Annotated in this window: 51 protein-coding genes and 4 tRNA genes (1 of these 55 running past the window's edge); 25 read left to right on the forward strand and 30 right to left on the reverse strand. The window is 57.9% G+C overall.

Annotation, left to right across the window (positions count from 1 at the left end):
• The first annotated feature begins 116 nt into the window (after positions 1-116).
• The 4 genes from JSY17_RS19650 (at position 117) to JSY17_RS19665 (ending at position 5375) form a co-directional block, all read left to right on the forward strand.
• Positions 117-1547 carry an MBL fold metallo-hydrolase RNA specificity domain-containing protein gene (locus JSY17_RS19650; protein ID WP_206403004.1) on the forward strand — a complete coding sequence of 477 codons (1431 nt, stop codon included), beginning with the start codon at positions 117-119 and terminating at the stop codon, positions 1545-1547.
• A gap of 196 nt (positions 1548-1743) precedes the next feature.
• Positions 1744-2760 (forward strand): MraY family glycosyltransferase, encoded by a 1017-nt coding sequence (locus tag JSY17_RS19655; RefSeq protein ID WP_200998455.1) that lies wholly within the window; start codon positions 1744-1746, stop codon positions 2758-2760.
• Positions 2761-2862: 102 nt separating this feature from the next.
• Complete coding sequence (locus tag JSY17_RS19660; protein ID WP_117181129.1) at positions 2863-4866, forward strand: polysaccharide biosynthesis protein; 2004 nt, start codon at positions 2863-2865, stop codon at positions 4864-4866.
• Between the two features lie 176 nt (positions 4867-5042).
• The gene (locus tag JSY17_RS19665) at positions 5043-5375 is read left to right on the forward strand and encodes a ComEA family DNA-binding protein (protein WP_117181130.1); all 333 of its coding nucleotides are present in this window, start codon (positions 5043-5045) and stop codon (positions 5373-5375) included.
• An 88-nt stretch (positions 5376-5463) separates the two neighbouring features.
• Here JSY17_RS19665 and JSY17_RS19670 read toward each other — a convergent pair whose 3' ends face one another.
• On the reverse strand, positions 5464-6030 hold the full coding sequence (locus tag JSY17_RS19670; RefSeq protein ID WP_117164034.1) for a TetR/AcrR family transcriptional regulator: 567 nt from the start codon (positions 6028-6030) through the stop codon (positions 5464-5466).
• Between the two features lie 224 nt (positions 6031-6254).
• Positions 6255-6800, reverse strand: coding sequence for an RNA polymerase factor sigma-70 (locus JSY17_RS19675; RefSeq protein WP_206403003.1), 546 nt, complete (start codon positions 6798-6800; stop codon positions 6255-6257).
• A gap of 256 nt (positions 6801-7056) precedes the next feature.
• On the opposite strand from JSY17_RS19675, the gene JSY17_RS19680 reads away from it, so the two are divergent.
• Positions 7057-8547, forward strand: a complete 1491-nt coding sequence (locus JSY17_RS19680; protein ID WP_206403002.1) for a DASS family sodium-coupled anion symporter — start codon at positions 7057-7059, stop codon at positions 8545-8547.
• 205 nt (positions 8548-8752) lie between these two features.
• Complete coding sequence (locus tag JSY17_RS19685; RefSeq protein ID WP_206402996.1) at positions 8753-10030, forward strand: aromatic amino acid transport family protein; 1278 nt, start codon at positions 8753-8755, stop codon at positions 10028-10030.
• A 68-nt stretch (positions 10031-10098) separates the two neighbouring features.
• On the opposite strand, the gene JSY17_RS19690 is transcribed toward JSY17_RS19685, so the two are convergent.
• From JSY17_RS19690 to JSY17_RS19705, 4 genes are all read right to left on the reverse strand, one after another.
• Entirely contained in the window at positions 10099-10638 is a 540-nt protein-coding gene (locus JSY17_RS19690; RefSeq protein ID WP_206402995.1) for a PaaI family thioesterase, read from the reverse strand.
• A gap of 260 nt (positions 10639-10898) precedes the next feature.
• Positions 10899-11105, reverse strand: coding sequence for a hypothetical protein (locus JSY17_RS19695; protein ID WP_117164039.1), 207 nt, complete (start codon positions 11103-11105; stop codon positions 10899-10901).
• 110 nt (positions 11106-11215) lie between these two features.
• On the reverse strand, positions 11216-11698 hold the full coding sequence (locus JSY17_RS19700) for a GreA/GreB family elongation factor (protein WP_117185165.1): 483 nt from the start codon (positions 11696-11698) through the stop codon (positions 11216-11218).
• Positions 11699-11701: 3 nt separating this feature from the next.
• Positions 11702-12088: a hypothetical protein gene (locus JSY17_RS19705; protein WP_206402994.1), complete on the reverse strand. Its 387-nt coding sequence runs from the start codon at positions 12086-12088 to the stop codon at positions 11702-11704.
• Between the two features lie 115 nt (positions 12089-12203).
• On the opposite strand from JSY17_RS19705, the gene earP reads away from it, so the two are divergent.
• Positions 12204-13337: an elongation factor P maturation arginine rhamnosyltransferase EarP gene (earP, locus tag JSY17_RS19710; protein WP_117185166.1), complete on the forward strand. Its 1134-nt coding sequence runs from the start codon at positions 12204-12206 to the stop codon at positions 13335-13337.
• A gap of 99 nt (positions 13338-13436) precedes the next feature.
• On the forward strand, positions 13437-14006 hold the full coding sequence (locus tag JSY17_RS19715) for an elongation factor P (protein WP_117164043.1): 570 nt from the start codon (positions 13437-13439) through the stop codon (positions 14004-14006).
• A gap of 66 nt (positions 14007-14072) precedes the next feature.
• Here JSY17_RS19715 and JSY17_RS19720 read toward each other — a convergent pair whose 3' ends face one another.
• The 3 genes from JSY17_RS19720 to JSY17_RS19730 form a co-directional block, all read right to left on the reverse strand.
• Positions 14073-15092 (reverse strand): alpha/beta hydrolase, encoded by a 1020-nt coding sequence (locus JSY17_RS19720; RefSeq protein WP_117181137.1) that lies wholly within the window; start codon positions 15090-15092, stop codon positions 14073-14075.
• Positions 15093-15115: 23 nt separating this feature from the next.
• Positions 15116-15535, reverse strand: coding sequence for an organic hydroperoxide resistance protein (locus tag JSY17_RS19725; RefSeq protein ID WP_025261270.1), 420 nt, complete (start codon positions 15533-15535; stop codon positions 15116-15118).
• Between the two features lie 245 nt (positions 15536-15780).
• Positions 15781-16254, reverse strand: coding sequence for a MarR family winged helix-turn-helix transcriptional regulator (locus tag JSY17_RS19730; protein WP_117181138.1), 474 nt, complete (start codon positions 16252-16254; stop codon positions 15781-15783).
• 202 nt (positions 16255-16456) lie between these two features.
• Between JSY17_RS19730 and JSY17_RS19735 the strand changes: the two genes are divergently transcribed.
• The gene (locus tag JSY17_RS19735; protein ID WP_162880394.1) at positions 16457-17203 is read left to right on the forward strand and encodes a sulfite exporter TauE/SafE family protein; all 747 of its coding nucleotides are present in this window, start codon (positions 16457-16459) and stop codon (positions 17201-17203) included.
• 56 nt (positions 17204-17259) lie between these two features.
• Positions 17260-18477 carry a winged helix-turn-helix domain-containing protein gene (locus JSY17_RS19740; protein ID WP_206402993.1) on the forward strand — a complete coding sequence of 406 codons (1218 nt, stop codon included), beginning with the start codon at positions 17260-17262 and terminating at the stop codon, positions 18475-18477.
• Between the two features lie 128 nt (positions 18478-18605).
• Here JSY17_RS19740 and JSY17_RS19745 read toward each other — a convergent pair whose 3' ends face one another.
• Positions 18606-19952 carry a class II 3-deoxy-7-phosphoheptulonate synthase gene (locus tag JSY17_RS19745; protein WP_206402992.1) on the reverse strand — a complete coding sequence of 449 codons (1347 nt, stop codon included), beginning with the start codon at positions 19950-19952 and terminating at the stop codon, positions 18606-18608.
• Positions 19953-20112: 160 nt separating this feature from the next.
• Between JSY17_RS19745 and JSY17_RS19750 the strand changes: the two genes are divergently transcribed.
• Positions 20113-20874 (forward strand): spermidine synthase, encoded by a 762-nt coding sequence (locus JSY17_RS19750; protein WP_206402991.1) that lies wholly within the window; start codon positions 20113-20115, stop codon positions 20872-20874.
• 402 nt (positions 20875-21276) lie between these two features.
• A complete protein-coding gene (locus tag JSY17_RS19755; RefSeq protein WP_200976801.1) occupies positions 21277-22971 on the forward strand; it encodes a DEAD/DEAH box helicase in 1695 nt (564 codons plus the stop codon).
• Positions 22972-23042: 71 nt separating this feature from the next.
• Here JSY17_RS19755 and JSY17_RS19760 read toward each other — a convergent pair whose 3' ends face one another.
• From JSY17_RS19760 to JSY17_RS19770, 3 genes are all read right to left on the reverse strand, one after another.
• A complete protein-coding gene (locus JSY17_RS19760) occupies positions 23043-23810 on the reverse strand; it encodes a DODA-type extradiol aromatic ring-opening family dioxygenase (protein ID WP_206402990.1) in 768 nt (255 codons plus the stop codon).
• A gap of 169 nt (positions 23811-23979) precedes the next feature.
• Complete coding sequence (gene htpX / locus JSY17_RS19765) at positions 23980-24867, reverse strand: protease HtpX (RefSeq protein WP_117185170.1); 888 nt, start codon at positions 24865-24867, stop codon at positions 23980-23982.
• A 240-nt stretch (positions 24868-25107) separates the two neighbouring features.
• The gene (locus JSY17_RS19770; protein WP_025261262.1) at positions 25108-26319 is read right to left on the reverse strand and encodes a pyridoxal phosphate-dependent aminotransferase; all 1212 of its coding nucleotides are present in this window, start codon (positions 26317-26319) and stop codon (positions 25108-25110) included.
• A gap of 191 nt (positions 26320-26510) precedes the next feature.
• Here JSY17_RS19770 and msrB point away from each other — a divergent pair, with 191 nt between their 5' ends.
• Together msrB and JSY17_RS19780 are read left to right on the forward strand one after the other, a co-directional pair.
• Positions 26511-26906 (forward strand): peptide-methionine (R)-S-oxide reductase MsrB, encoded by a 396-nt coding sequence (gene msrB / locus JSY17_RS19775; protein ID WP_117164052.1) that lies wholly within the window; start codon positions 26511-26513, stop codon positions 26904-26906.
• 161 nt (positions 26907-27067) lie between these two features.
• Positions 27068-27553 carry a glutathione peroxidase gene (locus tag JSY17_RS19780; protein WP_117183005.1) on the forward strand — a complete coding sequence of 162 codons (486 nt, stop codon included), beginning with the start codon at positions 27068-27070 and terminating at the stop codon, positions 27551-27553.
• Here the strand turns inward: JSY17_RS19780 and JSY17_RS19785 are convergent.
• Entirely contained in the window at positions 27546-29906 is a 2361-nt protein-coding gene (locus tag JSY17_RS19785) for a hybrid sensor histidine kinase/response regulator (RefSeq protein ID WP_206402988.1), read from the reverse strand. The two genes, JSY17_RS19780 and JSY17_RS19785, sit on opposite strands and share 8 nt — an antisense overlap.
• An 87-nt stretch (positions 29907-29993) precedes the next feature.
• On the opposite strand from JSY17_RS19785, the gene JSY17_RS19790 reads away from it, so the two are divergent.
• On the forward strand, positions 29994-30884 hold the full coding sequence (locus tag JSY17_RS19790; RefSeq protein WP_117185173.1) for an ATP-binding protein: 891 nt from the start codon (positions 29994-29996) through the stop codon (positions 30882-30884).
• On the forward strand, positions 30881-31363 hold the full coding sequence (locus JSY17_RS19795) for a GAF domain-containing protein (protein WP_122371569.1): 483 nt from the start codon (positions 30881-30883) through the stop codon (positions 31361-31363). Before JSY17_RS19790 ends, JSY17_RS19795 begins: the two co-directional genes overlap by 4 nt.
• Before the next feature lie 51 nt (positions 31364-31414).
• Here JSY17_RS19795 and JSY17_RS19800 read toward each other — a convergent pair whose 3' ends face one another.
• A complete protein-coding gene (locus JSY17_RS19800) occupies positions 31415-32173 on the reverse strand; it encodes a hypothetical protein (RefSeq protein ID WP_117183001.1) in 759 nt (252 codons plus the stop codon).
• Between the two features lie 285 nt (positions 32174-32458).
• Between JSY17_RS19800 and JSY17_RS19805 the strand changes: the two genes are divergently transcribed.
• From JSY17_RS19805 to JSY17_RS19820, 4 genes are all read left to right on the forward strand, one after another.
• Positions 32459-32534, forward strand: a tRNA-Glu gene (locus tag JSY17_RS19805).
• A 4-nt stretch (positions 32535-32538) separates the two neighbouring features.
• Positions 32539-32614, forward strand: a tRNA-Gly gene (locus JSY17_RS19810).
• Positions 32615-32718: 104 nt separating this feature from the next.
• Positions 32719-32794 (forward strand) — tRNA-Glu (locus JSY17_RS19815).
• A gap of 2 nt (positions 32795-32796) precedes the next feature.
• A tRNA-Gly gene (locus JSY17_RS19820) sits at positions 32797-32872 on the forward strand.
• A gap of 116 nt (positions 32873-32988) precedes the next feature.
• Here the strand turns inward: JSY17_RS19820 and JSY17_RS19825 are convergent.
• Positions 32989-33711 carry a pirin family protein gene (locus JSY17_RS19825; protein ID WP_200976781.1) on the reverse strand — a complete coding sequence of 241 codons (723 nt, stop codon included), beginning with the start codon at positions 33709-33711 and terminating at the stop codon, positions 32989-32991.
• Between the two features lie 205 nt (positions 33712-33916).
• On the opposite strand from JSY17_RS19825, the gene JSY17_RS19830 reads away from it, so the two are divergent.
• Entirely contained in the window at positions 33917-34867 is a 951-nt protein-coding gene (locus JSY17_RS19830) for a GlxA family transcriptional regulator (RefSeq protein ID WP_206403330.1), read from the forward strand.
• Positions 34868-35023: 156 nt separating this feature from the next.
• On the forward strand, positions 35024-36493 hold the full coding sequence (locus tag JSY17_RS19835; protein WP_206403329.1) for an ATP-binding protein: 1470 nt from the start codon (positions 35024-35026) through the stop codon (positions 36491-36493).
• Here JSY17_RS19835 and JSY17_RS19840 read toward each other — a convergent pair.
• The 3 genes from JSY17_RS19840 to JSY17_RS19850 all read right to left on the reverse strand — a co-directional run bounded on the left by JSY17_RS19840 (position 36473) and on the right by JSY17_RS19850 (position 41080).
• Entirely contained in the window at positions 36473-39247 is a 2775-nt protein-coding gene (locus tag JSY17_RS19840) for an ATP-binding protein (protein ID WP_206403328.1), read from the reverse strand. The two genes, JSY17_RS19835 and JSY17_RS19840, sit on opposite strands and share 21 nt — an antisense overlap.
• A 100-nt stretch (positions 39248-39347) precedes the next feature.
• Entirely contained in the window at positions 39348-39752 is a 405-nt protein-coding gene (locus JSY17_RS19845; protein WP_117183015.1) for a helix-turn-helix domain-containing protein, read from the reverse strand.
• A 305-nt stretch (positions 39753-40057) separates the two neighbouring features.
• A complete protein-coding gene (locus JSY17_RS19850) occupies positions 40058-41080 on the reverse strand; it encodes an alpha/beta hydrolase (RefSeq protein ID WP_200976773.1) in 1023 nt (340 codons plus the stop codon).
• A 148-nt stretch (positions 41081-41228) separates the two neighbouring features.
• Here JSY17_RS19850 and JSY17_RS19855 point away from each other — a divergent pair, with 148 nt between their 5' ends.
• From JSY17_RS19855 to JSY17_RS19865, 3 genes are all read left to right on the forward strand, one after another.
• Positions 41229-42122, forward strand: a complete 894-nt coding sequence (locus tag JSY17_RS19855) for a LysR family transcriptional regulator (protein ID WP_117182995.1) — start codon at positions 41229-41231, stop codon at positions 42120-42122.
• A gap of 178 nt (positions 42123-42300) precedes the next feature.
• The gene (locus JSY17_RS19860) at positions 42301-43275 is read left to right on the forward strand and encodes an ABC transporter substrate-binding protein (RefSeq protein ID WP_404823386.1); all 975 of its coding nucleotides are present in this window, start codon (positions 42301-42303) and stop codon (positions 43273-43275) included.
• Positions 43276-43336: 61 nt separating this feature from the next.
• A complete protein-coding gene (locus JSY17_RS19865; protein WP_206403327.1) occupies positions 43337-45607 on the forward strand; it encodes a molybdopterin guanine dinucleotide-containing S/N-oxide reductase in 2271 nt (756 codons plus the stop codon).
• Between the two features lie 2 nt (positions 45608-45609).
• On the opposite strand, the gene JSY17_RS19870 is transcribed toward JSY17_RS19865, so the two are convergent.
• The 11 genes from JSY17_RS19870 to JSY17_RS19920 all read right to left on the reverse strand — a co-directional run.
• Positions 45610-46272 carry a response regulator gene (locus JSY17_RS19870; protein ID WP_117182992.1) on the reverse strand — a complete coding sequence of 221 codons (663 nt, stop codon included), beginning with the start codon at positions 46270-46272 and terminating at the stop codon, positions 45610-45612.
• 168 nt (positions 46273-46440) lie between these two features.
• Entirely contained in the window at positions 46441-47496 is a 1056-nt protein-coding gene (locus tag JSY17_RS19875; protein WP_206403326.1) for a protein-glutamate methylesterase/protein-glutamine glutaminase, read from the reverse strand.
• A complete protein-coding gene (locus tag JSY17_RS19880; RefSeq protein ID WP_122372774.1) occupies positions 47493-48005 on the reverse strand; it encodes a chemotaxis protein CheD in 513 nt (170 codons plus the stop codon). Before JSY17_RS19880 ends, JSY17_RS19875 begins: the two co-directional genes overlap by 4 nt.
• Positions 48002-48814, reverse strand: coding sequence for a CheR family methyltransferase (locus JSY17_RS19885; protein WP_206403324.1), 813 nt, complete (start codon positions 48812-48814; stop codon positions 48002-48004). The genes JSY17_RS19880 and JSY17_RS19885 overlap by 4 nt, the downstream gene beginning before the upstream one ends.
• Before the next feature lies 1 nt (position 48815).
• Positions 48816-49334 carry a chemotaxis protein CheW gene (locus JSY17_RS19890; RefSeq protein ID WP_117164069.1) on the reverse strand — a complete coding sequence of 173 codons (519 nt, stop codon included), beginning with the start codon at positions 49332-49334 and terminating at the stop codon, positions 48816-48818.
• A gap of 14 nt (positions 49335-49348) precedes the next feature.
• The gene (locus JSY17_RS19895; RefSeq protein WP_200998437.1) at positions 49349-50980 is read right to left on the reverse strand and encodes a methyl-accepting chemotaxis protein; all 1632 of its coding nucleotides are present in this window, start codon (positions 50978-50980) and stop codon (positions 49349-49351) included.
• 27 nt (positions 50981-51007) lie between these two features.
• Entirely contained in the window at positions 51008-53080 is a 2073-nt protein-coding gene (locus JSY17_RS19900) for a chemotaxis protein CheA (RefSeq protein ID WP_206403323.1), read from the reverse strand.
• Between the two features lie 3 nt (positions 53081-53083).
• A complete protein-coding gene (locus JSY17_RS19905) occupies positions 53084-53401 on the reverse strand; it encodes an STAS domain-containing protein (RefSeq protein ID WP_117182986.1) in 318 nt (105 codons plus the stop codon).
• A gap of 4 nt (positions 53402-53405) precedes the next feature.
• Positions 53406-53771, reverse strand: a complete 366-nt coding sequence (locus JSY17_RS19910; RefSeq protein WP_095067474.1) for a response regulator — start codon at positions 53769-53771, stop codon at positions 53406-53408.
• A 33-nt stretch (positions 53772-53804) separates the two neighbouring features.
• On the reverse strand, positions 53805-54908 hold the full coding sequence (locus tag JSY17_RS19915) for a methyl-accepting chemotaxis protein (RefSeq protein WP_404823413.1): 1104 nt from the start codon (positions 54906-54908) through the stop codon (positions 53805-53807).
• A 495-nt stretch (positions 54909-55403) separates the two neighbouring features.
• On the reverse strand, positions 55404-56425 hold the 3' portion of the coding sequence (locus JSY17_RS19920; protein WP_206403322.1) for an acyl-CoA dehydrogenase family protein. Its footprint extends 157 nt past the window's final position; the window shows 1022 of its 1179 coding nt (coding positions 158-1179); the start codon falls outside the window, past its right edge; its stop codon occupies positions 55404-55406.

Raw genomic sequence — 56425 nt, forward strand, 5'->3', positions numbered from 1 at the left:
CGCCTGTCAAGACTTGAAGATAAATCTGTTGCGCTCAAAATAAGCCATCTCTTGAAATTCGGATGTCGGGTTTCGGTGCTTTTCACAAGGCCGAACTTGCTGAAATAGGTGGCTGCATGTCTTTTCCTGAAATCATTCATCATGGCGCAACCCGAAGTGTGACCGGTTCCTGTCACCAGTTATGTATGGATGCAGCCCATAGTCTGTTGATTGATTGTGGCGCGATCCAGAATGACAGCCCTGGCCCTGATACTGGACAGTTCGGTTTCTCTGCTGCCGATATCAAGGCCTTTATTGTTACTCACGTGCATGCCGACCATGTAGGAAGAATTCCAGAACTGCTGGCCTCGGGTTATAAGGGGCCGATATTGTGCAGTGAGCCGTCTGCGCATTTATTGCCTCTGGTCATGGAGGATCTTCTCAAACTTGAGTCCCAGAATGACCGCAGGCAGATAGAGCGAAACCTTGCAGCGATTGAAAAACGCATCATTGCCTTGCCCTTCGATCACTGGTTTGCTCTGGTCAATACCGATGCACTGGTCTGCAAGGTTCGTCTGCAACGTGCCGGCCATATCCTGGGTTCTGCCTATGTCGAGTGCGATCTTCAGTATCCGCTGGAGGGGCGTACTGAGCGTGTGGTGTTTTCAGGGGATCTGGGGGCAGGTGATGCACCGATGCTGCCCGCTCCAAAATCCCCCGAGCGTGCTGACATTCTTGTGCTTGAGAGCACTTATGGCGGTCGTCTTCATGAGGAGCGCAGCACGCGGCAATTGCGCCTTGAGCAAGTCATCGATCAGGCGCTGGAGGATCATGGCACGGTCCTGATTCCCGCCTTCAGCATTGGCCGCACTCAGGAGCTGCTGTATGAGCTGGAGGATCTCCTGCGACGCAAGGCCTTGCTGGGCGAGCCTGTCGATGGCGCCGACAGGAACGCCTTGCCGGTGAACTGGCCGCAGTTGCCGATCATTCTCGATTCACCTCTGGCCAGCCGCTTCACCGGCGTCTATCAGGCCTTTGAGGATTATTGGAGCGATGAGGCACAAGAGCGCGTGAGGAGCGGCAGGCAGCCTCTGGGGTTCTCTCAATTGATTACCGTCGACAGCCATGACCGGCATTTGCAGACGGTCAATTATCTGGCCAGCACCGCCCGGCCCGCTATCGTTATCGCGGGCAATGGCATGTGCGCAGGCGGGCGCATTGTCAATTACCTGAAGGCCATGCTGGGGGACCGACGGCATAATGTGGTTTTCGTGGGCTATCAGGCCAAGGGCACGCCAGGGGCGGCGATCCAGAAGCATGGCCCGATCGGTGGTTATGTCGAGCTTGACCGTGAGCGCTTCGATATTCGTGCCGGTATCTCTACTGTCGCTGGCTATTCCGCTCATGCGGATCAGGACGGGCTGGTCAGGTTTGTCACCTCGATGACCGAATGGCCTGCCCGGATAAGGCTGGTACATGGCGAGGCGAGCGCGAAGAAGGCATTGGGCAACGTCCTGAACAGGAAGTACTCGCTGGCCAATCGACGCCTGGAACTGCTTGTACCCTGAACCGTTCTTCAAGGCTATATGACCGGATCCACGGTCTGCATATGTCTGTAGCCCTCGCAAGAAGTGTTTTTAGCAAAAGCTTTGCGATTCTTTGCAGGCCGTTATTTCCAAAACCTGTACGATGCTCGATCAGGCGCCATCGTCAGGATGGATGACAGGATGAAAGAAACGGTACGGTCTTTTCTGGAACGCAAAAATGGTTGAGTGGTTTTCTGTAGTCGCTGTGGCGGTTTTATCTTTGGGGTTGACGGCACTTCTTCGCAGGTACGCCCTGTCAAGGAGTCTGATGGATGTTCCAAATGCGCGTAGCTCACACAAGATTCCTACACCGCGAGGTGGCGGGGTTTCCATTGTTGTAGCTTTTTTGCTTGCCATACTGCTGTTGGGGCTGGGAGAGCGGATTCCGTCTTCGGCCCTGATTGCCATCCTGGGTGCAGGCGGTCTGGTTGCCGTGATCGGCTTCATGGACGATCACGGCCACATCGCGGCACGCTGGCGGTTGCTGGGGCATTTCAGTGCCGCGGCCTGGGCGCTGGCATGGCTGGGCGGACTGGCACCTCTCGACTTCTTTGGCTTCACTCTGGATCTGGGGCTTATCGGCCATATTCTTGCCGCTTTTTACCTGGTCTGGATGCTGAACCTCTATAACTTCATGGACGGTATCGACGGTATTGCCAGCATCGAGGCTGTAACGGTCTGTGCGGGTATCAGCCTCATATACGTTCTGGGCGATTACGGTCAGCTGCTGTGGGGGCCTGTGTTGCTGGCTGCTGCAGTCATGGGCTTTCTGTACTGGAACTTCCCGCCTGCGCGGATATTCATGGGCGACGCGGGCAGCGGGTTTCTGGGAATTGCGCTGGGCGTACTCTCCTTGCAGGCAGCATGGGCTTCATCCCATCTTTTCTGGGCCTGGCTGATTCTGCTGGGGGTATTTATCGTCGATGCTACCGTAACGCTTACCCGTCGCCTGTTGCGTGGCGACAAGGTGTATGAAGCTCATCGCAGCCACGCGTATCAGTTTGCATCGCGTCGCTATGGCAAGCACCTTCCGGTAACCCTGGCAGTGGGCTTCATCAACATCTTCTGGCTTATGCCTGTCGCGCTTTGGGTCGGGGTATTCGGTGGTGACGGTTTGACAGGGCTTCTGGTTGCCTATGTCCCGCTGGTACTGCTTGCTCTCAAATTCGACGCAGGCCGTCTTGAGGCCAGTTGATTTGAATATTCGCGTTTTACCTATAGATTGAGTCATTCTATGTCGACATTTGCTTCGAACATCAGGTGTAACATTCTGTAGAGATCGAGGAGGAGCAAGGGCATGAACAGATTGCGAGTTTTTCTGCTGGCGTTGCCGCGGCGGAAAAAGCGAATAGTTCAGGTCTTTGCTGACCTCTTTCTGGTCTGGTTCGCACTGTGGATGGCATTTGTCGTTCGCCTGGGTGTGGAAGACCTGATCAACCCCCTTGAGAAACATACCTGGCTTTTCATCAGCGCCCCGATCGTCGCCATCCCGTTGTTTATCCGCTTCGGGATGTACCGTGCGGTCATGCGCTACTTCGGCAACGATGCACTGATAGCAATCATCAAGGCCGTGACCCTGTCCGCGCTCATTCTGGGCTGCGTGGTCTACCTGTACAGTAACCATCAGCACGTGGTTCCCCGTTCGGTCATGTTCAACTACTGGTGGTTGAGCCTGGTCATGATCGGAGGCCTGCGTCTGGCGATGCGGCAGTATTTTCTCGGCGACTGGTTTGTGGCCGGGCAACATATACCTTTCAGTAATCGCGACGATGGTTTGCCCAAGGTTGCGATATATGGCGCGGGTGCTGCCGGCAATCAACTGGTGGCCGCCCTGCGAATGAGCAGGCTCATGCGCCCCGTTGCTTTTATCGACGATGACAAGTCGATCTCCAATCGAGTGATTTCCGGGCTGCTGGTCTACAGACCCAAGCATATTCAGCGCATGATCGAGGTCACCGGGGCTCAGGAAATCCTGTTGGCGATTCCATCCGTATCACGTGGGCGCCGCCGGGAAATCCTGGGGTTTCTTGAAGGCTTTCCTCTGCATGTGCGAACCGTTCCGGGCTTCATGGACCTGGCGGCGGGGCGGGTCAAGGTTGACGATCTGCAGGAGGTCGACATTGCCGATCTGCTGGGGCGCGACTCCGTTCCTGCCAGGGAAAACCTGCTTGAGCACTGCATCAAGGGGCAGACCGTCCTGGTGACGGGGGCCGGTGGCTCCATTGGTTCGGAACTGTGCCGACAGATACTCGAACTCCAGCCCGTCAAGCTGCTGTTGCTCGACCACAGTGAATTCAATCTCTATTCCATCCTCAGCGAGCTTGAGCAGCGCGTGACCCGCGAGTCTCTGCGGGTCAGGTTGCTGCCTATCCTGGGCTCCGTACGTGATCATCCGAAGCTGCTGGATATCATGAAAACCTGGAAGGTCGACACCGTCTATCATGCCGCTGCCTACAAGCATGTGCCCATGGTTGAGCACAACATTGCAGAAGGCTTTGCCAATAATGTCATCGGCACCCTCAACACCGCCCAGGCAGCATTGCAGGCAGGGGTTTCCAACTTCGTCCTGATTTCTACCGACAAGGCAGTCAGGCCCACCAATATCATGGGCAGCACCAAGCGGCTGGCCGAGCTGATCCTGCAGGCCCTGAGTCGTGAAACCGCTCCGGTAATCCTTGGGGATGTCGCCAATGTCCATCAGGTCAACAAGACCCGTTTCATCATGGTCCGGTTTGGCAATGTGCTGGGGTCTTCGGGGTCTGTGATCCCGTTATTCCACAAGCAGATCAAGTCCGGCGGGCCTCTGACAGTGACCCATCCGAAGATCACCCGCTACTTCATGACCATTCCCGAAGCGGCCCAGCTGGTCATTCAGGCGGGCTCCATGGGGCAGGGCGGGGATGTGTTTGTGCTGGACATGGGCGAGCCTGTGAAGATCGTCGAGCTGGCGGAAAAGATGATCCATCTGTCAGGCCTGAGCATTCGCTCGGAGAAAAACCCTCAGGGCGATATTGCCATCGAGTTCACGGGGCTGCGTCCGGGTGAAAAGCTTTACGAGGAATTGCTGATCGGTGAAAACGTGGTTGCCACCGAGCATCCGATGATCATGAGTGCCAATGAAGATCATCTGCAATGGGAAGTGCTCAAGGGGCGATTGAAAGCGCTGCTTGAAGCGGTGGGTAAAGATGATTACAACAGTGTTCGTCAATTGCTGCGCGAAACAGTCAGTGGTTATACGCCGGAAGGTGAAATTGTTGACTGGATATATCAGGAGCGCCGTCGTGAACCGGATTTCAACTAAGCGTGCGTGCGTTAATATTCGGAATATATATTTTCACTATTAAAGTGTTTCGCTTTTTTAGAGTGAAGGCAGGGAAACAAGTGGAAACTTTCCACTTTATTGACACCGATAACGAGTGGTTTAGATTACGAGGGCGGCATCTGGATGCTGCCTTTTAATCTTATGGAGCGTTATCTATGCGAACTGATTTTTTCTCCTCGTTACTCTTTGCCTTGCTTGCCAGTTTCTCGGTTGCCGTTACGGCGGCACCGTCTGGCCAGATGATGACTGACAGCATGACCTCGCATGCTGTTACCAAAGAGCAGAAGGCCGATACAGTCAATATCAACAAGGCCGATGCAGACACATTGCAGAAAGCACTTGCCGGTATTGGCAAGAATAAGGCCATGGCCATAGTTGCCTATCGAGAAGCCAATGGCGAATTCGCATCGGTTGAAGAACTTATCGAAGTGAAAGGTATTGGCAAGGCGATCCTGGACAGGAATCGCGAAAAGTTGACGGTCGAGTGATATGACCCTGGAAGTTCGGTCAGGTACCGGGCTTTCAATTTCTGCACGGGCGTAGTCTCGTGCAGGTCCAACGTTTGGGATCTGCCCCTCAGCGAAGTTCTTTTATTTCCACTTTGAGTCTGTCGCGTGCGGTATTGAGAATCTGCTCCGACAATTCGCTGCTATGGGTACTGCGTGAAAGGATCATTGCGCCTACCAGTGTCGACAGGATGCTGATACTTCTTTGCTCGGTGTTTTCCCCGGGCAATACCTTGGAAAAGGCCGATTGCAGATGCAGGATGATTTCATCGGTGATCAGGCTGGGTTTGCCGGTCTGTCCCAGCTCTGCACAAATGTTTGGCAGTGGGCAGCCTGATTCGGGAGCGTCGCGATGCTCGGGCGAGAGGTACAGATCGATGAGGCCTGGCAGCGGGTCTTCCGTGGCGAAGAGCTTGCCGAGTGTTTCCTCCGCTTCTTGCGCGGCGCAACGCAGGGCCTGCTCTACCAGATCATCCTTGGATTTGAAATGGGCATAGAAGCCGCCATGGGTCAGGCCCAGCGCTTTCATCAATGGTTGCAGGCCTGTGGCACCAATACCGTCACGGCGAAAGCGTGCAGACGCTTCCTTGATGATGCGTTGATGGGTTTGGGCTTTGTGATCCAGGGCATAACGCATGTGATGAGCCTCCCGACTATGGCCCGTAAATTGTTACTGCGTATTTTCACATGGATAGGTTAATCGATGCAGCGATGATTTTTTAAATCGCATTTACAGCATCCGGGTCTTGGACACATTCAGTAATGCAAGTTCAAGACGGGCTCATGCTACGTGTTTTTACGCAAGGCAGAACCTGCCGATCGGCATACTACGAAAGGATGGTACCGCCCGTCAGAGGAGTCTCAGGGGGCAGGGGGCGACAGGTCCTGGCGGGAAACCTTGCGGCAATGTACCAGCGCATCGCGGATCATGAAGTTGACCAGTGTCGGTGAGACTCCCAGTTCCCGGGCGATTTCTTTTTGCGGTACGCCGTGCAGGCGATACATCTCGAATGCGTAGCGGGTGCGGCTGGGCAACTGAGCCAGAGCGTCGGCGATGTGTTCCAGGGTCACGAAATTGATGTGCGAGGTTTCGGGGGATGCACCGTGCACGACCACATTCAGCCCCTCTTCTTCGCTGCCCGAGTACTTTTGCTCAAGTGCCTGCTTGCGATAGTGATCGATGGCCAGATTGCGCACGATCTGAAACAGGTAACTCAATTGGGCCTTGATCGATGAAGAGATTTCCGGGGCTGACTGCAGGCGGAAGAATGCATCCTGCACCACATCTTCTGCACGGGAGGTACAGCCGGTGATGCGGGTGGCTACTTTGACCAGAACCGGACGGTTGTCGACGAAGGCCTGGAGCAGGGGGGTATCACACATACTTGTGGTCAGTCGTTCCGGCATGGAAATCACCTGGCAGCAATGAGTTTGCAGGGAGGCCCCGACATATCGCGCAACAAATTAGTGTGGATGATAATCATTGTCAATTGTGGATGGTAACTAATTTCAGATATCCGGCATTCGTTTTTCCTGGCTGGCCATCTGATAACGGCTTGATCGACATCAAGGGCATGAATCCGGTCCAGGTCCAGAATGGTCGTGACCGTAGCGCTTGCTTTTGCAGGCGTGCATTTCGATGGAATGAGACACAGGAATCAGCATGAACCTGTCTGTAGAGACGCCTGAAACACCGAAGGGCAAGGTGAAAATTCCCATGGGCCTGTTGATCGGTGTACTGGCCATGGTCGCAGTGCTGTTCTTGCCTATGCCCGATGACTTGCCGGTTGCGGGCCACCGGATGCTGGCGATTCTGACCTTTGCCGTCGTGGTGTGGATTACCGAGGCTGTTTCCTACGAAGCCAGCGCAATCATGATCACTTCGCTGATTGCGTTTCTGATTGGCTCGGCACCCACCTTGCAGGACCCTTCGGTGCTGTATGGGTCATCCGCCGCTATCACGATGGCCCTGAGCGGGTTTTCCAATTCGGCACTGGCTCTGGTCACCGGGGCGCTCTTCCTGGCTGCGGCCATGACCCACACCGGGCTGGACCGGCGTATTGCGCTGGTTACCCTGTCGCGAATCGGCACCAGTACTCGCCGGATCATGATCGGCGCCATTGCCGTCACCATTCTGCTCAGCCTTGTGGTGCCCAGTGCGACGGCACGCAGCGCGTGTGTTGTGCCCATCATGATGGGAGTGATTGCGGCATTTGGCGTCGACAAGCGTTCGAATATTGCCGTGGCGATCATGATCATCGTGGCCCAGGGCACCAGTGTCTGGAACATCGGCATCCAGACGGCAGCCGCACAGAACCTCCTGACTGCAGGCTTCATGGACAAGATGCTCGGCCAGCGGGTTTCCTGGATCGACTGGCTGATCGCCGGTGCGCCCTGGGCGTTGATCATGTCGGGAGTGCTGATTCTGCTGGTCCTCAAGCTTCTGCCACCGGAAAGCGACAGTATTCCCGGAGGCAAGGAAGCGGTTGCGCAGTCCCTGACCGACATAGGCCCGATGACCGGTGCCCAGAAGCGGCTGCTGAGCGTTTCTGTACTGTTGCTGCTGTTCTGGTCGACCGAGGGCAAGCTGCACAGTTTCGATACCACTTCCACCACCTACGCGGGCCTGGTGATTCTGCTTCTGCCGCGTTGGGGCGTCATGACCTGGAAGGATGTGCAGTCGCGCATTCCGTGGGGAACCGTGATTGTGTTCGGCGTCGGTATCAGCCTGGGCACGGCCTTGCTGACGACCCGGGCCGGTCAGTGGCTGGGAGGTCAGGTCGTGAGCGGAACCGGGCTCGATCAGCTCGGCGCTCTGGGGATTTTTGCCATTCTGGGTGCGTTCCTGATTCTGATTCACCTGGGGTTTGCCAGTGCAACGGCCTTGACCTCGGCATTGTTGCCGATCCTGATCGCCGTGCTGCAAACCCTGCCCGGGGATTTCAACCGGTTGGGCATGACCATGCTGCTGGGGTTTGTGGTCAGTTACGGTTTTATCCTGCCCATCAATGCGCCGCAGAACATGGTCTGTCTGGGGACCGAAACCTTCGATGCCCGGCAATTCGCCAGAATAGGCATTCCGATGACCCTGATCGGTTATGTCCTGATGCTGGTGTTCGGCATGACCTACTGGAAGTGGCTGGGCTGGATGTAGTGCGGTACATATCCGGGACAACCTGGGGTTGTCTCGAAAATCCTTGTGGATTTGTGCGTGACTATCGGACGTTCGGTCTGATAACTCTTTGATTTCTTTCCGGGATCCCTGACAATCGCGCCCCCTGTTTCGGGAGGGGCCTTTGACTGCCAAGTTACGACATGCCCCTTCCGATTTGAATAACCGGCCACGGAGACCAGACCGGATGAATGATCAGGCCAACGGCGTCGTAGAACGCCTGGATACAGAACACGCGAGCGTAGCTGCGTGGAGTCGTCACGATACAACCTGGATGCTGGGACTGTTTGGTACCGCTATCGGTGCTGGCACTCTGTTTCTGCCGATCAACGCTGGCATCGGTGGTTTCTGGCCGCTGCTGGCACTGGCATTGCTGGCTTTCCCCATGACGTTTTATGCGCACCGTGGCCTGACTCGTTTCGTCTTGTCCGGGCGTGACGGTGCCGATATCACCGAAGTGGTCGAGCAGCATTTCGGCAAGGGCGCCGGGGCAATGATCACGCTGCTGTACTTCTTCGCGATTTTTCCGATCCTGCTGATCTACAGTGTTGCCTTGACCAATACGGTCACCAGCTTTCTCGAGCATCAACTGCATGTACCGGCTCCGCCGCGAGCACTGCTGGCCTTCCTGATGATTCTGGGCCTGCTGCTGGTGGTGCGTTGTGGCGAGCGACTGATCGTCAAGGCCATGAGCCTGATGGTGTATCCGTTCATCGTGGCGTTGCTGTTTCTGTCGGTGTACCTGATTCCGCACTGGACCGGCGGCATTCTGAGCACGGCAAGCACCTTGCCTGAGCCATCGGCGTTCCTGCCTGCCCTGTGGCTGGCGATTCCGGTGATGGTGTTCTCCTTCAACCACACACCGATCATCTCGGCCTTTGCCGTCGACCAGAAGCGCTTGCACGGCAAGAATGCAGAAGTACGCAGCTCGCAGATTCTGGCCCGCGCCCACGGTCTGATGGTGGTGATGGTGCTGTTCTTCGTGTTCAGTTGCGTGCTGACCCTGTCGCCGGCACAACTGGCTGAGGCCAAGGCGCAGAACATTTCGATCCTGTCTTACCTGGCCAACCATTTCAGCAACCCGACCATTGCTTTTGTCGCGCCGCTGATTGCTTTCGTGGCCATCGCCAAATCCTTCCTGGGTCACTACATCGGTGCCAGCGAAGGCTTGAAAGGCCTGATCGTGAAAACCGGTCGCCGTCCGGAGCCACGCACTCTGGATCGTCTGACTGCCGGTTTCATGCTGTTGGTGTGCTGGCTGGTGGCGACACTCAACCCAAGCATCCTGGGCATGATCGAAACCCTGGGTGGCCCGATCATCTCGGCGTTGCTGTTCCTGATGCCGATGTATGCCATCCGCAAGGTTCCTGCCATGCGCCAGTACTCGGGCAAGCTGTCCAACGTATTTGTGGTGATGGCCGGTATCGTAGCGATTACCGCGCTGGTCTACTCGCTGATGCAATAAGCAACCGAGCCTCCACAGAGTCTGCCCTGACTCTGTGGAAGGCTTCCCTTCTGTGTACCAATCCGAACCTAGCGGTTCATGTCCAGAATCATGCAAGTCGTGCTGGCGGTCGCGTACAAGCGGTCATCCACGTCATACAGGCGTCCTTCGGCCAGTGCCGTCGAACGCCCAAGATGAATGACCTTGCCTTCGGCCCGAACGGGTCCGACCTTGTCGCTTAGCGCACGTACATAGCTGACCCGCAAATCGAGGGTGGTATAACCCTGGCCCTTCTTGAGTCGGGTATGAATTGCGCAACCCATGCAAGAGTCCAGCAAGGTCGCGGCATATCCGCCATGCACCGTGCCCAGCGGGTTGTAGTGGCGGCTGTCGGGGGTGCCTTGAAAGATGAACAGTCCGGGCAGCCACTGCAACGGAATGAAGTCCATCAGAACGCCAATCGGCGGGGCGGGGAATTCGCCGCGACCGATACCCTCCAGAAAATCGACAGGCTCCAGTGCCGCGACCTCGGCAAGGTTGGTGGTGCCTGCCGGGCCCAGACGCGCCCGCATGTACCTTTCTTCCTCATGCCACAGGGCAAGTTTTTCATCACGCGAGAGGTTTTGCATGGCGCTTTACTCCTGGATGTGGCTTGGAATTGCCAAAAAAATTATGCTCATAATATTTATTGGTTATGGCCACAAATGTAAAGTGCGCAAATGGATGGCACCTGACTGTACGGGCAGCAGGTGATGGGAGAGGAGGTGGGATGTCATGACGCGCGGGTACACAGACTCGCTATCGGGGCTTCAAGAAGATGAATGCCCCAAATGCGCAGTGCAGTGCTGCCTGCCGTGTTGTCAGGCAGTGTTATGGACGGGCAGGCGGTTCAGTCCACCGGCTCCGGATACAGAGGTTTCGAAAGATGCATGATGTTCGCATAGTCATACACATACTGGCGTCCCGCATGGCTGGTCGAACGCAGTTGATCGATCAGCAGCCGTTCTTTCTTGTTCAAATACCTCAACGCCGGTTCTTCGCTGGACTTCAGGCGATCACGTTCATGGGCGTCAGGAAAGGCGATGACGTTCGTCATGAAATATCTCCTTGATTGAGTCCTTGCATGCTGCGATGTAGCCCCTGTGTAACAACGGTTTACATTACCCACAAAAACTCTGGTCGGAAACCCTGAAAATGATAGGCGTGTCACTCAGCCTGAGTGACCTCAAAGGATTGATGGTTGCCATTGATGGTGATTTCGACACTATCGCCTTCGAATTTGCCCAGCAGACTCTGCCCCAGAGGCGCACGAGTCGTGATTACGGTAATTGGCAGATTGTCCGAATTGACCTTCAGACCGGCCGCATCCGGACCAACGAACAGGTACTGCTCCTGACCATTCAAGGCTTCAAGGGTAACCAGATCACCTGTCTGAATACCGCGTGCTTCATCGAATGGTTTGAGCACCCAGCTCTGATAGAGCGCCAGTGACTGACGGATCTCCTCGACACGGCGCGCCTGGCCCGTTGCCAGGTATGACGCCTCGAGCCCCAGCGTGTCGTACTTGTTCTCGGCAATGTTTTCTTCGTGAGTTGCGGTTTCATAAGCGGTCTGCGCGGCACGCAGAGCGATATCCAGATCGATTTTCAACCTGTCGATGATCTGTTGCAGGACGTCAGCCTTGTTCATGGGTTATCCGCAATATTGATTGATGCCCGCACGGCTTTTTTCGCTGGGGGCCGTACGATCCTGCTGCATCCAGAAGTCGCATTTCGAGCGGCTGAAGTTTTTCTGCTGCAACTCCTGGGCCTGCTCACGGGCCTGACGGGCTTCGCTCTCGCGCAGGTTATGCTCGTACTTCTGGAACATGGTGCTTTCCGGCTCGATCTGCGGCGCAGCGGGTGCTCGCAATTGGGCTGCGGCTTTTTCCAGCACCTGGGTCTGGGCCGGTGGAAGGCTCTTGTAGAACAGAAAGCCTGTCAGAACCACTGCCATCGCTCCCAGCCAGATGCCCAGCGCGATACAGAGAATCAGTTTCAGGGAAACATACAGTTCGCGACGATTCGGATAGGACGGCATGGCTGAGCTCCAGGCGTGGACGACGCGGGCAATTGTGCCATGGCTGGCGCTGGTGGAAACCTGTTGTTCTGAAGGACAATCAGCGTTTTTCCAAATCCAGCCTCAGGGAGCCGGGATGAAAGCCTCTTGGGACATTTTTTGTAGTGTCGTCGACAACTATGGCGATGTCGGCGTGACCTGGCGACTGGCGCGCCAACTGGTGGCCGAGCATGACCTGAATGTGCGTTTGTGGATCGATGACCTGTCGGCGTTCGTTCGTCTTTACCCCCAGGCCAGCGCCGAAGCTGCGCAGCAGTGGCAGGAGGGCGTGAGTATCTGCCACTGGCCTCAATGCTGGACGGCTACCGATGTTGCCGATGTCGTGGTTGAAGCCTTTGCCTGCCGCCTGCCGCCTGTGTACACCGAAGCGATGTTGCAGCGCTCGCCTCGGCCTGTGTGGCTGAATCTGGACTATCTCAGTGCCGAAGAATGGGTCACCGGCTGCCACGGCCTGCCATCGCTGCAGTCGAGTGGCTTGAAGAAGTTCTTTTTCTTCCCCGGCTTTCGCGAGACGACCGGCGGTCTGTTGCGTGAGCACGGGCTGCTCGAACAGCGTCAGGCTTTTCAGCACGACAAGTCGGCCCGGCAAGGTTTTCTGCAGCAACTGGGGATCGAGCCCTGTGCAGGGGCTCGCCTGATTTCGGTGTTCGCTTACGAGAATCCCGGTATTGGCAGTTGGCTCGAGCTGCTGGCCAATGACGAGCGCCCGACTCATTTGCTGGTGCCCGAAGGGCGTGTGCTGGGTGATGTCCAGCGCTGGCTTGGAGCCGATACCTTGCAGGCAGGAGCCCTGCACAGGCGTGGCGCCCTCAGTATTCAGGTTTTGCCGTTCGTCAGGCAGCAGGACTATGACCGGCTGCTCTGGTGCTGTGATTTCAATGTCGTGCGGGGCGAGGACTCTTTCGTGCGAGCCCAGTGGGCGGGACGTCCGATGCTTTGGCATATCTATCAGCAGGAAGGCGATGCCCATCTGCCCAAGCTCGATGCCTTTCTGGAGCTCTATCTGGCCGGGCTTTCGCCTGAGGCCGGACACGCACTGAATGCGCTTTGGCAGGACTGGAATGCCGGTCGTGACCTCGCTGCAAACTGGAAAGCACTGGGCATTCACTGGTCCGAGCTTGAAAAGCATGCCGAACACTGGTGTCTGGAACAGGCCTCACAAACCGATCTTGCCGCGGCGCTAGTACAGTTTTGTCGAAATTCGCTATGATACGCGGCCTTGATATCAGGCTCTGTACGAAAAGTGCCTGTGCAGGCTATTTCTCGTACAGAGCCTTTGGCTATTTCAATCCATATTCGGATATATGCAATGAAAACTGGTAAAGAGCTGAAACCCGGTACCGTGATCCGTATCGACAACGATCCTTGGCTGGTCCAGAAGGCCGAGTTCACCAAGTCCGGTCGTAACAGCGCGATCATGAAGACCAAGCTGAAGAACCTGCTGACCGGTTACAAGACTGAAACCGTATACAGCGCCGACGACAAGCTGGACGACGTGATCCTGGATCGCAAGGAAGCTACCCTGTCTTTCATCAGCGGTGACTCCTACACGTTCATGGACACCACTGACTACACCATGTACGAGCTGAACGCTGAAGACATCGAAGCCGTTCTGCCATTCGTCGAAGAAGGCATGACCGACGTCTGCGAAGCCGTGTTCTTCGAAGAGCGTCTGGTTTCCGTAGAGCTGCCGACCACCATCGTTCGTCAGGTTGACTACACCGAAGGTTCCGCTCGTGGCGACACTTCGGGCAAGGTCATGAAGCCTGCCAAACTGAAAAACGGTACCGAGCTGAGCGTTGCTGACTTCATCGAAATCGGCGACATGATCGAGATCGATACCCGTGACGGCGGTTCCTACAAAGGCCGTGCCAAATAAGCATGGTTTTGTAGCCCCGATACGCAAAAAACCCGCAGCGATGCGGGTTTTTTGTGTCTGCCGGTTTTACTTCAGATGCGCTTTGAGTTCCTGAGATGCCTGCAGCATCGCTGAGCGGACAGCAGGAACCTGGCTGACCACATTGAGCAGGCCGTAGTCGTGGATCATGCCGTTGTAACGCACTGCCGTGACCGCCACCCCAGCCTGATCCAGTTTGCGGGCATAGGCTTCACCTTCGTCGCGCAGCACGTCGGCACTTGCTGTTTGCACCAGTGCTGGCGGCAGACCTTTCAACTGATCGATGGAGGCACGCAATGGCGAGGCATAGATCTCGTTACGTTGCGCGGCATCGGTGGTGTAGTTGTCCCAGAACCACTTCATCATGTTGCGGGTCAGGAAGTGTCCTTCGGCGTACTGGTCATAGGAAGCTGTATCGAAGTTCGCATCCGTGACAGGCCACAGCAGCACCTGATACCTGAGTGCCGGAGTGCCTTTGTCCTTGGCCATCAGGGCAACCACTGCCGCCATGTTGCCGCCGACACTGTTACCGGCAACGGCCAGGCGCTTGCCATCGACATTGATTTCCTTGCCATGCTCGGCGACCCACTTGGTTGCCGCATAAGCCTGATTGATCGCGGTCGGGTAATGCGCCTCTGGCGATGGCGTGTAGTTGACGAACACTGCCACCGCTCCCGAACCCTCTACCAGGTCACGAACCAGGCGTTCGTGGGTCGGGAAGTCCCCCAGTACCCAGCCACCACCGTGGAAGAACATGAAGACCGGCAAGGTCCCTTTCACACCGGCAGGGCGCACGATGTTCAGGCTGATGGACTGGCCGTCCACCTTGATGGTTTTCTCACTGACCTCGGCCTTGGGTAGCGTCAGCTTGACCCCTGCTTGAGCACCGACCAGTACCGCTCGGGCATCTTTGGGCGACAACTGCTCGATTGGCTTGCCGGTGCCTGAGTTCAGGGCATCCAGAAAGCGTTGGGTGTTGTGCTCGATGTCTGTGCTGCCTGAGGCAAAGGCGCTGCCAACGGACAGGGCCAGAAGAGTACCGGTCAAGACTTTGCTGAAGGTTTTCATGTTCGACTCCTGTACCGGTGGGGTTAGACAGTTACATGCAAGCGCACGTCAACATTGCCGCGGGTAGCGTTGGAGTAAGGGCAGACCTGGTGAGCAGCATCGACCAGTTGCTGGGCATCGGCCTGTTCCAGACCCGGCAGGCTGATGTGCAGATCAATGTCCAGACCGAAGCCGCCTGGAATCTGACCAATGCCGACATGAGCGGTGATAGAGGCGTCAGCCGGAATGCTGCGTTTGCTCTGGCCAGCGACGAATTTCAGGGCACCGATGAAGCAGGCCGAGTAACCGGCAGCAAACAGTTGCTCGGGGTTGGTGGCTTCACCGCCTGCGCCGCCGAGTTCCTTGGGGGTTGCCAGTTTGACGTCGAGGATCTTGTCACTGGAAACGGCACGACCGTCACGGCCACCGGTAGCAGTTGCAACAGCGGTATAGAGAGTGTTCATGGCATTACCTCGCAGGTTGTTTGCTTGTTCGCAATAATTTAGTGCGCTAACTAATTGGTTTTAAATTTATAGCGCAAATATTTAGCGCGCAAGTTAATTGTTGGGAATCTGGACTGCTCAACCCTTCAGAATGGGGTAGAGAGAGGTTGTTTCAGGGTTTTAAATCCATTTAAAACAATGGCTTGCGGGGTTTTTACCGTTCGTCGGCAATGGGGCGAAAAGCCATGAGAGGACTTGCAGTCAGCCTAGAGGCTGTCCTGCAGATGGGTGCGAAGGTCCAGCAATTCGTTCTGCAGCACGCGCAGCTTGTCGAGCGTCAGGCCACTTGAAGAGAGGATGCAGCCCGGAACATCTCTGGCTTTTTGCTGGAGGGCACGGCCTTGTTCTGTCAGATGCAGCAGCACCACACGCTCGTCCTCTTTGCTGCGGGTACGGCTGATCAAGCCTTCGGCTTCCAGGCGCTTGAGCAGCGGTGTCAATGAGCCGGGATCGGTCAGCAGGCGTGTGCTGACATCACCGACGGTCAGACCTTCCTTCTCCCACAGCACCATCATGGCCAGATACTGTGGATAGGTGAGGCCCAGCGCCTGGAGCAAAGGCTTGTAGACCTTGGTCATCATCAGCGAGGTGGAATAGAGGGCGAAACACAGTTGATTATCCAGCAGCAACGAGTCGCAATCGGCAGAAGTCTCGGGATCAAGACGGTCTTCGGCATTCATGGGCGATCCTCGCAGGCAGTAGAATTCATCTAATTTAGTGTCGTGATCTTTAATGCGCCAGATAAATCCAGTCGCTCAGGGGTACAGGATACGAGTCGTGGAGCAGGCGTGCACGATATGTTGCTACATTCTGCCGTTGGTCGTATGCCTGCGGGTCAAGACTGCGTAGCATTCACCCCCGTGGGCTGACTGGGGATGTGGTGTGATTGAAGTTGTGATGTTCGTGTTGATGGGTGCCGCGATGGGTACCCTGGGTGGGCTATTCGGAATTGGTGGTGGCCTGGTCGCGATTCCGGCATTGGGGGTGCTGTTCGGTCTCGATCAGCAATTGGCCCAGGGGACTGCACTGTTGATGGTACTGCCCAACGTGTTACTGGCCTTGTGGCGTTATAACCAGCGCAACCGTGTTCTGTTTCGTAATGCACTGATGCTGATTGTTCCGAGCTTCTTTCTGGCATGGCTCACTTCCTTGCTGGCGGTCAGGATCGATGCACAGCACATGCGTATCGGGTTTGTGGTTTTCCTGATCCTGCTGACGATTTTCAACCTCGCCCAGATGTTTTCGCGCAAGGGGCAGGCCAGTACGCAGTTGCGTCACGCCAACTGGCTGTGGCTGCTGGGTGTGGGCTCGGGCGTCACCGGCGGGTTGTTCGGAGTCGGTGGTGGCGTGGTTGCCACGCCGATCCTCACCAGCGTGTTCGGTGCGACCCAGGTGGTTGCCCAGGGGCTGGCATTGACCCTGGCGGTGCCGAGCACGGCGATAACCCTGTTTACCTATGCGCTGCATGACCATGTCAATTGGTCCATGGGGATTCCTCTTGCCATTGGCGGCCTGGCCAGCGTCAGTTGGGGCGTGAGGCTTGCCCATTCGATGCCCGAGCGGTTGCTGCGCTACCTGTTCTGTCTGTTTCTGGTGTTCTGCGCCGTGATTCTGATGTTCAAGCTCTGAAGCTGACAGAGCGGCACATAATCGGCTAGCGTTGCAGGCTCGGTCGGGAGTATCGAATGTCTGCAGAACTGTCTCTCAAGCAAGCACGTCGTCTGGCACTGGCCGCTCAGGGTTTCACCGGGCGCCAGCCACCAGCCATTATCAAGGCCGGTCATGTCACGCAGTTGATCCGACGCCTCGGTGTGGTGCAGATCGACTCGGTCAATGCGCTTGTGCGTTCTCACTACCTGCCGCTGTATTCACGGCTGGGCAATTATTCCCAGGCTCTGCTGGATCAGGCTGCCTGGAGTCAGGGACGGCATCGAGCGTTATTCGAGTATTGGGGGCATGAAGCTTCGCTGTTGCCCATCGAGTTTTATCCGCTGATGCGCTGGCGGATGCGGCGCGCAGCCAGGGGCGAAGGTATTTATCAGCAACTGGCACGCTTTGGTCGCGAGCAACGACCGGTTATCGAGCGGGTCTTGCAGGCTGTTCGTGAGCGGGGTGCGCTGGGAGCCGGCAGCCTCGGTTCTCGGCAGGAGCGTGCAGGCCCCTGGTGGGACTGGAGTGCCGAAAAGCTTGCGCTGGAATGGTTGTTTGCCGCCGGGGATGTCACGGTGTCGGGGCGTCGAGGTTTCGAGCGTTTGTATGACCTGCCGGAGCGGGTGCTTCCGGCAGCCGCTCTCGATCATCCGGAAATCGATGAAGCCCAGGCCCAGCGTGGTCTGTTGCTGCATGCAGCAAAAGCATTGGGCGTCGGTACGGAAAAGGACTTGCGAGATTATTTCCGGCAGGACCCGCTACCCAGTCGTGTTGCCCTGGCTGAACTGGTCGAGATGGGAGCGTTGCAACGGGTTCGGGTCGAAGGCTGGAAGCAGCCTGCATTCTGTCTGTCGGACACTCCTGTGCCGCGCAAGGTGTCAGCCAGCGCGCTATTGTCGCCATTCGACTCTCTGATCTGGGAGCGGGCGCGCACCGAGCGCCTGTTCGACTTCCGCTATCGCCTTGAGATCTACACGCCACAGCACAAGCGAGTCTATGGCTATTACGTGCTGCCGTTCCTGCACAACGAGCGGATCGCGGCGCGCGTCGACCTTCGCTCCGAACGGGCGGCCGGTTGCCTGGCGGTGCATGCCGTGCATGAAGAGGAACCTGGGCTGGACGAGGAGGGCAGGCAGGCTCTTGTCCAGAATCTGCGCCAACTGGCTGACTGGTTGGGGCTGCCGGACGTGAGGGTGGCAGGGGCGAATCGGGCGGCGCTCCGCTTGTTCGAGAATCCTTTCGTTCGCGAATGAATTGGCTCTAAGTGTTGTGGTGTCTCTGGTACAGCGCTGGTAATACTGTAGGAGGCAGCTTGCTGGCGACTTCACGTTGTCGCCAGCAAGCTGCCTCCTACAGTCCTCTGACGGACAGAGCCGGTTTTTCAGCGTTTCACTTGTTTCAATGTCTCGGCAATCAGAAACGCCAGCTCCAGCGACTGATCGGCATTCATCCGTGGGTCGCAGTGGGTGTGGTAACGATCCGACAATCCATCCTCGGTAATCGGACGTGCGCCGCCGATGCATTCGGTGACGTTCTGCCCAGTCATTTCTATGTGGATACCGCCTGCATAGGTGCCTTCTGCCTGATGCACCTGGAAGAACTGCTTCACTTCCCCAAGGATCTGCGCAAAGTCACGGGTCTTGTAACCGCTGCTGGCCTTGATGGTGTTGCCATGCATCGGATCGGAGCTCCACAGCACCTTGCGGCCTTCGCGCTCCACGGCCCGGATCAGTTGCGGCAAGTGCTCACCGACCTTGTTCGCGCCCATGCGGGCGATAAGGTTCAGGCGACCAGGGTCGTTGTCCGGGTTGAGGATGTCGATCAGACGAATAAGAACGTCGGTGTCCATGCTCGGGCCGACCTTGACGCCGATCGGGTTATTGACCCCGCGCAGGAACTCCACGTGGGCGCCGTCCAGTTGCCGGGTGCGATCGCCAATCCACAGCATGTGCGCCGAGCAGTCGTAGAAATCGTTGGTCAGGCTGTCGCGGCGAACGAAGGCTTCTTCATAGTTCAACAGCAAGGCTTCGTGAGCAGTGAAGAAACTCGTTTCACGCAGTTGGGGCGAGCTGTCCATGCCGCATGCGCGCATGAATGCCAGGGTTTCATCGATGCGGTCGGCCAGTTGGCTGTACTTCTGCGCCAGTGCCGAGTTGGCAATGAAATCCAGGTTCCACTGATGGACCTGATGCAGATCGGCAAAACCACCCTGGGCGAAGGCGCGCAACAGGTTCAGGGTGGCTGTGGACTGGTGGTACGCCTGCAGAAGGCGTTCCGGGTCCGGCACACGGCTTTTCTCGTCGAAACCGATGGCGTTGACGATATCGCCACGATAGGCCGGCAATGTCACGCCATCGATGGTTTCATCATTGGAGGAGCGCGGCTTGGCGAATTGTCCGGCCATGCGCCCGACCTTGACTACCGGGCAGCCGGCGGCAAAGGTCATCACCACCGCCATTTGCAGCAACACTTTGAAGGTGTCGCGGATCTTCGCCGCCGAAAACTCCATGAAGCTTTCGGCGCAATCGCCGCCTTGCAGCAGGAAGGCACGGCCTTGGGAGACTTCGGCAAACTGACGACGCAGGTCCCGGGCTTCACCGGCGAACACCAGTGGCGGATAGCTGGCCAGACGTTGTTCGACTTCTGCCAGGTGTCTGGCGTCAGGGTATTGAGGTTGTTGCTGAATAGGTAATGCCCGCCAGCTGTCGGGGCTCCAGGGTTGGCTCATTATTGGCTCTTGGGGGTATGCAATCGAATCCGCATGGTAACAGTTCGTCGTGAAGCTGCGTGTGGTGGGGGACGAGTTGGCTCGATAGTTGTGACAAATGCTTTCGCTTGGCTGACAATTCGCCCTTTGCGCTCGGCGCGATGGCCAACCGGGAAAGGTGATGACTGAAGAGCGTGAGCGCGAAGAACGGATTCTTGCCGAAGTCCATGATGATTTCGGCATGATTCGCGTACTTGAGGTGGATGAGTATCGCTTCCTCGAATTTGGCGATGCCATCGAGCAGAGTTGTACCTTCACGGCCGACCCCAGTTGGCTGGAGTATGACTACACCCGTGCCATGCTGATCGGTGCCTTGTGCCATGAGGCTCCCGAGAGCGCACTGTTTCTCGGGCTGGGGGCCGGGACCCTGACTCAGGCCTGCATGAAGTTTCTGCCTCTTGAAGACGTGGAAGTCATAGAACTGCGTCCGGATGTACCGCGTCTGGCAATCGAGTACATGGGGCTCGACGACGATCCGCGTCTTTATATACGTATCGGTGATGCCCTCGAACTGCTCGACAGTGCCGAAACAGCGGACCTGATCTTCGTCGACCTCTATACCGATGTAGGGCCGGGAGCAGGGCACCTGGCCTGGAGATTTCTTCAGAACTGTCAGCAGCGCCTCAATCCGGGAGGCTGGCTGATCATCAACCAGTGGGCCACCGATGACGGCAAGCCTCTGGGTGCGGCCTTGTTGCGCGGGCTGTACCACCGGCATTACTGGGAACTGCCGGTGAAGGAGGGCAATGTCATCCTGATTGTCCCGGCCGATCTGGACCAGACCCTGAATATCGAGTCGCTGACCTTGCGCGCCGAGGTGCTTGCGCCTCGACTGGGTTATTCGTTGCTGCCTTTGATCAAGGATATTCGCCCAGCGAGCTGAGGGTGTGGCGAGAGGTCGGAGTGAGACATTTCGCCGCACCGTGCAGGGCGCAACCAGATTCATATGCATGAAAGAGTGAAACGTTTAAGTGCTCACGCCCGTAATCTCGGGCTCTCAAGGCATTGCGGCCGGTTTGTCCGGTTGCGAGATGCCTGCAAACGCTCTTTCAACCGCCAATATTTTGTAAAAAAACCCTCACTTTCAAACGCAATTCCGGTATAGTGCGCGCCGGCCTTAAGAGGCCCTCGTCAGGTATCGCAGCTATCCGGAGCCTGCTTCGGTTGCTTGTCCGCTTTGCGGACTATTCTTGACGATCCATTCATCAAACGTTTTCGCAAATCCCCGCCGACAAAGCAGCCAGGGTGACCTCAAGGTCGTACACGGCACGCGCAGCTTTGAAGCATGGGTCTTTGCGGATGCACCAGAGGCAGACCCATGACCCAGGAAATCGGCGGCTTCGCCGCTCTCGACCTTCATCCGAGTATTGTTGCAGCCGTCATCGCGACCGGCTACGAAGAGCCTTCGGCCATTCAGCAGCAGTCCATCCCGATTATTCTTGCCGGCCACGACATGATCGGCCAGGCGCAGACCGGTACCGGCAAGACCGCCGCGTTCGCCCTGCCCATCCTGCATCGTATCGATCCGAGCAAGCGTGAGCCGCAAGCCCTGATCCTCGCTCCAACCCGCGAGCTGGCACTGCAGGTTGCCACCGCGTTCGAAACCTACGCCAAGCAGATGCCAGGCGTGACGGTCGTTGCCGTCTACGGTGGCGCTCCAATGGGCCCGCAGCTCAAGGCCATCCGCAATGGCGCGCAGATCGTTGTCGCTACACCGGGTCGTCTGTGCGATCACCTGCGTCGCGACGAAAAAGTCCTGGCTACCGTGAACCACCTGGTTCTCGACGAAGCGGACGAAATGCTCAAGCTGGGCTTCATGGATGACCTGGAAGTCATCTTCAAGGCCATGCCGGAAAGCCGTCAGACCGTTCTGTTCTCGGCTACCCTGCCGCAGTCGATCCGTGCCATCGCCGAGCGCCATCTGCGCGATCCGAAGCACGTCAAGATCCAGACCAAGACCCAGACCGTCACCGCGATCGAGCAGGCTCACCTGCTGGTTCACGCTGACCAGAAAACCTCTGCCGTACTGAGCCTGCTGGAAGTCGAGGATTTCGACGCCCTGATCATGTTCGTGCGTACCAAGCAGGCGACCCTGGATCTGGCCAGTGCCCTGGAAGCCAAAGGCTACAAGGCTGCTGCACTGAACGGCGACATCGCCCAGAACCAGCGTGAGCGCGTCATCGACTCCCTCAAGGATGGCCGTCTGGACATCGTTGTTGCGACCGACGTTGCTGCCCGTGGTCTCGACGTTCCGCGCATCACTCACGTGTTCAACGTTGACATGCCTTACGATCCCGAGTCCTACGTTCACCGTATCGGTCGTACCGGCCGTGCCGGTCGCGAAGGTCGTGCGCTGTTGCTGGTGACTCCGCGTGAGCGCCGCATGCTGCAAGTGATCGAGCGTGTGACTGGCCAGAAAGTCGTGGAAGTCCGCCTGCCGGATTCCCAGGCCGTTCTGGATGCCCGCATCAAGAAACTGACCAACAGCCTGTCGCCGCTGGTTGCCGATGCAGAAGCCAGCCATGGTGATCTGCTCGATCGTCTGACTGCCGACATCGGCTGCACGCCGCGTGCTCTGGCTGCTGCCCTGCTGCGCAAGGCCACCAATGGTCAGGCGCTGACGCTGTCCGCCATCGAGCGTGAGCGTCCGCTGGTTCCGAACAGCACGCCGCGTGGCGAGCGTAGCGATCGCGGTGATCGTCCAGAGCGCGAGCGTCGTGCTCCGATGCCACTGGCCGAAGGCCGTGCCCGTTGCCGTACCGCGCTGGGTGCGCGTGACGGTATCGCTGCCAAGAACCTGCTGGGTGCAATCCTCAACGAAGGCGGTCTGGCCCGCGAAGCGATCGGTCGTATCCAGGTCCGTGACAGCTTCAGTCTGGTCGAGCTGCCGGAAGATGGCCTCGAGCGCCTGCTGACCAAGCTCAAGGACACTCGCGTTGCTGGCAAGCAGTTGAAGCTGCGTCGCTATCGTGAAGACTGATCGACGCTTGAGTTGATCGTCAGATGAAAAATCCCCGACTGGTTCGGGGATTTTTTTTGCTCGGGATTCGCTCAGCCAAAGCGGTAGATATCCATGCCCAGTGCTCCCATGGTGAACCCCTGATAGGCAATGCTGAATCTGCCACCAGCTCCGCGAGCGAAATACAGGGGCAGCAGGTGCTCATCGCTCGGATGGTTGCGTACGGCGTGTGGAGCCAGTGCCCGGTAGTCGTGCAATGCCGACTCGTCGTCGTTTTCCAGTCGTTCGATCATCCAGTCGCGGAATGCTTTCGCCCACGGCTCGATGCTTTCAGGGTCGGCATTCCAGTCCAGTTCCCGCAGGTTATGGGTGATGCTGCCGGAGCCTATGATCAGTACGCCCTGTTCACGCAGGCTGGAGAGAGCCTGACCGACTCGGGTCTGCAAGGCCGGGCCCTGACGGCTTGGCAGGGAAACCTGCACCACCGGGATATCAGCTTGCGGATACATCAGCGACAGCGGTACCCATACGCCATGGTCAAAGGGGCGTCGACTATCGATACGTGCGGGCAGGCCATTGGCGGCCAGTAGTTCGACCACTTCGGCGCTCAGCGTCGGCAAGCCCCTGGCAGGATATTGAACGGCGAACAGGGCTGCCGGGAAGCCGCCGAAGTCATGCCAGGTTTCCGGTTGCGGGTTGCCGTTGACGATCAGTTCGTTGCTTTCCCAGTGAGCCGAAACGATCACGATGGCCTTGGGAGCAGGCATTTCACTCGCCAGACGTGCCAGCACCGGGCCGCTTTCGCCGGGTTCGAGAGCCAGCATGGGTGAGCCGTGGGAGATAAACAGGCTGGGGAACATGTTGAGGTCCTGAGTATTGGGATGTGTCTATCTTGGGGTAGGGCATTGATCGGAATCCAATATAAGTTCTTAGGTGTTTTGATCGAAATTCCTGAAGTTTTATGGGCGTCTCAATCAGGCAGGCACAAAAAAGGGCGACTCGCGTCGCCCTTCCGATTGCAGTTCTGGATCAACCGCGGCGACGCAGCGCCTCGATACGTTCTTCCAGTGGCGGGTGGCTCATGAACAGGCCTGCCAGCCCGTGCTTGAGACCGCCATTGATGCCGAACGCGCTCATGGTGCTTGGCATGTTGACCGGTACGCCCTGTTCGGAGCGCAGGCGTTGCAGTGCGCCAATCATTGCGCCGGTACCAGCCAGTCGGGCGCCAGCTTCGTCAGCCCGGTATTCGCGTTTGCGCGAGAACCACATCACGATGGCGCTGGCCAGGAAGCCCAGCACCAGCTCGGCGAAGATCGTGGTGATGTAGTAGGCGATACCCTGGCCGTTTTCAGTCTTGAAGATCACCTTGTCGACGAAGTTGCCGATGATCCTCGCAAAGAACATGACGAAGGTGTTCACCACGCCTTGTACCAGCGCCAGTGTCACCATGTCGCCATTGGCTACGTGGCCGATTTCGTGGGCCAGTACTGCCTTGACTTCGTCGGGCGAGAAACGCTCCAGCAGACCCTGGCTGACTGCAACCAGAGCGTCGTTCTTGTTCCAGCCCGTGGCGAAGGCGTTGGCCTCATAGGCCGGGAAAATACCGACTTCCGGCATCTTGATACCGGCTTCACGGGACAGTTGCTCCACGGTCTGCAGCAACCATTGCTCATGGCGAGTGCGAGGCTGGGTAATGATCTGCGTGCCGGTGCTCATTTTTGCCGACCATTTGGAGATGAGCAGCGAGAACAGCGAGCCGGCGAAACCGAACACGGCGCAGAAGACCAGCAGCTGATTGAGGTTGAGATCAACCCCATTGGCCGCCATGAACCCATTGAAGCCAAAAAGGCTCAAGGTAATGCTGGCAATCAGCACGACCGCAAGGTTAGTGGCCAAAAACAGCAAAATGCGCATCATGGTCGAAACGTTCTCCTGGGGAATAAATGCAACGTGATGCCGGGTATATAAGGTGATGCCCGCAGCTATTCAACAGAGGGACTATTTCAAACTGTGTCCTCTTGTCGTATTCGATGTTAATCCTGCCAACCTGAACGGCACCTGAGCCATGTCTGCGAGAGGGTTGGAGGATTTCTGGAGGCGGGGGAGGGCATTTCAGGGGCTGCCCCGAATCGGCTTCGGGGCAGGGGGCTGTGGAGGTTACTGCTTGTAGCCTTTGACAAAGTTGCCGATGCGGCCGATGGCCTGTTCCAGATCGTCGACACGCGGCAGCGTCACCACGCGGAAGTGGTCAGGCCATGGCCAGTTGAATGCCGTGCCTTGTACCACCAGCAGCTTTTCGGAAAGCAGCAGATCGAGGACGAACTTCTCGTCGTTGTGGATCGGGCAGACCTTGGGGTCGATGCGCGGGAAGGCGTACAGCGCACCCATGGGTTTGACGCAGCTTACACCGGGAATGTCGTTGAGCAGTTCCCAGGTACGGTTGCGTTGCTCCAGCAGGCGGCCTTGAGGCAGGACCAGATCGTTGATGCTCTGGTAGCCGCCCAGTGCGGTCTGGATGGCGTGCTGGCTGGGTACGTTGGCGCACAGGCGCATGTTGGCCAGGATGTCGATGCCTTCGATGTAGCTCTGGGCATTGTGCTTGGGACCTGAAATGGCGACCCAGCCGGAACGGAAGCCCGCAACGCGGTAGGACTTGGACAGGCCGTTGAACGTCAGGCACAGCAGGTCGGGTGCAAGAGAGGCGGTGCTGATGTGCACGGCTTCGTCGTAGAGGATCTTGTCGTAGATCTCGTCCGAGAACACCACCAGATTGTGCTGGCGTGCCAGTTCCAGCATGCCCAGCAGCACTTCCTTCGAATACACTGCACCGGTGGGGTTGTTCGGGTTGATGATCACCATGGCCTTGGTGTTCGGCGTGATCTTGGCCTTGATGTCCTGCAGGTCAGGCCACCAGTTGGCCTGCTCGTCGCACAGGTAATGCACCGGGTTGCCGCCAGCCAGACTCACGGCAGCGGTCCACAGCGGATAATCCGGCGCCGGAATCAGGACTTCGTCGCCGTTGTTGAGCAGCGCCTGCATCGACATCACGATCAGTTCGGAGACGCCGTTGCCCAGATAGATGTCTTCGATGCCGATGCCGTCGACCTGCTTCTGCTGGTAGTACTGCATCACGGCCTTGCGAGCGCTGAACAGCCCCTTGGAGTCGCTGTAGCCCTGGGCGGTCGGCAGGTTGCGGATCACGTCCTGCAGGATTTCGTCCGGCGCCTCGAAACCAAACGGTGCCGGGTTGCCGATATTCAGCTTGAGGATGCGATGGCCTTCCTCTTCCAGGCGTTTGGCGTGCTTGAGCACTGGCCCGCGAATGTCATAGCAGACGTTTGCGAGCTTGTTCGATTTGCTGAACTGCATGTGATTGATCCCGAAAATGGACGAGTTGTTGCTGGCTTGCAACGAAGGCCGCTGGACATGACCCGATGAAAATGGGTTTGTATGCGACAAACGCGGGTGACAGACTGACATCTGATGAGGCGCAATCATACGTGCCACCCGATCCGTGGAAAAGACACAGATCGGGCTTTTTCGGATCCGGAGGTGTACCTGTGGACAAGTTGCACAAGACGCTCGAAGAGTGGAAGCAAATGCTCGACCCAGAGCAGTACAACGTCTGTCGCCTGAAAGCGACCGAACGGCCCTTTACGGGCAAGTACAACGGCACGAAGACCGAAGGTGTCTATCATTGTGTGTGCTGTAACGAAGCGCTGTTCGATTCCACCACCAAGTTCGATTCCGGCTGTGGCTGGCCGAGTTTCTATGCGCCGATAGAAGGCAGTGCGGTGGTCGAAGTGCGGGATATCAGTCACGGGATGATTCGTACCGAAGTGGTGTGCGCCAGATGCGACGCCCATCTGGGGCATGTATTCCCCGATGGTCCGCCACCCACCGGTTTGCGTTATTGCATCAACTCGGTTTGCCTGGACCTGGTGCCCCGGGTTTAGCCGTCATTGGCGTGGTCTGGCTTATCGACCTCTATCAACAGAGGAAATTGAATGCGCGGACCGTTCAATTGCACGCTAGGGTCTGTTGCTGTTTTGTTACCGGCGCTGCCATGAGAGAGCGGCAGCCGACCCTGTCACCATCCATTTTTTGAGGCGTCGTCATGAGCGAAAACCTGTTGAGCATTCCTTGCACCACGATCAAGGGCGAGCAGAAGACCCTGGCCGATTTCGCCGGCAAGGCGGTGCTGGTGGTCAATACGGCAAGCAAGTGTGGTTTCACTCCGCAATACAAGGGGCTGGAAGCACTGTGGCAGCAATATCGCGACCGCGGTCTGGTGGTGCTGGGCTTTCCCTGCAACCAGTTCGGCAAGCAGGAGCCCGGCAATGAAGGTGCGATCTCGGAGTTCTGCGAGTTGAACTATGGCGTCAGCTTCCCGCTGTTCAAGAAAGTCGATGTCAATGGCAGTAATGCCCATCCGCTGTTCGTGCAGTTGAAGAAGCGTGCGCCGGGGATTCTGGGGTCCCAGGGCATCAAGTGGAACTTCACCAAGTTTCTGGTCGACAAGGAGGGGAAACTGGTCAAACGCTTTTCCCCGCGTACCAAGCCTGAGGAGCTGACCGGCGAGATCGAAGCCTTGCTCAAATAGCCCGGTTGTTCGGTGTGAGTGCAATCCACTGGTCCAGCATACTGACCAGTTCCGCTCGGCGAAACGGTTTGGCCAGGTAGTCGTTCATACCGGCCGCCCTGCAACGTTCGCGCTCTTCGGGCATGGCATTGGCGGTCAGGGCCACTATGGGCAGGCCGGGCCAGCGCCCGCTGTTGCGGATCTGGCGGCTGGCCTCGTAGCCATCCATGACCGGCATGTTGCAGTCCATCAGGACCAGATCGAAATTGCTGTGCTCCAGCTGTTCGATGGCCTCTGCGCCATGAGCGGTGACAATCACTTCACAGCCCAGCTTGCTGAGCATGCCTTTGGCGACCAGTTGATTGACCGGGTTGTCTTCTACCAGAAGGATGCGTGCCGGGCGTAGTGTCGCCAGTTCCTCGGATGAGGTATCGCTTGTCCCGGGTTCTTCCATGTGCAGGGCGCGGCGCAAGGTGTTGTAGAGCGCATTACGGGCCAGCGGTCGAGCCTGCTGTTGCAGGGGCGCCAGGGCGCTGACTTGCTCGACGGGCATGAAGTTGCCGTAAGCGGTGACCAGCAGGATAGGCACCTGAGTGGTCGGGCGGATCGAGAACAGGCATTCCGGGCAATCGGTAATCACCAGGTCGGTATGGGGATCGAGTGCCTGTTCGCAGGTCCGGTCATCGATTCCCCGGCGAGTGAAATCCACTCCCCAGGTCGGCAGCAGGGTGCCAAGCAGCTCTACCAGACCACTGCCGGCCTTGCTGATCACGGTCACACGCCCCTTGAGTGCGGGTGGCATCACCGCTTTCAGATGAATCGGCAGCGGCAGTTCGGCGCAGAACAGGCTGCCCAGGCCTGACTGGGACTGGATGCTCAGGCGGCCATTCATGGCTTCGCACAGGTTGTGAGTCAGGGACAGCCCCAGGCCGGTGCCGCCAAACTGCCGGGTGATTGCGGCCTCGGCCTGGGTGAAGGGTTGAAAGATCCGCTCCTGAGCTTCCTTGGGGATGCCGATCCCGGTGTCCTTGACTTCGATCCGCACCCGGTTGTCGCCGGTTTCAGGATCCGGCGCGCAAGACAGGCGTACATCCACGCGCCCGAAACGGGTGAACTTCAGGGCATTGGAGAGCAGGTTGCTGACGACCTGCCGGACCCGTGTAGGGTCGCCGATCACCAGTGGTGGCAAATCCGGTGCGATCAGGCAGGTCAGTTCCACGCTGGGGGCTGCGTTCTGCGAAAGCAGGTTGGCGGTGTCTTCGACCAGCATGCCCAGATCGAAAGGGATGTGCTCGATTTCCAGCTGTCCTGCGTTGAACTTGGACATGTCGAGAATATCGTTGAGCAGTTCCACCAGCACCTTGCCCGAGTCGTGGGCAATCATCAGTTGCTGGCGTTGCTCGGCGCTGAGCGGACCGTCCAGTGACAGGGCCAGCATTCCCAGCAATCCATTGAGCGGGGTACGGATCTCATGGCTCATGTTCGCCAGGAAGGCTGTGCGGGCATTGGCCATGTCCAGGGCGGTACTGCGGGCGATCTGCAATTCCTCGTTGGACTGGCTGAGGCGTATGTTGCTGGCCTTGAGTTCGTTGGTGCGGGCCGAAACGATGTTTTCCAGTTCGTTCAGGTGATTGGTAAGCCGGTCCTCTGCCTCGCGACGCCGGGCGAATTCGGTGCTCATGGTTTCGATATGCAGGTTGAAAGTCTTGACCAGGACGCCGATTTCATCGTTTTCATGATGGGGCGGGCAGGCCATTTTTTTCTGGATCGGGCTGCGTGGATCGTGACGGCTCAGATCCCGGATCAGATTCACCAGCGGCTTGGTCAGGGTTGTATAGAACAGTATGGTCAGGATGCCGGCCAGCACCAGGCTGCGCACGAAACCGTTGAGCAGGGTGATCTCCGCCCGTTGCAGAAAGTGACTGCCAAAGGCGAAGGTGTCGACGGTCAGGCTCAGGGTGCCGATGACCTCGCTGGGCATATGGTCCAGATGCAGGACTTCTTCGAAATGCCGACTTTCTCCGAACAGCCAGTCGCTGAGTACCCGGTAGCGTCCGGTAGCCATGGGGCGCTCGACGCTGGAGAGCACCATATTATTGTTATCGGTGAGCCTGGCGCTGACTACGGCGGGGGAGTGCAACAGGCCCAGGGTCAGTTCCTGAGCCAGTTCGGCGTCGATGTTGTACGCCATTCGCGATGCCGGGTTATGGCTGATTTCCATCAGTGAGCCAATTTCACGATCGATGGAAGCATCTTCGCTGGCATAATCGAGGGCAATCTGGAACAGACTGAGCAGGCTTCCAAGAATGAAACCGATCAGAACGGCCATTCTGGCTTGCTTGAATGACAGCCTGTTGGTGAACGATATATCCATGGAAGTTCAGTCACTTCTGATGCCCATTGCGGGGCAAGCATAGCCGATCGGGCCTTGTGATTAATCAGTTAAATATAAGGAGGTTTCGTGGATTCTCGGTTGATGGCTTTTCTGGAGCGCGCCGATGCCGTGCTGGCTCGTCTGGAGCCCTTGTTGCCTGCCGTTCGCGAGCCACTGGACTGGTCCGCGACTCTGGCGGCGCGTTGGGTGCGAGAAGGGCGCAGCGGTTATCTGCTGCCTCTTGAGGTCAGCCTGGACATGCGTCTGTCGGACCTGATCGGTGTCGATCGGCAACGCGACCAGTTGGGGCGCAATACTCGTCAGTTCATCGATGGGCTGCCTGCCAACCATGCGTTGCTGTGGGGTTCGCGGGGTACCGGCAAGTCTTCGCTGATTCGGGCCTTGCTGGCTGAATATGCCGACTCGGGCCTGCGCCTGATCGAAATCGAACGCGACCATCTGGGCGACCTGCCGCGGGTGGTCGAGCAACTGCAGAAGCTGCCGCAGCGCTTCGTGTTGTTCTGCGACGATCTTTCCTTCGAGTCGGGCGAGGGCGACTATCGCGTGCTCAAGAGTGTGCTCGATGGCTCGCTTGAGCAGGCACCGGATAACGTGTTGCTGTACGCAACCTCCAACCGCCGTCATCTGGTGCCCGAGAAAGAGAGTGATAACGAAAACTGGAAGCATGTGGAAGGTGAACTGCATCCCAGCGAGGCGGTGGAAGACAAGATCGCACTGTCTGACCGCTTTGGTTTGTGGCTGTCTTTCTATCCGTTCACTCAGGAGCATTTCCTGAATGTAGTGGAGCACTGGATTACCCAACTGGCGCAGAAGGCCGGTCTGACCTGGCAGCGCGATGAAGAGCTGGACAAGGCGGCTGTCCGCTGGGCGACCGGGCGGGGTAATCGTAATGGTCGTTGTGCCTACCAATTTGCGCGTTACTGGGTAGGCCTGAAATTGTTGGAGCAACAGGCATGATCGATTTGCAAGATGTGGGCGCGGGCCAGGAAGGTTATGACCTGCTGGCGGCACAGTTACAGGCACTGCTGGCCGATGAACGTGACTTCATTGCCAATGCCGCGCAGTTCTCTGCGTTTCTCTACACCCAGATAACGGATTTGAACTGGGCGGGTTTTTATCTGAATCGAAACGAGGAACTGGTGCTCGGACCGTTCCAGGGACAGGTCGCCTGTGTACGTATCCCGTTCGGGCGTGGCGTGTGTGGCGCTGCAGCCCAAAGCCGGGAAACCCAGCGGGTGGAAGATGTCCATACCTTTGCCGGGCACATCGCGTGCGACAGCGCCTCCAATAGCGAACTGGTCATTCCGTTGATAAAGGAAGGGCGTCTGATCGGGGTGCTGGATCTGGACAGCCCGCTGCTCGGGCGCTTCAAGGAGGAGGATCAGGAGGGGATCGAGCGTCTGGCGGCTATCTTTCTGGCGTCTACCGACTGTTGAGTCGCGAGCCTGTCCGCCGTTGCGCAGTGCAGCGCAACGGCGGTGCGGTCATCAGTCGTAGATGACCTTCTTCTTCCATTCCGATTCGACTTCGTCGGCCTTCAGGCCTTCGGTCAGGGCGTTGTCGTCATCGTCGCTTGGCGCAATGTTGGTCAGCACCATCGAGTTGGCGCGGGCCAGTTGTTTTTCCATGGCCTGCAACTGCTGCTGATAGGTCACAGGGTCCGGCTGGTTGCGCAGATATTGCACGCCACGCTCGAAGGCCAGACGTGCCTGACCCGGCTGCTCTTGAGAGAGTGCAAGCTGGCCGAGGTTGTTGAAGAACTCGATATGCAGGTTCACCAGAATCACGCGGATTTCACGAATCCAGTGCTTGGCTTCACTGGTCGGCAGGAAACCGTCATGTGCTGCGCGGGTGACCTGACCGTGCAGGGCTTCCAGCAGAAAGCGGATGTCCTTGGCCTTGGCTTCGGTCTGGATCGGGCTGACCGGGTTGGTGACCTGGATGCGGTCGCCCTGAGCCACCAGTTCTTCCAGTTCGGTCTGGCGGGTCTTGAGCTGGGCGTTGTTTTTTTCCAGTGCCAGCATGCGCTGCACAACGTTCAGTTCGAGGCGGGTCAGCAGCAGCTTGAGGGCTGGCGACATGAGCTGGCCGGGAAAGGTTTCGGTGATTTCACCGCAGCGTCGCAGTCGGTCGCTCAGCTCTACTTTTGCACGAGCCTTGTCCAGTTTGCTGTTTTCAGCGACATGGTTCAGGTAGCCAATCGCTATAAGCAGCGCGATACCAGCTACTACCATCAGCGTGATCATGAGTGGTGTCACTGCGCAAACCTCGTTTTTTCCATAAATTATTGTGCGAGTGTAGTGGCTAAGCACTATTGCGCATAGATGCCCTCGTCGGAGATTGCAACTAAATTTTCTCTTGAGACAGGAGTTTTCCGGCCAGCGGCATGAACCTTAAATAGGGGCGAAGTCATTGATTTAAATAAATTTTCAGAAGGGGGTTGACGACCTGCCAAACCATCCATAGAATGCGCGCCACTTACAGCGTAAAGCATACAGCGAAGCGCGATAAGCAGTGAATGTTGTACGTGTGTCCCCTTCGTCTAGTGGCCTAGGACACCGCCCTTTCACGGCGGTAACAGGGGTTCGAGTCCCCTAGGGGACGCCATATTGCGGGAATAGCTCAGTTGGTAGAGCACGACCTTGCCAAGGTCGGGGTCGCGAGTTCGAGTCTCGTTTCCCGCTCCAGTTTTATACAATTCTGCTTCAGGGCAGGGTTGAGTGAAACCAGAACCAAATCTTCGGATGCGGATCTGGACACTGGAACACACACCATGTGTTCCGGGTAGTGTGTCCCCTTCGTCTAGTGGCCTAGGACACCGCCCTTTCACGGCGGTAACAGGGGTTCGAGTCCCCTAGGGGACGCCATTGCGGGAATAGCTCAGTTGGTAGAGCACGACCTTGCCAAGGTCGGGGTCGCGAGTTCGAGTCTCGTTTCCCGCTCCATATTCTTCAAGAACGCCGCTCATTGAGCGGCGTTTTTGTTTTTGCGTTTTTTCCCTTCGAGCGCCTCCCAGTCATCAGGAGGCGCGCTTTTTCTTTCTATATATAGAAGAGAGCCTTCAAGGCATCTGCGGCCTCTCGTTCGGACGCAGGTCGAACACCAGCACTTCGGCATCGACACCGCCACTCAGATGAATCTGCTGTTCGTCACGCAGACGCACACCATCGCCTTCCCCGAGACGCTCGCCATTGAGTACAACGCTGCCGCGGGCGACATGCACGTAGGCATAGCGATCGGCTGCCAGTTCAAGGCTGGCCGTTTCATTGCCGTCGAACAGGCCGGCATAGACCCGGGCATCCTGGCGAACTTTCAGGGAGCCATCCTTCCCTTCGGGGGAAATGATCAACTGCAGGCGTCCGCGTTTCTGTTCAGGGCTGAAGTGTTCCTGCTGATAGGTCGGTGTTGCACCGGCTACATTCGGCACAATCCAGATCTGCAGGAAATGCACCGGTTCGCTTGCCGAGTGATTGAACTCGCTGTGGGCGACGCCGCTGCCAGCGCTCATCAATTGCACATCGCCAGGGCGAATGACCGAGCCGGTTCCCAGTGTGTCTTTGTGTTCCAGGGCACCTTCGAGCACATAGGAAAAAATCTCCATGTCGCGATGCGGATGCTGACCGAAACCCTTGCCTGCCGCGACACGGTCGTCGTTGATCACCAGCAGATCGGAAAACCCCTGTTCCAGCGGGTTGTAATAGCTGGCAAACGAGAAGGTATGAAAGGATTTCAGCCAGCCATGGTTGGCTGCGCCACGATCGGAAGCTTTGCGAAGAGTCAGCATGATTCTTTCTCCATTCAGATGTCGAGGCTGCATATTCAGGTATCGACCAAGTGAGAGAGAGGTTACTGGTTATCGGCGCTGGCAATAAGTAGCTGAAAAACGAATGACTGTCCTGTTCTGGTTGACAGTGCCGGGTGACCTGCAGAGCCGGGCCATCTTGTTCATAATGCGCAGTCTGTCTTCATTGCAAACGATGTGGAATTTCATGAAAACCGTGGCGATGGTTCTGTTCCCGGACTTTCTCTTGCTCGATATGGCCGGGCCTATCGAAGTCTTTTCCATTGCCAATCGTTATCTGGCGCCCGATAAGCACTATCGGATATCGACCATCGGCACCGAACACGGCGCGCTTCGGGCGTCCAGCGGGGTCAATATCATGGCTGACCGACACATGGATCAGGCTGTTGAAGATTTCGACCTGCTGTTGATACCCGGAGGGCCGGGTGCCTATAACGAAAGGCACCAGCCTTTATTGAACTGGCTGAATGAGGTCGCTCCCCGGTCTTCCTGCTATGGCTCCATTTGTACCGGTGCCTTCATTCTGGGGGATGCCGGGCTGCTCGACGGGCATCGCGTGACCACTCACTGGCATTACACGGACCGACTCATCAAGCGCTTTCCCAAGGCGCAGGTGGAAACCGATCAGATCTACATCCGCGATCGCAACCTGATCACCTCCGGTGGCGTCACCGCCGGTATCGATCTCTCACTTGCAGTGGTCGCTCAGGACCATGGCAAGAAGGTCGCCCAGGATGTGGCCAAAGTGCTGCTGGTATTGATGAAACGCCAGGGCGGCCAGGCACAGTTCAGTCCTCTGGTGGCTGCCGTTGCCCAGCAGGAAACTCCCGTCACCCGCGTGCAGAACTACGTGCTGGAACATCTGGACGAAGCCTTCAGCATCGAGCGCATGGCCAGCCTCGCCACCATGAGTGCCCGGCACTTTGCTCGTACCTTTGCCCGTGAAGTCGGGATGACGCCCATGGACTTCCTGCAGAGCGCCCGAATCGATCACGCCAGAAAGCTTCTGGAAACCACTGACCTGCCGCTCAAGACCGTGGCTTATAAAAGCGGCTTCGGCAGCGTGCGACACATGCGGTTTCTGTTCAGCGGCAAGATCGGGCTGACACCGGCCCAGTATCGTGAGCAGTTCAGCTAGAACACTACCCCCTTGTCCGTATTGCGCACCGCAATGACCGTATCGCGCCTCCTGTGCCGGTTGTCCCGGTTTTCCTGCCTGCCAAGATAAACACGAATCTTTTGCAAAGGTCGTGCGGTGGTCCGGATAGCCGGATTTATCGGCGCATGAATGGATATGGACAGCCTCAAGAATATTCACAACGATTCGGTGCTGTGTTTCGGTCCCTATGTGTTTGATGTTCGTCAGCGTCTGGTGATGCAGGGCGAAAAGGCATTGCGTGTGGGGAGCAGGGCGCTCGATATTCTCCAGGTGCTGATCGGGCAGGCGGGCAGCATTGTCAGCAAGAACAGTCTGATGGCTCAGGTCTGGCCTGACTCTATCGTCGAAGATATCAATTTGCGGGTGCAGGTCGCGGCCTTGCGTCGAGCCTTGAAAGACGGGCAGAACGGTCAGCGCTATATCGAGACGATTCCCCTGCGAGGTTATTGCTTCGTGGCCAGGGTCGAGCAGGTGAATGCGAATCCGCAGATCACTGTGCCGAAGCACAATCTGCCTGCGCGCCTGACGTCTGTGATCGGTCGCGATGAAGTGGTGGGCCGAATCGTGCGTCAGTTGCCGGGAGGACGTCTCATGACTCTGGTCGGGCCTGGCGGTATCGGCAAGACAACCGTGGCCTGTCGGGTTGCCGAATCACTGCTCAGGCATTACCCGGACGGTGCCTGGCTTATCGACTTTTCTGTTCTGGACGAGCCGCAGCGGGTGGCTGCTCAAATGGCTTCGGCGCTGGGGCTTGGCACGGACTTGTCTCTTGCAGATCTGGCCAGGACTCTGGCCGGACGACGTGCACTGTTGATCTTCGACGGTTGTGAGCATCAGCTTGAAAGCAGCCGACGCTGGGCCGAAACCCTGTTGCCGACCTGTGCTCATCTGTCGATTCTGGTGACCAGCCGTCAAGCGCTGCAGGCCAGAGGCGAATCCGTATTGCGTCTGCCGGCGCTGACCATTGCATCTCCCGGCACCCGTGACGCCATGGCCTGTTCGGCCATGCAGCTTTTTGTTCGCCGTGCCCAGGCCTCCAGGCAAGGTTTTGTCTTGCGGGAACAGGATGTCGCGAGAGTGGCTGATATCTGTCGGCGGCTCGATGGCATTCCTCTGGCTATCGAACTGGCGGCTGCGCGAATCGACGTCTTTGGACTGACAGGTTTACAGGCCCAACTGGACAAGGGGTTTCATTTGCCGGGCCTGGGTCGGCGCACCTCTGTCGAACGTCATCAGAGCTTCCAGGCTTGCCTGGACTGGAGTTTCGAGCGACTGAGCCTGCACGAACAGACCCTGTTGCAGCGTATTGCAGTCTTTGGCTCGGCGTTCACTCGGGCGGCTGCCATTGAGGTCTGCAGTTGTGTCTCGCTGAACGCCGAGCGTATCGCCAGGACGCTGGAGCAATTGGTGGACAAGTCGCTGCTGTCGATAAGCCCGGGCAGCAACACCCTGCGTTATGACTTGCTGCGTACCACTCGTTTCTATGCGCTGGAAAAACTGCAAGCCAGCGGTGACGCACCCACATACGAGGCACGTCTTGCTCGTCATCTCGGTCTGGAGCGCTTCACAGGAGTGCGCGCCCAGTCATTGCAACTGATCGAGTAATCTCCGGGCCGCGATCAGATCCGGTGTCGTGAAGCCTTCGGTGAACCGTGCATGGACAGGCTCCAGCAAAGCGTAAGCCTGCTGCCTGTGGCCCTGGCGCTGCTTGAGTCTTGCAAGCGAGGTGGCGCTGCGCAGTTCCCAGGCCAGGGCACCCTGTTTTTGCGCCACGTTCATTGCCTTGAGCAGTATGGCTTCGGCGGTGTTGGCGTCTTCAGGTGGCAGAGTGTCGGCCCTGGCACGCAGGATTTCCGAAGTGCACCAGCCCGCAGCTCCACTTTGTGCCCGCTTGAACAGGGCATCGTCGACCGGGCCCGGACGCAGGGTGATCATGATGTCGCGGATGAATCCGGTACTGTCCGCGAAATCGTTACCGGTGCCGGAGGATGTCATCAACTGCGCATAGTGCTGCCCCCAGTCATAAAACAGCAGGGCCGAGTGCCTTTGCGACTGTTCGCGCAGCAGCTTCAATAATTCGTTCGCTGTCTCGGTATTGCCGTTGTAGAGGGCAATGACGCAACCGGCCAGGGAAAGAGTGTGGCAGATGGAGGTTCCATGGTTGATCTGCAGAGCAATGTCCAGCGCTTGCCGGGCTTTCTCCCAGGCCTCTTCGGGACGACCCTGCAGCCAGAGAATGCGTGCCAGTATGGTCAGGGCCGCAACGCTCTGGTCGTACTGCACGCCGAAAACATAAGTGAATTGATGGGCATGTCCGCTTTGGGCCAGACGCTGAATCACCTGTTCGGCATTCAGCCGTGCCAGGGTCTGATCACCGGAAAAATGCAGGGCCAGGACTCGTAACCGCTGGGTACTCATGCAGATAACGGTGTCGGTGTTCATGCCCAGCCGATTGAACTGGCAGTTCTGGTCAAGGGCTTGCAGGTAATCACCGCGGCACAGATTGACGACCATCTGCCCGGAAGTGGCCTGTAACTGGCCAGCCAGATCATTGTTCTGTTCGGCCAGCACCCGTGCGCTCATGAACGCGTCCAGCGCTTCGGGCGTGTCGCCACGGGTGTGAAAGGAAATGCTGCCCAGCGCCAGCTTCAGGGGAATCAACAGCTTCGCGGGTGGCAGGGGATGGGTTTCCAGCAGCTTGAGGGCCTTGTTCACATAAAAATCGTGCTCCTTGAGCAACGACAATTCCTGCCAGAGAGGTGCACAGTTGGCAACCAGCTCGATGGCGAGCATCTGTGCATGCAGGCTATCGAATCCCCAATCCAGCGCTGCTCTTATGTCTTCCAGGCTGTAGAGATAACGTTTGATCCACCTTTGAGTGGGAATCGTCTCCCAGTCCTGCTGAGCCTGTTGCATGAGGGCCAGGCAGCGGCGTGCATGGCGTTCGCGGATATCGAACAACTGTTCGTGCTGGAGCAGTTTTTCCAGGGCATGGCTGCGAGTGGTATCAAGCAGATGATAGAGGACTTCGTCGTCCACGAACTCGACATTGAGCAACGACTTGCTGACCAGTTGGGGGAGGATGGCCAGTACGTCCTGGGGACTGATCTGCGAATCCTCCACCACGGCCATGGCTGACTCCAGACTGAAGCGGTCCTTGAAGATGCTCAGACGTTGCAGGCAAGTCTGCTCGTTGGCGTTCAGCATCTGGAAGCTCCAGTCCAGCGTGGCGCGCAAGGTCTGATGGCGAGCGAGTCCATCCGGATGGCTTTGGCCGTGGAGACGGAAACTGGTTTGCAGATGTTCGAGCAGCTTGCTGAAACCCAGATTACCTACCTGGGCGGCGGCCAGTTCGATGGCCAGGGGAATGCCGTCCAGACGCTGGCATATCTCAATGGCCATCGGCAGGTTGGCTTCGGTCAGTTCAAAATGTTCCTGACTGGCCATGGCGCGTTCGACGAACAATTGCAGGGCCGGAAAGCTCATGGCGTCGTCACTGCTCGCACTCTCCAGAGGCGGGCAGTCCAGAGGGTTCAGACGTTCGACGAACTCGCCATCGACCTGCAGGCTTTCGCGGCTGGTAATCAGCATGTGGACATCGGGGGCGCTGCGCAGAATGCTTTCGCTCAGCAGGGCAATGGTCTCGACCATGTGTTCGCAGTTATCGATCACCAGAAGCATCTGACGGTCGCGCAGGTAAGTGCCGATGCGGTTTATAGGGGCATCATCGTGTACTGCGATATCGAGCAGCATGGCCAGATGAGTCGCGATCATTTGCGGATCGGTCAGGGGAGCCAGGTCCATGAGGCGAATGCCATCGCGATACTGGCCGATCAACTGTTCTGCGACCCGCAGGGCGACCGTGGTCTTGCCGATGCCGCCGGGGCCGGTCAGAGAGAGGAAGCGATGTTGCTGCAGTTGGCTTGCCAGCCTGTTCACCAGTGCATCACGTCCCAGGATGCGCGATTGACGAGTGGGCAGATTGTGGCTGGTCGAGATCTTCATAGGGGCGTCTGGCCTGTGTTCGACCCGTTGCAGGGCGATGGGAGCAACAAAGCTGTAACCACGTTGTGCAACTGTAACAATGTAATGCTGTCCCGCCTGACCGTCGCCCAGCGCTTTGCGCAGTGCAGCCATATGGACACGCAGATTACTGTCCTCGACCACTGTTCTGGGCCAGACATGAGCCATAAGCTGTTGTTTGCTGACCGTATCCCCGGCATGTTCGATCAGGACCAGCAGGATATCCAGAGCGCGACTGCCCAACCGCACCGGGCGGTCGGCGTCCAGCACCAGGCGTTGTTGCGGGTAGATCCGATAAGGGCCGAAATGCACGGCCGGCTCGGTGAGAAGGGTCAAGTGTTCATTCCTGTTGTGTCACCTGGAGAGTTCTGTTTTTCGGGCAGACAAGTACGCTCCCGAGCTTGCTCGTGATGCGACTTTCAATCTAGTCCTTATTTCAGAATCCGCAGGCGGCAAACGCTTTGCTGTTATCTGTGTTCTTTAGCGCATGGCCACGCCATGTAAAGGGATTGATGCCTTCTGTACGGGAAAAGATATGCGAGAAGTGCGATTGATCACAGAATCCGCACTCATGGCTGATCTGGGTCAAGGTCATTTCAGTGTGCTTGATCAGGCATTTTGCGCGGGCAATGCGCTGGCTGCGAATCCATTCCTGAGGTGACAGACCGGTGCTGCGTTTGAAGGCTCTGGAGAAGTAGCTTCTGGACAGGGCGCAGGCACGGGCCAGTTCGGAGACTTCGATGTTTTCCCCCAGTCTTTCCAGGATCAACTGCTTGGCCAAGCGCTCGCGCCGCAGAGACAGGCCGCCGCTGACGGCAGTCTGTTTCTTGATGCTGTCCATGGTGTTGCAGATCGAGCAGGGGTATTGCGGAACCTGAGTCATGGCAATGTCCATTGTCGAGGGAAGGTGCAAATGAATTGGCTGTGTTGTCAGCACCTTTCGATGGGCAAAAGTCTGCGCAGAGAGCGCCATTCTTGGGTGAAGGAACAGGGCTGACGAGTTAATCGTTGTTAATTCGGTGGCCGCTTCGCTTCTTTTCGCAGCGCTCTGGCCCGAGGCTTTCAGCGAATTCACAGCCAGTCTGGAAAGTGCTTTGGCGACTGACTGCAACCTGCCCCGGTGGGGCAGGTCATTACGGGAGAGAATCAGTCGGCCAGGTGGGTTTTCAGCTCGTTCGCCGCCTGGCGCATTGCGGCACGTACTTGCGGGATCTGGTTCAGCGGGTTGAGCAGGCCGAAGTCATGAATCATCCCGTTGTAGCGCACCGCCGTAACCGGTACACCAGCCGCATCCAGTTTGCGGGCATAGGCTTCGCCCTCGTCGCGCAGCACATCGAATTCGGCGGTCTGCACCAGAGCTGCTGGCAGGCCGCGCAATTGTTCGCTGCTGGCCTGCAACGGCGAGGCATGGATCTGAGCGCGCTGGCCCGCATCGGTGGTGTAGTTGTCCCAGAACCACTTCATCATGCCTTTGGTCAGGAAGTGGCCTTCGGCAAACTGCTGGTAGGAGCCATTATCGAAATTCGCATCGGTCACCGGCCACAGCAGCAACTGGAAGCGCAGTGCCGGGGTTTTCTGTTCCTTGGCCATCAGGGCCACGACTGCCGCCATGTTGCCACCGACGCTGTTGCCGGCTACCGCCAGCCGGCTGCCATCGACACCGATCTGCCTGCCATGCTCGGCCACCCAGCGGGTCGCGGCGTAAGCCTGATTGATTGCCGTCGGGTAGCGGGCTTCAGGTGATGGCGTGTAATCCACATACACGGCTACCGCACCGGAGCCGACTACCAGATCACGGATCAGTCGCTGGTGGGTCGGGAAGTCGCCCAATACCCAGCCGCCGCCGTGGAAGAACATGAACACGGGCAGGTCACCCTTGATCTTGGCAGGGCGGACGATCTTCAGGGTGATCTTCTGACCGTTGGCATCAATCGAACGCTCGCTGACTTCCACTCCCGACAGATCCACCTTGACCGAAGCCTGAGCACCGGTCAGGACTGCGCGGGCGTCCTTGGGGCTCAGTTGTTCCAGAGGCTTGCCACCGCCAGCGGCCAGTGCTTCGAGAAAGGCCTGGGTGTTGTGTTCGACGCCCGGGCTGCCAGCGGCAAAGGCGCTGTTGACGGACAGGGCGAGCAGGGTAGTGGTCAGGGCTTTTTGCAGAGTGTTCATGGGTCAGTCCTTTTGAGAATACTTGAGAGGTTGGCGTCAAGGGCAGTGCTGGCTTCGGGCCTTGTCTGCACCATGGGCACAGATTAATAGGGTGCTGAAAGGCGAAAAAGCGGCTATAAAGCGTTTAACTGTCAACCAGGTCGTGACAATGAACCCCTTTGAAGATATGCGCATTTTTTGCCAGGTCATGGAGTCGGGCAGCTTCACGGCGGCCTCCGACAAGCTGGGCCTGTCCAAGCAGTTCGTCAGCCGTCGTCTGATGCAACTGGAAGAGCGGCTGGGTGTGCGCTTGCTCAATCGCTCCACTCGCCGTCTGGATGTCACCCCGCTGGGGCAGAGCTATTACGAATCGGCCTTGCGCCTGCTGGGCGAGGTCGAGCAGGTCGAGCAAGGCATTTCGGGACAGAACAGCGAACCGCGCGGCACCGTGCGCCTGAGTGCACCGCTATCGTTTGCCGTGGCCCATCTGGGCTGCCTGCTGCCGCTGTTTCTGCAGCGCTACCGGGATGTGGCAGTGGAAGTGGACCTGAGTGACAGGCCGGTGGATCTGCTCAGCGAAGGCTATGATCTGGTGCTGCGTATTGGCGTGCTGGAAGACTCCAGCCTGATTGCCCGGCGTATTGCCACAATCGACCGGGTGTACTGCGCCAGTCCGGTTTATCTGGCCGAGCGGGGGCGCCCCGAAAAACCTGAAGACCTCCACGCCCACGATTGCCTGCCTTATGGTCACAACCGTCAGGTGCAGTGGCGTTTCCAGGGCAGTGGCAAACCCGTGAGCCTGAATGTCAGTGGGCGGATGCGTACCAATAATGGCGAGTTATTGCGCGATGCGGCGATTGCCGGGCTGGGTATCACGTACTTGCCGACCTTTATCGTCGGAGCCGCGCTGAGCAGCGGAAGCCTGGTTCGTGTGCTGGACGATCTGCGTCCCGAACCGCTGACCCTGTCGGCGGTCTATCCGCAGCATCGTCAGGCCTCAAGGCCGGTGCAGGCCTTGATCGAGTTCCTGCGTGAACGTTTGACAGCCGACGATACGCTTTGAATCAAGAGGGAGTTAGCTGAGCTGTTTGCATATTAGGCTAGATCGAAAATGAATTTAGATAATGTTTTTCAGGGTGATAGGGTTCCAGGAATTCCTTTCAGACATTGAAACCGTTATCAAAAAGTCGGCTACCGCACCTGCGGACCCGGACCTCATTCCGATCCAGTGGAGATTGCACGTGCCCGACAACACCTATGCCCGATGGAAAAACAACCTGTTGCCCGGTCTGTTTCTGACACTTGTGGCTTCCCTGACCGTACAGGCCGCCGATCTGGTAGTCGGTGACCAGAGTTACAGCGCACGTACCGTGATGGAGGCGGCTGGCGTACTCAATGATCTGCCTTACGAACTGGAGTGGAAGCAATTCACCGCCGGCTCGCCGGTGGCCGAAGCCTTGAATGTCGGCAGCCTGGATATTGGCCTGCTGGGGGATTCGCCTGCGCTGTTCATGGGCGCTCTGGGGGCGCCAATCAAGGTCATCGGTGTCTCTCGACAGAATCTGGATGGCGTGGCCATCGTGGTGCGCAAGGACTCCTCCATCAAGAGTGTTGCGGATCTGGCAGGCAAGAAAGTGGCGATCTGGAAAGGCTCGTTCAGCCAGCAATTGATGCTCACTGCGCTGGACAAGGCGGGTGTACCTCGTGATGCCGTGGATTATCGTTATCTCAGCGCACTGGATTCCTCCCATGCCCTGGACGGCGGGTCGGTGGATGCCATTGCGACCTGGGAGCCTTATGTCACCCAGCAGGAGCGTCAGGGCGCTCGGGTGATTGTCACGGCCAAGGGGTTGATTCCGGCCCAGAGTTTCATTGTGGCCAACGACAAGGCCATCAAGAACAAGCGTGCCCGGATCAACGATTTCCTTCAGCGTTTGCAAGCCGCTCGCGACTGGTCGGTGCGTGATCCGAAGAACAGCGAAGCCTACGCCAATGCCTGGGCAGCCCTGACCCGTGCCGATGCAGACGTCGCCCGCCGTTGGTTCTCCCGTTCGCAGACAGTCGTGGTGCCGATTACCCCTGACGTGATTGCAGGCGCGCAGCAGACCATCGACTTTTTCAACAGCGCCGGGCTGACCAAGAGCTATCCTGCGGCCAGTGTGTTCGATGAGTCGTTCAATTCGGCTCTGGAATTGCAGGAGCAGGCTTCCCGTTGATTGGTCTTTGCCAATCCATTCGCGAAAAACCACGCCCCAACCATTCAGGAGCCCCTTCACCATGACTTTCACTTCATTGCACTGGGGCGTCTATCGTCCGCAGGTCGTGGATGGACAGCTTGAAGCGCTGGTGCCCGCCGAGTGGGACAAGGACCCTTCGCCCATCGGTGATTCGGTTGCTGGCGCTATCGCGTCGCCGACCCGTATCAAGCGTCCCGCTGTGCGCCGCAGTTTTCTTCATGAGTCAGGTGGCCGACCCGATCTACGGGGACAGGAGCCGTTCGTTGAAGTGTCCTGGGACGTGGCACTGGATCTGGTCGCCCGAGAGTTGAGGCGCATCAAGAACGAGCATGGCAATCAGGCGATCTTCGGCGGCAGTTATGGCTGGGGCAGTGCGGGGCGTTTTCATCATGCACAGAGTCAGTTGCATCGCTTCCTGAACTGCGTGGGCGGTTATGTGTTCAGCACTGACAGTTACAGCCTCGGCGCAGGACGAGTGTTGATGCCGCATATCGTCGGCAATATGGACTGGTTGCTGGCGGCGCATACCTCCTGGAAAAACCTGGCCGAGCACTGCGAGTTGTTCGTGGCTTTTGGCGGTCTGCCTGCCAAGAACGCCCAGACAAGCCCCGGCGGTGCCAGCGACCACCTGCTGGGCGATGCCTTGCAGGCGATGTCGAAAGCAGGGGTGGAGTTCGTCAATGTCAGCCCGTTGCGCGATGACCTTGCCGGTCCTGAAAAGAATGAGTGGCTGGCGATTCGTCCCGGCAGCGATACGGCGTTGATGATGGCCTTGTCCTGGGTATTGATCACTCGGGGCTTGCATGACGAAGCGTTTGTGCAGCGCTATACCGTGGGTTATGAGCGTTTTCGTGACTACCTGCTGGGCCATGTCGACGGCCAGCCCAAAGACCCGCACTGGGCCGAGAAACTGACTGGCATTGCGGCCCGCCAGATCACCGAACTGGCGCAACGCATGGCCAGCAAGCGGACCATGATCAATGTCGCCTATTCCCTGCAACGCTCGATTCATGGCGAGCAACCGTTCTGGATGACCGTCACCCTGGCTGCATTGCTGGGGCAGATCGGTCTGCCGGGGGGCGGTTTTGGTCTGGGCTATGGCTGCATGAACAATACGGGCAGCGGTCGCAAGGCATTTTCCGGGCCACGCTTCGAGCAGGGCAGCAACCCGGTCAAGGATTTCATCCCGGTGGCACGTGTCGCCGACATGTTGCTCAACCCCGGCGCACCTTTCGATTACAACGGCCAGCAGCGGCACTACCCGGACATTCGTCTGGTGTACTGGGCGGGTGGCAATATCTTCCACCATCATCAGGACCTCAATCGGCTGCTGGATGCCTGGCAGCGCCCGGAAACCATCATCGTTCACGAACAGTACTGGACTGCCCAGGCCAGGTACGCCGATATAGTCCTGCCTGCGACCACGGCGCTGGAACGCAATGATATCGGCAGCGCGGCTTCCGACCGTTTCATGATCGCCATGCAACAAGCCATCGCGCCGGTGGGCGAAGCCCGTGACGATTATTCGATTCTTGCCGATCTGGCGCAGCGCATGGGCGTTGGGGATAGCTTCACCGAAGGACGCGATGCATCGGCCTGGCTGCGACATATCTATGAGCAGTCTCGCGAGCGGGCCGAAACCTTTGGGGTGCAGTTGCCCGACTACGAGCAGTTCTGGCGCGACGGTCTGTTCGAGGTGCAATACCCCGAAACCGACATGATCCTGCTCAAACCTTTTCGCGACGATCCGCAGGCCAACCCGTTGCCCACGCCTTCAGGACGTATCGAGATCTTCTCCGAACGCATCGCCGGATTCGGGTATGCGGACTGTCCGGGGCACCCGGTCTGCCTGGACAAGCCTGCGAGCTCGTTTCCCCTGCACCTGCTGTCCAACCAGCCGCGCACCCGTCTGCACAGCCAGTACGATCATGGTGCCTGTAGCCGTGCCTCGAAGATCCACGAGCGCGAGCCCTTGACCCTCAATCGCAGCGACGCTCAGGCACGGGGCGTCAGTGATGGCGATGTAGTCAAGGTTTTCAACGAGCGTGGGGCTTTTCTGGCGGGAGTGATTGTCTCGGACGACATTCGCCCCGGTGTCGTTCAGATCGCCACGGGAGCCTGGTTCGATCCTCTGGTGCATGGCCAGAGAGGCAGCCTTGAGAAGCATGGCAACCCGAACATGATTACGCTCGATGTGGGGGCTTCAAGCCTGTCTCAGGGCTGCGCGGCGCAAACCGCTTCGGTGGAGATCGTGCGGTGGGATGGGGAGCTGCCGGAAGTGACGGCTTTCGAGCCGCCACTTCTGACCTGAGGCTAATCGTTGACCTGAATGATGCCTTCCCGCACTGCAAACAGCACCAGACTGGCAAGATCGTGAATCCCCAGACGATGCATGACCTGCGAGCGATGGGCTTCCACTGTCTTGACGCTCAGGCCAAGACCCAGGGCGATGGAGCGGGTCGATTCGCCGCGGGCGATCAGGCGCAGGATTTCCAGTTGTCGTTCGGTCAGTGAGAAGTTTCCGGGTCTTGTCACTGAGGGTGGCGCAAGGCTTTTCTTGACCGCTTCACTGACCACCAGTGGCACAACCTCCGAAGACAGGTATTGATCGCCATGCTGCAGCGCCTGCAAGGCCAGCTCCAGCTCCAGAAAACTGGCGCTCTTGAGCAGATAGCCCTGGGCACCCAGTTGCAGGCATTTCATGACAAAGCCTGAGTCGGTGTGTGTCGAGAGCATCAGTACCTTGGAGCAGGGCGCATGCACCGACAGTTCTTCAAGTGCGTGCACGCTGCATGATCGCTCCATGGACATGTCCAGCAGGACGATATCCGGCGACAGCAGGCAGGCAAGCTGGACGATGCTGTCTCCATCGCCGGCTTCACCGACGATTTCATATTCGTGTTGTTTTTCCAGTAGTGCCCGGATACCCGCCCGAAACAACGGGTAGTTATCGGCGAGCAAAATTCGGCAAGGCATATTTCCGGCCTGTGTCGCATGGGAAGTGGATAGCTGACAATGAGTGAAAGCTACGATTGCTGTTCTCCCTCGGGAGTTGATGATAGCCCGCTGATAGCTGACTGCATCCGTGCGAAAGTCGCACACAAAAAGGACATCCCTATCCCGGATTCCGGCGCTGGCATTCCATTAGCCATGCCGTGCACTGTCACCAAACTGTTGGATCAGTATCGGCACTCTCGACAGCGGTTCTATCGCTTGTGCAGCGCCCATGCGAATGGCTTCCTTGGGCATGCCGAACACAATGCAACTGGCCTCATCCTGAGCGACGGTATGGGCTCCGCTTTCACGCATGGCCAGCAGGCCGCGTGCGCCATCGTCACCCATGCCCGTCATGATCACGCCCAATGTATTGGCACCTGCATGCCTGGCCACCGAGCGAAAAAGCACATCTACCGATGGCTTGTGCCGATTGACCGGTGGGCCGTCGAGAACCTCGACCTGATAATGGGCTCCGTTTCGTTTGAGCTGCATGTGCAGACCGCCGGGCGCTATCAATGCCAGACCGCTGTGAACGCGGTCCAGATGCCTGGCTTCACGGACTTCGATCTGACAGAGGCTGTCGAGGCGTCTGGCAAAATCGGCAGTGAATTTTTCCGGCATGTGTTGAACGATCACAATGCCCGGGCAGTCACGTGGCAGTTGGCGAAGAATGAATTCCAGGGCCTGGGTACCGCCAGTCGAACAGCCCAGTGCGACCACCCGGTCGGTGGTCCTGAACATCGGGGTTGCCGGTGGTGGCGGGGTTTCCGGAGCCTGAGTACGGACAGGTGGCCGGAAAGCGCCTGGGCGGGTACGGGCGGCCTCTTCGATCTTGCGGATCAGATCTCCCGAGATCTGCTCGAGGCTCTGTTTCAGGCCCAGCCGGGCCTTGGTGAAAACCCCCACGGCACCGGCCGCCAGGGCTTCGACGGAAACACTGGCACCGGCTTCGGTCAGGGTCGAGCAGATCAGGGTCGGGGTAGGGCGCTCGCTCATGATCTGGCGCAGAAAGGTCAGGCCGTCCATGCGCGGCATTTCCACATCCAGAATGATCACATCCGGCCAGTCGCGCCGCATCTTGTCGATGGCGTAGATCGGGTCGCTGGCCTGACCGACCACCTCGATACCGGGGTGGCTTGCCAGGCAATTGGTCAGGACCTGGCGAACCAGAGCCGAGTCGTCAACGATGAATACGCGGATCACAGAATATGTCCACCTGTCCTTGAGTTCTGTGTGATGAGGGGCAGCGTGACCTCATTGCGCTGGCATTCGATCCTGCCGCTCAGTCCATCGATCTGCAGGCGGCGGTAATGGTCGCCATTGAGATCGTGCAAGTCCACCGACCATTTGCGCAGGTTGAATTGCTTGCGCGCGAAGTCGCTGTTGGTGTGGCCTATCTTGCGCAGGCCGTTGCCCTCGAAGCGCGTCATGCAGCCTCCGCCGAAAATGCCTTTGCGGTACTCGCTCGGGTCGGTGCCGTGACGCACCATATCGGCATGCATGCGCTGGAACACGGCTTCGCCGTAGCGAGTGTCGTGATCGTTGCAGCTTGCGCTCGGGTCACGGGGCAACAGGTAGTGCGACACTCCCAGTAACCGCCAGCGTGGATGCCAGAGAATGACAGACACGCAACTGCCCAGCAGGGTCGTGACCGGTCCGTCGTGGCGACCGAAGAAGTAATCGCCGGGTCGCAGGAAAAGGGGATGGTTCATAGACATTCGTACACCGAAGGCCTTACCAGCCGTACAGGCAGATCAAAACCGTGGATGCTTTCGGCGTGACCTATGAATAACAGGCCGCCGGGTCGCAACTGACAGACAAGGCGCTGCACGATACGTTTTTTTTCTTCATTGTCGAAGTAAATCAACACGTTGCGCAGGAAGATTACATCAAACATGCCCACATCCTCTGCCAGGGGTTGAACGATGTTGATTTCCTGTAGCGTGATACGGTCGCGCAGGGCTGCCTTGACCCTGAAGCGTCCGCTCATGTCTTCAATCCCCTTGAGGCAATAACGCTGCATCCAGCCCTCTGGAAAGTACTTGGCCTGATTAAGGTCATAGATACCCTCGTGGGCCTTTTGCAGCATGCTCAGGCTGAGATCACTCGCCATGATGGACCAGTCCTGAGTCGTGGCGCTTTCACTCAGAACCATGGCCAAAGTGTAAGGCTCCTCGCCCGATGAGCAGGCTGCACTCCACAGCCGTATCGGGCCCCGCCGATTTGCCAGCCACTGGCCCAGAAACTCGAAATGCGGGTTTTCGCGGAAAAAATAGGTTTCGTTTGTGGTCAGAAGGTCGACCACCAGACGGCGTTCCTGCCTGTAGATGGGCTGTTCAAGCATCTGCAGGTATGCGGTATAGCTGTCCAACTGGTAATAGCGAAGACGCTTCATCAGGCGTCCTGCAACCAGCGGGCGCTTGTTCTGCGCCAGCTGGATGCCTGAAGCATCAGCCATGAGCTTTTGCAGATGGAGAAACTCGGCGTCGCCGAGTGTCGGCATCTTCAAAACTTCTGACATTTCAACTTCCCTTGAGCACAGCAAGACTGAGCTGGCGGATGTCGTCCAGGGACAACACTTGTGCAATGTTCAGAATAATGGTGAAGGTCTGCTCGCGACGTGCCATGCCCGCGATGAAATCCGTACGGATACCGGCCCCGAACGGTGGTGCAGGCACCACTTGCTGCGGGTCGATATCCAGCACGGCGTCCACGGCATCCACCACCAGACCGATGCGCTGGTAGAGGTCTTCCAGCGTCAGCTCGATGATCACGATGCAGGTGCGCTTGCCGGGCGTGGTCAGCTCGAAGCCGAAGCGCGCCGCCAGGTCGAGCACCGGCACCACATTGCCGCGCAGGTTGATCACGCCATGGATAAAGGCCGGCATCATCGGCACCGACGTGACTTCGTCGTACTCGATGATCTCGCGCACCAGATCGATGGGCAGTGCATAGGCGGCGTCCCGCACCCGAAACGACAGGTGCTGGATGCTCATCGTGTCGGCATCGGACAACAGTTCGACAGTTTGCGGAAGACTCATGATCGTACCTTCCCTTAGTTGAAGCTGACGAACTGGCCTTCATCGACCTGCGATTTGCCTCGCGACCATGGCGGTGGTGTACCGCCGCTGTAGTGGTCGTTGGCGCGTGGCTGAGGACGTGATGGCGACTGGGCTTCAAAGCGGAAGAAGCCGATCAGTTCCTGCAACTGCCCGGCCTGTGCGTTCATTTCTTCGGCGGTGGCCGCCAGTTCTTCGGAGGCCGAAGCATTCTGCTGGGTGATCTGGTTCATCTGGCCCATGGCGATATTGATCTGCCCGGCTGCGCCGCTCTGTTCCTGGGATGCGGCGGTGATTTCCTGCACCAGGTCGGAGGTCTTCTGGATATTGGGCACGATCTCGTTGAGCAAACGTCCGGCCTGTTCGGCCAGTTGTACGCTGCTGGAGGCGACCTGACCGATTTCCTGAGCGGCCACCTGGCTGCGTTCGGCCAGCTTGCGCACTTCGGCAGCGACCACTGCGAAACCTTTGCCGTGATCGCCTGCGCGGGCGGCTTCGATGGCGGCGTTCAGGGCCAGCAGGTTGGTCTGATAGGCGATGTCGTCGATGATGCTGATCTTGTCGGCAATCTGCTTCATGGCCAGAACCGTGTCGCCGACCGCGCCGCCGCCTTGAACAGCGTCATTGGCAGCCTTGCCGGCGATGCCGTCGGTGATCTTGGCGCTTTCGGTGTTCTGGGCAATCGAGGCGGACATCTGTTCTACCGAGGCGCTGGTCTGTTCGACGCTGGCGGCCTGTTCGTTGGCAGCCTGGCTCAGGGATTGCGAGGTCGAGCTGACCTGCTCCGAAGCCGAGGACAGCGAGTCGGCGGCGCTGCGCACATCACCCAGGATGCTGCGCAGACGCAGGGCCATGTTCTGCATGGAAGCCAGCAGTTGGCCGGTTTCGTCCTTGCTGTTGACTTCAAGATCCTTGCTCAGGTCGCCGGCGGCCATGCGGTTGGCGGCTTCCACTGCGCCATTGAGCGGCTTGGTGATGCTGCGGGTGACCAGTACGCCGATCAGCATGCCCAGCAGGGTCGCGGCGGCCACCAGCACAATCATCTGCACGCGGGAGCTTTCGGAGATATTGGTGATTTCCTGATTGGACTGTCCGGCCCGGGTTTTCTTGTAATCGACTACCTCCCCCAGCATGCTATCGACGATATCACCGGCCGATATGGCTTTTGGCATCAGGTCGGTGACCGCACTGGCCTCCTGAAGCTGACCGCTTTGCTGATTCAGTTGCAAGAGCAGCTTGGAAACGTTTTCGTACTCGGTCAACGGTGCAATCAGGGCGTCGACTCTGGCCTGACCTTCTTTGGTCACGAAGCTCTCGCGTGACTTGACGATCAGGGCACGGGTCGTTTCCAGTGTGCTACGGGTGAGTTCGGCCGCTTTGTCCCGACTTTCCGTTGTCGTGGAGAGCAGGCTCTGGCGCAGGGAACGTCCTGCTGCAATCAGCTGGATATTCGCTTCCTGCAACTGACTCATGCCCTCTACATCGATATCGTACATGCGGTCGGAGAGCCTGTTGACCTCATCCAGGTTACGAATGCCCAGCGTGCCGATGGCTGCGGTAAAGGCGACGACTATAAGAAAACCGAATGTCAGCCGGACCCCTATCTTCATATTTCGGATGAACTGCATGTTTACATCTCCTGAAGGCTGAAACAGTTAGTTGGCGCTGGCGACACTGGTTTGATTGGCGCTTTCGACCTGGGCTTGCAAATGGCGAAACAGGCTGGGGATATCCAGAATCAGTGCTACCTGACCGGAGCCCAGAATGGTTGAGCCGCTGATACCGCGAAGGTGCTGGAACATCTTGCCCAGAGGCTTGATGACGGTTTGCAGTTCTCCGTGTAACTGATCGACGATCAGCCCGGCCTGCTGGCGTCCCTGACTGACCACGACAATGTTGCGACGCCGGGATGGTTCGGCCTTGAGGCCGAAATGACTGTCCAGTGCGATGCAGGGCAGAGGTCTGCCGCGCAGGTTGAGATAGCCATAGCCGTTTTCCAGAGGAGGGGCGGTGGCTTCCATGCACTCGGTGACCACATCCAGCGGAATGACAAAGCTGTCCTGGCCCACGCTGACCAGAAAGCCGTCGATGATCGCCAGGGTCAGTGGCAAGCGAATGCGGAAGGTGCAGCCTTCACCGGCAACCGAATCGATTTCGATCAGGCCGCGCAGTTGATCGATGGCACTGCGCACGACATCCATCCCGACACCGCGTCCCGACAGGTTGGAAACCTGCTCGGCAGTGGAGAAGCCAGCCTCGAATATCAGCAGATGGATATCGCTGTCACTCAATTGTGCGTCGGGTTCGACCATGCCTTTGGCGATGGCTTTTTCCAGAATGCGAGCGGTATTCAGGCCGCGCCCGTCATCGCTGATTTCCAGCACGATCATGCCGGAGTCGTGATAGGCATTGAGGCTCAGATTGCCCTCGGCCGGCTTGCCGACCGCCAGACGCTCGGCAGCGGATTCGATACCGTGGTCGATGGCATTGCGCACCAGGTGGGTCAGTGGGTCGGCCACCTTGTCGATGACCGACTTGTCCAGCTCGGTTTCGCCGCCGCGAATGGTCAACTGGATTTTCTTGTCCAGTTCCTGGCTGACATCGCGCACTACGCGGTGGAAGCGGTTGAAGGTTTCGCCCACTTCGACCATGCGCAGTTTCAGGGCGATTTCGCGAATCTGCTCCACATGCTGAAGCACTGCCTGGGTGCTTTCGATGCAGGCATTATGGCCGCTGACCCGGGCCTGCATCTGTGCTCCGGCAGTGCTGATCACCAGTTCGCCCACCAGGTTGATCAGTTCATCGAGTTTGTTCGCCGCAACCTTGACCATGGTAGTTTCCACGGGACGCCGGTCACGGTTGGGATTGGGGGCTGCCGAAGGTCTTTCAGGCGCAGCCACGGCCAGCGGGGCCAGGGCCTGTACTTGCAGGACGGGAGCCTGTTCGACGACCGGGTACTGCTCGACGAGTGCTGTGTCGGCATCGGGCTCCGGAGCCAGTCGCTCGATCTGCAGGGTGCAGAAGTCCTGAATGAACTCGAAAACGTCTTCGATCTCGCTGGCCTGGGCACTGCTGCGCAGAGTCAGATTCAGTTCCAGATAACAGTCTTCGGGATCGAGGTTTTCCAGCTCCGGCAAGGACGGTGTCAGCGTCTGCATGTGCGTGACGGTACCGAGCTTCTTGAGATAGCGCACGAAGGCGGCCGGGTCGAAGCCGTTCTGGAACAGTTCTCTGGCAAATGCGATTGAAATCAGCCAGTCATGTTCGTCATTGCCGAGCACTGCTTCATGGCTGCCCGACACGGCTTCTTCGGTTTCGACGGCCTCATGTCCCTGAGCCTTGGCCAAGGCTGCGAGCAGAGGTGCCTGACGGCTTTCGTTGGCTTCCAGTACGCCGTTGTCGGGGTCTACGCTTTCAAGCATCGTGTTCAACTCATCCATGCACTTGAGCATGAGTGAGGTGAGGTCCGAGGTCAGCTCCCGCTGCCCGTCGCGCACCGACATCAACAGGCTTTCCAGATGATGGGTGAGGGTGACCAGTGGCGTCAGCGAGAAGATCCCGGCCGAGCCCTTGAGGGTGTGAACGGCACGAAAAAGGCCATTGACCGCATCGTGATCGTCCGGGGTGGTTTCAAGACGCAGCAGACTGTCTTCGGCATCCTTGAGCAGGTCCCGGCCTTCATCCAGAAAGCCCTGCAGTAACTGATTCCACTGTTCGCCACTGAGCATCGGTCAATCCTCGGCCTGAGCCACAGGTTGGAGCACATCCAGAGCCAGTAGCCCGGTTATTTCCATCACGCTGGGCGAGGCCGCACTGACAGTGGCTGATGCACCGTTCAATGACAGTTCGCGCTGCAGCGCCAGCAACAGTTGAACACCGGCACTGTCGAGCTCATCGACGCCGCTGAGGTCCAGTTGCCAGGACTGGGCCTGGGTGGAAATCAAGGGGATGAGTAACTCGCGTGCCTGCCTGACTTCGTAAATGGTCAGGTCACCCTTCACATGCATCTGCGTGGGTGTGTCCTGCGTTCCTTCGGTGATCGAGAACATGGGCTTACCCCAGCAGTTTCTCGACCGCAGCGAGCAACTGCTGAGGCTGAAAAGGTTTGACGATCCAGGCTTTGGCACCCGCTGCCTGACCTTCGGCTTTCTTGGACTGCTCGCTTTCGGTGGTGAGCATGATGATGGGAGTGAAGCGGTACTCGGGCCGTGCCTTGACTTCCTTGACCAGTCCGATGCCGTCGAGATTGGGCATGTTCACGTCACTGATGATCAGGTTGACCTTCTGCCCGGTGAGCTTGCTGAGGGCGTCGCGCCCGTCTACAGCCTCGATCACTTGATGCCCTGCGCTGCTCAGGCTCATTCTCACCAGTTGGCGCATCGATGCAGAGTCATCGACGATCAGTACGGTCTTGGCCATGTTCGGAACTCTCGTATAGGGAAAAAGCAGGAATCAGAAAAAAGTGATTTCGCTGGCGGCGGCCTGTGGTCGCCCGTGGCGCTCTTCTTCCGTGGTGAAGCGCTGACGCAGGCGATCCAGCCATGCGTGCGGATCATCGAGACTCTCGTCCTGACTGTGCAGGGCACTGAGCAGTTGTTGCTGGTCGGCCTGGACATGATCGAGCATCTGGTCGGCCCGGTCCTGAAACTGCAGGTTGACCATGATCGCGTGAATATCGTTCTGGGTATCCCGGGCATCGCGTTGCAATGCATGAGAGGTGTCCGAAAGCTCGTTCAGGTTCTCGCCCAGGCGCGCCATGACCTGGGTGACCGAGTCATTGAGGAAGTCCAGGTTGCTACGCTCGCTTTCGCCCAGTTCGGCGGCAGCAGTGATGGTCGACTGGATAGCCTTGTTGATCTCTTCGACCTTGCTGTCCATGCCCTGGCCCGTTTCGGCGGAAAGAGAGGAGAGCTTGCGCACCTCATCGGCGACGACCGAAAAACCGCGACCATGCTCTCCGGCACGAGCGGCTTCGATGGCGGCATTGAGGGCCAGAAGATTGGTCTGGCTGGCGATTTCCTGCACGCGCTTGGCCATGAACTGCAACTGGCTGGCATAGCTGTCGAGCTTGCTGATCGTCGTTGTCAACTCTTGCTGGCGCTGACTGCTGGCGTTGAAGGAGCGGGTCACTTCCTCGAGTCGCTGGTTGGCTTCCATCAGGCTTGCACCGACGCCGCCATTGCCAAGAATGTTTTCCGAGTTGTTGAGGCTGCCTTCCAGGCGGGCCGCAATATTGCTGAAGCTGTTGAACAGTTCGCTGATATTGGTTTGCAGCAGGTCACGGCTCTGATTGATGCTTTCGCTCCAGCTGGGAACGATGGTGTGCAACAGCGCCGGTACGTCGGGTTTGCCCTGAGGCGGGTTCGAATCGGAACGGGAGTTTTCAGACGAAATCGGTGTACTTGGCGATTTGGCACGCAAGTGCAGCGCGATGGTAGTGGCCCCAATAATGGCCAGGCCAATGGCCGAAACTATGTTTTGCCCTAGTATTATCCCAGTTGCACCGAGTACGAGTCCAAGCCAAAAACCAACGTAAATAGCCATCCTCGCATCCATTCGATTGTCTTAAAGGTAATCGGATAATAGCGATGGTAAATTGACGTCAATATCGGGATAACCCCTAATCCTTGCTCCATGATCGGCAGGCTCTACGATGAGAGTTTATGGGCTTTTAGCTGACCAAGTCGTCAGATAAAAGGCCTTTTTTTCAACGTTTTTTGATCGGGGTTGCGCTGTCTCGGATAGGCGTGAGTGCTGTGTTTTCTAGGTGAATGGCTTAAGGGACTGGCTGTTGTAGTGCTTTTTCGGGACGAACTAATATGAGTTTTAGATAGATGTACTATGACGATGCGGCAACTAGTGGAGGGCGAATCTCAAAGAGGATGCAAAAGCAGGTCGAAGTAAAGTATTAGTTGCTAAAGGATTGATCGGAGGGGTTTTTAATATTGAATGTTGCTTTTTTTATTTTTGTTGGCGTCCTCATGAAGTTGTTCATGAAAACGCCTCTCGATTAGAGTGATCATCATCGGAAAAGACGATCTGATGATGCAGTTACACAGGGGTGGCGCGAGCCGCGAAAACGGCCTTGCCGACCCCCTGGAGGACCGCATCGTTTTGCGGTGTATGAACCCTGCCACACAGCACGTTGCGGTAATGCCGTTGCAGCGGATTGCTGCGCGACAGACCGGGATTGCCGGTCGCTTCAATCGCCAGCTCCACAGCGCGAAGAGCATTGCCGGTCACCAGGTACTTGATCTGCGCAGCATTTTTTGTCGGGACCAGGCCCTGAGCGGCAGACTGCAGCAGGTTCTGATTGGCGAACAGCAAGGTGTCGATATGCCCGACGGCTTCCTGAAAGCGTGGCAGGGTCGACAGCGCAGCTCCCAGATTGGAGGGCTTGCGCTGCTCCAGCCATTGCACCAGCCAATCCCTTGCCGAGTGGGCGATACCGTCATACACCGATGACAGCAGTACCGACATCCAGAGCAGGTCCGAGGCGTCGAGTTCTGGCTTGGGGGCACTCCAGCGGCTGACACTGACGGCATGCTCCAGCGGCACCAGCACATCCTCGAAGATCACTTCATGGCTGCTGGTGGCACGCATTCCCAGATGATCCCAGTCTTCGACGATCCTGATGCCGGGCGTGTCCTTGTGCACCAGCCAGGCACCGACCAGCGGATCCTCATCGTCGCTGCGAGCCCAGACGCTGAACCAGGTCAGGCCATGGCTGCCGGTGGAGTAGATCTTGCTGCCGCTGATCCGCCAGCCTTGTGCAGTGCGGCGGGCGGTGGTGGCTGGCAGACCGCCGCGAGCGGGGGTGCCGAGATCCGGCTCCACCCGCAGGGCATTGATCAACGCGCCATCCTGCACGGCCTGTCTTGCGACCAGCACACGCAAGTCCTTTGGCCAGCTCTGGCTTTCCTGTAAGCGGGAATGCTGGATGTACTGCATGACCAGAATCAGCGCTGTGGAAGGTTCGCCCCTGGCAACGGCGCTGACGACTTGCAGCGCCTTGACCAGGTCGGCACCGCCGCCGCCCAGATCGGCGGGAACTGTCAGGCCCAGCAGGCCAT

The organism is Pseudomonas capsici, assembly GCF_017165765.1.
Lineage (GTDB): Bacteria > Pseudomonadota > Gammaproteobacteria > Pseudomonadales > Pseudomonadaceae > Aquipseudomonas > Aquipseudomonas capsici.

Excerpts from the sequence above, each read along its gene's own strand:
- JSY17_RS19715 (WP_117164043.1), top strand. The coding sequence starts at position 13,437 with ATGAAAACTGGTAAAGAGCTGAAACCCGGTACCGTGATCCGTATCGAC.
- JSY17_RS19905 (WP_117182986.1), bottom strand. The coding sequence starts at position 53,401 with ATGTTCTCGATCACCGAAGGAACGCAGGACACACCCACGCAGATGCAT.
- JSY17_RS19910 (WP_095067474.1), bottom strand. The coding sequence starts at position 53,771 with ATGGCCAAGACCGTACTGATCGTCGATGACTCTGCATCGATGCGCCAA.
- JSY17_RS19700 (WP_117185165.1), bottom strand. The coding sequence starts at position 11,698 with ATGAACAAGGCTGACGTCCTGCAACAGATCATCGACAGGTTGAAAATC.
- JSY17_RS19880 (WP_122372774.1), bottom strand. The coding sequence starts at position 48,005 with ATGAACCATCCCCTTTTCCTGCGACCCGGCGATTACTTCTTCGGTCGC.
- JSY17_RS19755 (WP_200976801.1), top strand. The coding sequence starts at position 21,277 with ATGGGTCTTTGCGGATGCACCAGAGGCAGACCCATGACCCAGGAAATC.
- JSY17_RS19835 (WP_206403329.1), top strand. The coding sequence starts at position 35,024 with ATGGACAGCCTCAAGAATATTCACAACGATTCGGTGCTGTGTTTCGGT.
- JSY17_RS19670 (WP_117164034.1), bottom strand. The coding sequence starts at position 6,030 with ATGCGTTATGCCCTGGATCACAAAGCCCAAACCCATCAACGCATCATC.
- JSY17_RS19760 (WP_206402990.1), bottom strand. The coding sequence starts at position 23,810 with ATGTTCCCCAGCCTGTTTATCTCCCACGGCTCACCCATGCTGGCTCTC.
- JSY17_RS19705 (WP_206402994.1), bottom strand. The coding sequence starts at position 12,088 with ATGCCGTCCTATCCGAATCGTCGCGAACTGTATGTTTCCCTGAAACTG.
- JSY17_RS19725 (WP_025261270.1), bottom strand. The coding sequence starts at position 15,535 with ATGAACACTCTCTATACCGCTGTTGCAACTGCTACCGGTGGCCGTGAC.
- JSY17_RS19780 (WP_117183005.1), top strand. The coding sequence starts at position 27,068 with ATGAGCGAAAACCTGTTGAGCATTCCTTGCACCACGATCAAGGGCGAG.
- JSY17_RS19845 (WP_117183015.1), bottom strand. The coding sequence starts at position 39,752 with ATGGACAGCATCAAGAAACAGACTGCCGTCAGCGGCGGCCTGTCTCTG.
- JSY17_RS19890 (WP_117164069.1), bottom strand. The coding sequence starts at position 49,334 with ATGAGTCTTCCGCAAACTGTCGAACTGTTGTCCGATGCCGACACGATG.
- JSY17_RS19690 (WP_206402995.1), bottom strand. The coding sequence starts at position 10,638 with ATGCAAAACCTCTCGCGTGATGAAAAACTTGCCCTGTGGCATGAGGAA.
- JSY17_RS19675 (WP_206403003.1), bottom strand. The coding sequence starts at position 6,800 with ATGCCGGAACGACTGACCACAAGTATGTGTGATACCCCCCTGCTCCAG.
- JSY17_RS19915 (WP_404823413.1), bottom strand. The coding sequence starts at position 54,908 with ATGGATGCGAGGATGGCTATTTACGTTGGTTTTTGGCTTGGACTCGTA.
- JSY17_RS19655 (WP_200998455.1), top strand. The coding sequence starts at position 1,744 with ATGGTTGAGTGGTTTTCTGTAGTCGCTGTGGCGGTTTTATCTTTGGGG.
- JSY17_RS19855 (WP_117182995.1), top strand. The coding sequence starts at position 41,229 with ATGAACCCCTTTGAAGATATGCGCATTTTTTGCCAGGTCATGGAGTCG.
- JSY17_RS19720 (WP_117181137.1), bottom strand. The coding sequence starts at position 15,092 with ATGAAAACCTTCAGCAAAGTCTTGACCGGTACTCTTCTGGCCCTGTCC.
- JSY17_RS19850 (WP_200976773.1), bottom strand. The coding sequence starts at position 41,080 with ATGAACACTCTGCAAAAAGCCCTGACCACTACCCTGCTCGCCCTGTCC.
- JSY17_RS19865 (WP_206403327.1), top strand. The coding sequence starts at position 43,337 with ATGACTTTCACTTCATTGCACTGGGGCGTCTATCGTCCGCAGGTCGTG.
- JSY17_RS19825 (WP_200976781.1), bottom strand. The coding sequence starts at position 33,711 with ATGCTGACTCTTCGCAAAGCTTCCGATCGTGGCGCAGCCAACCATGGC.
- JSY17_RS19885 (WP_206403324.1), bottom strand. The coding sequence starts at position 48,814 with ATGTCAGAAGTTTTGAAGATGCCGACACTCGGCGACGCCGAGTTTCTC.
- JSY17_RS19895 (WP_200998437.1), bottom strand. The coding sequence starts at position 50,980 with ATGCAGTTCATCCGAAATATGAAGATAGGGGTCCGGCTGACATTCGGT.
- JSY17_RS19900 (WP_206403323.1), bottom strand. The coding sequence starts at position 53,080 with ATGCTCAGTGGCGAACAGTGGAATCAGTTACTGCAGGGCTTTCTGGAT.
- JSY17_RS19785 (WP_206402988.1), bottom strand. The coding sequence starts at position 29,906 with ATGGATATATCGTTCACCAACAGGCTGTCATTCAAGCAAGCCAGAATG.
- JSY17_RS19730 (WP_117181138.1), bottom strand. The coding sequence starts at position 16,254 with ATGAATGCCGAAGACCGTCTTGATCCCGAGACTTCTGCCGATTGCGAC.
- JSY17_RS19665 (WP_117181130.1), top strand. The coding sequence starts at position 5,043 with ATGCGAACTGATTTTTTCTCCTCGTTACTCTTTGCCTTGCTTGCCAGT.
- JSY17_RS19660 (WP_117181129.1), top strand. The coding sequence starts at position 2,863 with ATGAACAGATTGCGAGTTTTTCTGCTGGCGTTGCCGCGGCGGAAAAAG.
- JSY17_RS19870 (WP_117182992.1), bottom strand. The coding sequence starts at position 46,272 with ATGCCTTGCCGAATTTTGCTCGCCGATAACTACCCGTTGTTTCGGGCG.
- JSY17_RS19795 (WP_122371569.1), top strand. The coding sequence starts at position 30,881 with ATGATCGATTTGCAAGATGTGGGCGCGGGCCAGGAAGGTTATGACCTG.
- JSY17_RS19830 (WP_206403330.1), top strand. The coding sequence starts at position 33,917 with ATGAAAACCGTGGCGATGGTTCTGTTCCCGGACTTTCTCTTGCTCGAT.
- JSY17_RS19745 (WP_206402992.1), bottom strand. The coding sequence starts at position 19,952 with ATGAGCCAACCCTGGAGCCCCGACAGCTGGCGGGCATTACCTATTCAG.
- htpX (WP_117185170.1), bottom strand. The coding sequence starts at position 24,867 with ATGATGCGCATTTTGCTGTTTTTGGCCACTAACCTTGCGGTCGTGCTG.
- JSY17_RS19740 (WP_206402993.1), top strand. The coding sequence starts at position 17,260 with ATGTCTGCAGAACTGTCTCTCAAGCAAGCACGTCGTCTGGCACTGGCC.
- JSY17_RS19750 (WP_206402991.1), top strand. The coding sequence starts at position 20,113 with ATGACTGAAGAGCGTGAGCGCGAAGAACGGATTCTTGCCGAAGTCCAT.
- JSY17_RS19685 (WP_206402996.1), top strand. The coding sequence starts at position 8,753 with ATGAATGATCAGGCCAACGGCGTCGTAGAACGCCTGGATACAGAACAC.
- JSY17_RS19695 (WP_117164039.1), bottom strand. The coding sequence starts at position 11,105 with ATGACGAACGTCATCGCCTTTCCTGACGCCCATGAACGTGATCGCCTG.
- JSY17_RS19680 (WP_206403002.1), top strand. The coding sequence starts at position 7,057 with ATGAACCTGTCTGTAGAGACGCCTGAAACACCGAAGGGCAAGGTGAAA.
- JSY17_RS19770 (WP_025261262.1), bottom strand. The coding sequence starts at position 26,319 with ATGCAGTTCAGCAAATCGAACAAGCTCGCAAACGTCTGCTATGACATT.
- earP (WP_117185166.1), top strand. The coding sequence starts at position 12,204 with ATGAAAGCCTCTTGGGACATTTTTTGTAGTGTCGTCGACAACTATGGC.
- JSY17_RS19800 (WP_117183001.1), bottom strand. The coding sequence starts at position 32,173 with ATGATCACGCTGATGGTAGTAGCTGGTATCGCGCTGCTTATAGCGATT.
- JSY17_RS19650 (WP_206403004.1), top strand. The coding sequence starts at position 117 with ATGTCTTTTCCTGAAATCATTCATCATGGCGCAACCCGAAGTGTGACC.